General features: G+C 66.6%; 47 protein-coding genes and 5 tRNA genes (2 of these 52 only partly in view). 22 read left to right on the top strand and 30 right to left on the bottom strand.

Annotated elements, in window-relative coordinates:
* The 5 genes in view from nuoN to SBI20_RS05835 are tightly spaced (at most 47 nt apart) and all read left to right on the top strand, a layout consistent with a single transcriptional unit that may run on beyond the window.
* Positions 1–1,271 carry the 3' portion of an NADH-quinone oxidoreductase subunit NuoN gene (gene nuoN / locus SBI20_RS05855; RefSeq protein ID WP_317974170.1) on the top strand. Its footprint begins 196 nt before the window's first position, so only the last 1,271 of its 1,467 coding nucleotides appear in the window; its start codon lies beyond the left edge, outside the window; it ends in the stop codon at positions 1,269–1,271.
* A 19-nt stretch (positions 1,272–1,290) separates the two neighbouring features.
* Entirely contained in the window at positions 1,291–2,028 is a 738-nt protein-coding gene (locus tag SBI20_RS05850; RefSeq protein ID WP_317974169.1) for a biotin--[acetyl-CoA-carboxylase] ligase, read from the top strand.
* A gap of 27 nt (positions 2,029–2,055) precedes the next feature.
* On the top strand, positions 2,056–2,862 hold the full coding sequence (locus SBI20_RS05845; protein ID WP_317974168.1) for a type III pantothenate kinase: 807 nt from the start codon (positions 2,056–2,058) through the stop codon (positions 2,860–2,862).
* Positions 2,859–4,511 carry a ribonuclease J gene (locus SBI20_RS05840; RefSeq protein WP_317974167.1) on the top strand — a complete coding sequence of 551 codons (1,653 nt, stop codon included), beginning with the start codon at positions 2,859–2,861 and terminating at the stop codon, positions 4,509–4,511. Before SBI20_RS05845 ends, SBI20_RS05840 begins: the two co-directional genes overlap by 4 nt.
* A gap of 47 nt (positions 4,512–4,558) precedes the next feature.
* A complete protein-coding gene (locus tag SBI20_RS05835; RefSeq protein ID WP_317974166.1) occupies positions 4,559–4,837 on the top strand; it encodes a DUF1467 family protein in 279 nt (92 codons plus the stop codon).
* Positions 4,838–4,858: 21 nt separating this feature from the next.
* Here the strand turns inward: SBI20_RS05835 and SBI20_RS05830 are convergent, their stop codons facing one another.
* The 9 genes from SBI20_RS05830 to SBI20_RS05790 form a co-directional block, all read right to left on the bottom strand.
* Positions 4,859–5,743, bottom strand: a complete 885-nt coding sequence (locus SBI20_RS05830) for a bestrophin family protein (RefSeq protein ID WP_317974165.1) — start codon at positions 5,741–5,743, stop codon at positions 4,859–4,861.
* Between the two features lie 79 nt (positions 5,744–5,822).
* Positions 5,823–6,029 carry a hypothetical protein gene (locus SBI20_RS05825; protein WP_317974164.1) on the bottom strand — a complete coding sequence of 69 codons (207 nt, stop codon included), beginning with the start codon at positions 6,027–6,029 and terminating at the stop codon, positions 5,823–5,825.
* 309 nt (positions 6,030–6,338) lie between these two features.
* Complete coding sequence (phoB, locus tag SBI20_RS05820; RefSeq protein ID WP_317974163.1) at positions 6,339–7,028, bottom strand: phosphate regulon transcriptional regulator PhoB; 690 nt, start codon at positions 7,026–7,028, stop codon at positions 6,339–6,341.
* A 111-nt stretch (positions 7,029–7,139) separates the two neighbouring features.
* Positions 7,140–7,823, bottom strand: coding sequence for a phosphate signaling complex protein PhoU (gene phoU, locus SBI20_RS05815; RefSeq protein WP_317974162.1), 684 nt, complete (start codon positions 7,821–7,823; stop codon positions 7,140–7,142).
* 12 nt (positions 7,824–7,835) lie between these two features.
* The gene (gene pstB, locus SBI20_RS05810) at positions 7,836–8,633 is read right to left on the bottom strand and encodes a phosphate ABC transporter ATP-binding protein PstB (RefSeq protein ID WP_317974161.1); all 798 of its coding nucleotides are present in this window, start codon (positions 8,631–8,633) and stop codon (positions 7,836–7,838) included.
* 28 nt (positions 8,634–8,661) lie between these two features.
* A complete protein-coding gene (gene pstA / locus SBI20_RS05805) occupies positions 8,662–9,927 on the bottom strand; it encodes a phosphate ABC transporter permease PstA (RefSeq protein ID WP_317976047.1) in 1,266 nt (421 codons plus the stop codon).
* An 8-nt stretch (positions 9,928–9,935) separates the two neighbouring features.
* Positions 9,936–11,318, bottom strand: a complete 1,383-nt coding sequence (gene pstC / locus SBI20_RS05800) for a phosphate ABC transporter permease subunit PstC (RefSeq protein ID WP_317974160.1) — start codon at positions 11,316–11,318, stop codon at positions 9,936–9,938.
* A gap of 27 nt (positions 11,319–11,345) precedes the next feature.
* A complete protein-coding gene (locus tag SBI20_RS05795; protein WP_317974159.1) occupies positions 11,346–12,392 on the bottom strand; it encodes a substrate-binding domain-containing protein in 1,047 nt (348 codons plus the stop codon).
* 133 nt (positions 12,393–12,525) lie between these two features.
* A complete protein-coding gene (locus SBI20_RS05790; RefSeq protein ID WP_317974158.1) occupies positions 12,526–13,716 on the bottom strand; it encodes a sensor histidine kinase in 1,191 nt (396 codons plus the stop codon).
* Positions 13,717–14,631: 915 nt separating this feature from the next.
* On the opposite strand from SBI20_RS05790, the gene SBI20_RS05785 reads away from it, so the two are divergent.
* Entirely contained in the window at positions 14,632–14,847 is a 216-nt protein-coding gene (locus tag SBI20_RS05785) for a hypothetical protein (RefSeq protein WP_317974157.1), read from the top strand.
* Positions 14,848–15,000: 153 nt separating this feature from the next.
* Here SBI20_RS05785 and SBI20_RS05780 read toward each other — a convergent pair whose 3' ends face one another.
* Positions 15,001–16,392: an NAD-dependent succinate-semialdehyde dehydrogenase gene (locus SBI20_RS05780; protein ID WP_317974156.1), complete on the bottom strand. Its 1,392-nt coding sequence runs from the start codon at positions 16,390–16,392 to the stop codon at positions 15,001–15,003.
* A 456-nt stretch (positions 16,393–16,848) separates the two neighbouring features.
* Between SBI20_RS05780 and SBI20_RS05775 the strand changes: the two genes are divergently transcribed.
* A complete protein-coding gene (locus SBI20_RS05775; RefSeq protein WP_317974155.1) occupies positions 16,849–17,907 on the top strand; it encodes an NAD(P)-dependent alcohol dehydrogenase in 1,059 nt (352 codons plus the stop codon).
* 138 nt (positions 17,908–18,045) lie between these two features.
* Here SBI20_RS05775 and SBI20_RS05770 read toward each other — a convergent pair.
* From SBI20_RS05770 to recJ, 6 genes are all read right to left on the bottom strand, one after another.
* Positions 18,046–18,120, bottom strand: a tRNA-Glu gene (locus SBI20_RS05770).
* A gap of 33 nt (positions 18,121–18,153) precedes the next feature.
* A tRNA-Glu gene (locus SBI20_RS05765) sits at positions 18,154–18,228 on the bottom strand.
* Between the two features lie 54 nt (positions 18,229–18,282).
* A tRNA-Glu gene (locus tag SBI20_RS05760) sits at positions 18,283–18,357 on the bottom strand.
* Between the two features lie 18 nt (positions 18,358–18,375).
* Positions 18,376–18,450, bottom strand: a tRNA-Glu gene (locus tag SBI20_RS05755).
* Between the two features lie 18 nt (positions 18,451–18,468).
* Positions 18,469–18,543: transfer RNA gene (locus SBI20_RS05750), tRNA-Glu, on the bottom strand.
* Positions 18,544–18,669: 126 nt separating this feature from the next.
* Positions 18,670–20,490, bottom strand: a complete 1,821-nt coding sequence (gene recJ, locus SBI20_RS05745; RefSeq protein WP_317974154.1) for a single-stranded-DNA-specific exonuclease RecJ — start codon at positions 20,488–20,490, stop codon at positions 18,670–18,672.
* An 89-nt stretch (positions 20,491–20,579) separates the two neighbouring features.
* Between recJ and SBI20_RS05740 the strand changes: the two genes are divergently transcribed.
* Positions 20,580–21,074: an NAD(P)H-dependent oxidoreductase gene (locus tag SBI20_RS05740; protein WP_317974153.1), complete on the top strand. Its 495-nt coding sequence runs from the start codon at positions 20,580–20,582 to the stop codon at positions 21,072–21,074.
* Here the strand turns inward: SBI20_RS05740 and SBI20_RS05735 are convergent.
* Positions 21,071–22,126 (bottom strand): DUF475 domain-containing protein, encoded by a 1,056-nt coding sequence (locus SBI20_RS05735; RefSeq protein WP_317974152.1) that lies wholly within the window; start codon positions 22,124–22,126, stop codon positions 21,071–21,073. The two genes, SBI20_RS05740 and SBI20_RS05735, sit on opposite strands and share 4 nt — an antisense overlap.
* Before the next feature lie 32 nt (positions 22,127–22,158).
* Positions 22,159–23,028 carry a 3-methyl-2-oxobutanoate hydroxymethyltransferase gene (panB, locus tag SBI20_RS05730; protein WP_317974151.1) on the bottom strand — a complete coding sequence of 290 codons (870 nt, stop codon included), beginning with the start codon at positions 23,026–23,028 and terminating at the stop codon, positions 22,159–22,161.
* A gap of 292 nt (positions 23,029–23,320) precedes the next feature.
* Here panB and SBI20_RS05725 point away from each other — a divergent pair, with 292 nt between their 5' ends.
* Positions 23,321–24,841, top strand: coding sequence for an amino acid permease (locus tag SBI20_RS05725; RefSeq protein ID WP_317974150.1), 1,521 nt, complete (start codon positions 23,321–23,323; stop codon positions 24,839–24,841).
* A 96-nt stretch (positions 24,842–24,937) separates the two neighbouring features.
* On the opposite strand, the gene SBI20_RS05720 is transcribed toward SBI20_RS05725, so the two are convergent.
* Positions 24,938–27,667, bottom strand: coding sequence for a coiled-coil domain-containing protein (locus SBI20_RS05720; protein ID WP_317974149.1), 2,730 nt, complete (start codon positions 27,665–27,667; stop codon positions 24,938–24,940).
* A gap of 72 nt (positions 27,668–27,739) precedes the next feature.
* Between SBI20_RS05720 and SBI20_RS05715 the strand changes: the two genes are divergently transcribed.
* From SBI20_RS05715 to SBI20_RS05695, 5 genes are all read left to right on the top strand, one after another.
* The gene (locus SBI20_RS05715; RefSeq protein WP_317974148.1) at positions 27,740–28,054 is read left to right on the top strand and encodes an Hpt domain-containing protein; all 315 of its coding nucleotides are present in this window, start codon (positions 27,740–27,742) and stop codon (positions 28,052–28,054) included.
* Positions 28,055–28,143: 89 nt separating this feature from the next.
* Complete coding sequence (locus SBI20_RS05710; protein ID WP_317974147.1) at positions 28,144–29,469, top strand: hypothetical protein; 1,326 nt, start codon at positions 28,144–28,146, stop codon at positions 29,467–29,469.
* Between the two features lie 15 nt (positions 29,470–29,484).
* Positions 29,485–30,534 carry a hypothetical protein gene (locus SBI20_RS05705; RefSeq protein WP_317974146.1) on the top strand — a complete coding sequence of 350 codons (1,050 nt, stop codon included), beginning with the start codon at positions 29,485–29,487 and terminating at the stop codon, positions 30,532–30,534.
* Positions 30,531–31,976, top strand: a complete 1,446-nt coding sequence (locus SBI20_RS05700; RefSeq protein ID WP_317974145.1) for a sensor histidine kinase — start codon at positions 30,531–30,533, stop codon at positions 31,974–31,976. Before SBI20_RS05705 ends, SBI20_RS05700 begins: the two co-directional genes overlap by 4 nt.
* Positions 31,977–32,229: 253 nt before the next feature.
* A complete protein-coding gene (locus SBI20_RS05695) occupies positions 32,230–32,904 on the top strand; it encodes a hypothetical protein (RefSeq protein WP_317974144.1) in 675 nt (224 codons plus the stop codon).
* 220 nt (positions 32,905–33,124) lie between these two features.
* On the opposite strand, the gene SBI20_RS05690 is transcribed toward SBI20_RS05695, so the two are convergent.
* Together SBI20_RS05690 and gltX are read right to left on the bottom strand one after the other, a co-directional pair.
* Positions 33,125–34,411 (bottom strand): citrate synthase, encoded by a 1,287-nt coding sequence (locus tag SBI20_RS05690; RefSeq protein WP_317974143.1) that lies wholly within the window; start codon positions 34,409–34,411, stop codon positions 33,125–33,127.
* A gap of 48 nt (positions 34,412–34,459) precedes the next feature.
* Entirely contained in the window at positions 34,460–35,944 is a 1,485-nt protein-coding gene (gltX, locus tag SBI20_RS05685) for a glutamate--tRNA ligase (protein WP_317974142.1), read from the bottom strand.
* Between the two features lie 29 nt (positions 35,945–35,973).
* Here gltX and SBI20_RS05680 point away from each other — a divergent pair, with 29 nt between their 5' ends.
* Complete coding sequence (locus SBI20_RS05680; protein ID WP_317974141.1) at positions 35,974–38,277, top strand: ComEC/Rec2 family competence protein; 2,304 nt, start codon at positions 35,974–35,976, stop codon at positions 38,275–38,277.
* Positions 38,278–38,306: 29 nt separating this feature from the next.
* Here the strand turns inward: SBI20_RS05680 and SBI20_RS05675 are convergent, their stop codons facing one another.
* Positions 38,307–38,678 (bottom strand): hypothetical protein, encoded by a 372-nt coding sequence (locus SBI20_RS05675; protein WP_317974140.1) that lies wholly within the window; start codon positions 38,676–38,678, stop codon positions 38,307–38,309.
* Positions 38,679–38,945: 267 nt separating this feature from the next.
* On the opposite strand from SBI20_RS05675, the gene SBI20_RS05670 reads away from it, so the two are divergent.
* Together SBI20_RS05670 and SBI20_RS05665 are read left to right on the top strand one after the other, a co-directional pair.
* Positions 38,946–39,707, top strand: coding sequence for a S24 family peptidase (locus SBI20_RS05670; protein ID WP_317974139.1), 762 nt, complete (start codon positions 38,946–38,948; stop codon positions 39,705–39,707).
* An 85-nt stretch (positions 39,708–39,792) separates the two neighbouring features.
* Positions 39,793–40,464: an MBL fold metallo-hydrolase gene (locus SBI20_RS05665; RefSeq protein ID WP_317974138.1), complete on the top strand. Its 672-nt coding sequence runs from the start codon at positions 39,793–39,795 to the stop codon at positions 40,462–40,464.
* An 89-nt stretch (positions 40,465–40,553) separates the two neighbouring features.
* Here the strand turns inward: SBI20_RS05665 and SBI20_RS05660 are convergent, their stop codons facing one another.
* Complete coding sequence (locus SBI20_RS05660) at positions 40,554–40,949, bottom strand: MAPEG family protein (RefSeq protein ID WP_317974137.1); 396 nt, start codon at positions 40,947–40,949, stop codon at positions 40,554–40,556.
* Positions 40,950–41,202: 253 nt separating this feature from the next.
* Here SBI20_RS05660 and rpmF point away from each other — a divergent pair, with 253 nt between their 5' ends.
* From rpmF to SBI20_RS05635, 5 genes are all read left to right on the top strand, one after another.
* Complete coding sequence (gene rpmF / locus SBI20_RS05655) at positions 41,203–41,382, top strand: 50S ribosomal protein L32 (RefSeq protein WP_022676831.1); 180 nt, start codon at positions 41,203–41,205, stop codon at positions 41,380–41,382.
* Between the two features lie 28 nt (positions 41,383–41,410).
* Positions 41,411–42,493, top strand: a complete 1,083-nt coding sequence (gene plsX, locus SBI20_RS05650) for a phosphate acyltransferase PlsX (protein ID WP_317974136.1) — start codon at positions 41,411–41,413, stop codon at positions 42,491–42,493.
* A complete protein-coding gene (locus SBI20_RS05645) occupies positions 42,490–43,470 on the top strand; it encodes a beta-ketoacyl-ACP synthase III (protein WP_317974135.1) in 981 nt (326 codons plus the stop codon). Before plsX ends, SBI20_RS05645 begins: the two co-directional genes overlap by 4 nt.
* Positions 43,471–43,720: 250 nt before the next feature.
* Entirely contained in the window at positions 43,721–44,020 is a 300-nt protein-coding gene (locus SBI20_RS05640) for an integration host factor subunit alpha (protein WP_317974134.1), read from the top strand.
* Positions 44,017–44,454 carry a MerR family transcriptional regulator gene (locus SBI20_RS05635; protein ID WP_317974133.1) on the top strand — a complete coding sequence of 146 codons (438 nt, stop codon included), beginning with the start codon at positions 44,017–44,019 and terminating at the stop codon, positions 44,452–44,454. The genes SBI20_RS05640 and SBI20_RS05635 overlap by 4 nt, the downstream gene beginning before the upstream one ends.
* Before the next feature lie 89 nt (positions 44,455–44,543).
* Here SBI20_RS05635 and glgX read toward each other — a convergent pair whose 3' ends face one another.
* The 7 genes from glgX to SBI20_RS05600 all read right to left on the bottom strand — a co-directional run.
* Positions 44,544–46,331, bottom strand: a complete 1,788-nt coding sequence (gene glgX / locus SBI20_RS05630) for a glycogen debranching protein GlgX (protein WP_317974132.1) — start codon at positions 46,329–46,331, stop codon at positions 44,544–44,546.
* Complete coding sequence (locus SBI20_RS05625; RefSeq protein ID WP_317974131.1) at positions 46,331–47,956, bottom strand: alpha-D-glucose phosphate-specific phosphoglucomutase; 1,626 nt, start codon at positions 47,954–47,956, stop codon at positions 46,331–46,333. Before SBI20_RS05625 ends, glgX begins: the two co-directional genes overlap by 1 nt.
* The gene (gene glgA, locus SBI20_RS05620) at positions 47,953–49,491 is read right to left on the bottom strand and encodes a glycogen synthase GlgA (RefSeq protein ID WP_317974130.1); all 1,539 of its coding nucleotides are present in this window, start codon (positions 49,489–49,491) and stop codon (positions 47,953–47,955) included. The genes SBI20_RS05625 and glgA overlap by 4 nt, the downstream gene beginning before the upstream one ends.
* An 11-nt stretch (positions 49,492–49,502) precedes the next feature.
* On the bottom strand, positions 49,503–50,762 hold the full coding sequence (gene glgC / locus SBI20_RS05615) for a glucose-1-phosphate adenylyltransferase (protein WP_317976046.1): 1,260 nt from the start codon (positions 50,760–50,762) through the stop codon (positions 49,503–49,505).
* 26 nt (positions 50,763–50,788) lie between these two features.
* Positions 50,789–53,038, bottom strand: coding sequence for a 1,4-alpha-glucan branching protein GlgB (gene glgB, locus SBI20_RS05610; RefSeq protein WP_317974129.1), 2,250 nt, complete (start codon positions 53,036–53,038; stop codon positions 50,789–50,791).
* Positions 53,013–55,427 carry a glycogen/starch/alpha-glucan phosphorylase gene (locus tag SBI20_RS05605; RefSeq protein WP_317974128.1) on the bottom strand — a complete coding sequence of 805 codons (2,415 nt, stop codon included), beginning with the start codon at positions 55,425–55,427 and terminating at the stop codon, positions 53,013–53,015. Before SBI20_RS05605 ends, glgB begins: the two co-directional genes overlap by 26 nt.
* A 374-nt stretch (positions 55,428–55,801) precedes the next feature.
* Positions 55,802–57,435, bottom strand: the 3' portion of a protein-coding gene (locus tag SBI20_RS05600) for a TonB-dependent receptor (RefSeq protein ID WP_317974127.1). The gene runs 523 nt beyond the window's last position; 1,634 of the gene's 2,157 nt are visible here — the last part of the coding sequence; its start codon lies beyond the right edge, outside the window; it ends in the stop codon at positions 55,802–55,804.

The raw sequence follows: 57,435 nt of genomic DNA, 5'->3' as shown, positions 1-57,435 counted from the left end.
TCTCCGCTTTCGGTGGCCTCTATCGCGCCGACGCCTTTGCCGCCTTTGCCAAGCTTCTGATCTATGTCGGCGCGGGTGTGACGCTGATCGTTGCACCGGCCTATTTCGAGCGCGTGCGCTCGATGCGGGCCGAATTCCCGATCCTGGTGCTGTTCGCGGCGCTGGGCATGGGGATCATGGTCTCGGCGACCGACCTGCTCACGCTCTACATCGGTCTCGAACTCAACAGCCTTGCTTCCTATGTGCTGGCCTCGATCCTGCGCAACGATGACCGCTCGGCGGAATCGGGCCTCAAGTACTTCGTGCTCGGCTCGCTCGCTTCGGGCATCCTGCTCTATGGTGTGAGCCTCACCTACGGCTTTACCGGCACGACCAACTTCGACGGCATCCGCCTTGCTCTGGCCCATCATGGTCTGGGCACGGGTGCCACGTTCGGCCTCGTCTTCGTGCTGGCCGGGCTTGCCTTCAAGATCAGCGCCGCGCCGTTCCACATGTGGACGCCCGACGTTTATGAAGGCGCGCCCACGCCCGTCACCGCGTTCTTCGCGACGGCCCCCAAGGCTGCCGCGCTGACGCTGATGATGCGCGTGAGCCTCGAAGCCTATGGGGCCCAGCCGGGTGCCTGGCAGCAGATCATCATCTTCGCCGCGCTGCTCTCGATCGTGATCGGGGCACTGGGCGCCATCGGCCAGACCAACATCAAGCGCCTGATGGCCTATTCGTCGATCAACAACGTCGGCTTCATGCTCGTTGGTCTGGCTTGCGCCAACCAGCCGGGCGCTGCGGCCGTGCTCGTCTACCTCGCCATCTACGTGGCGATGTCGGTGGCCGGTTTCGTGGCGATCCTGATGCTGCGCGATGCCAATGGCGAGCAGGTCGAGGCGATCAGCGATCTGGCGGGCCTGTCGAAGACCCGTCCGGGTCTGGCACTGGCTCTGGCCTGCGTGATGCTCAGCCTGGCGGGCCTTCCGCCGCTGCTGGGCTTCTGGGGCAAGTTCGTGGTGTTCCAGGCTGCGGTTCAGGCGCACCTCGTGGCGCTGGGCTCGATCGCTATCGCTGCGTCGGTGATCGGTGCCTTCTACTACCTCAAGGTGGTCAAGGTGCTCTACTTCGACGAGGCTGCCGACAAGGTGAAGGGTTCGAGCGACATCGCGCACTCGGTGCTGCTGGTTCTCGCCACGCTGTTCATCTCGCCGCTGGGCTATCTGCTCACCAAGTGGCTGGGCGGTCTGGCGGGCAATGCGGCTGCCGCGTTGTTCCACTTCGCCTGATCACGACAAGCACTTCGTCTTGTTCGAAGTCGTCAACGAAATCCCCTCCACCAACGCTGCGCTTCTCGCGCGCGCGGGTGGGGGGGATTGCCCTTTTGAGGGGTATTGGCTGATTGCCGATCGCCAGAGCGCCGGGCGGGGCCGTTCGGGCCGTGTCTGGAGCGATGGCGCCGGCAATTTCATGGGATCGACCCTTGCGCTGCTGGCGCCGGGAGAAACTGCACCCCAGACGCTTGCGCTGGTGGCGGGGCTTGCCGTTCATGAAGCGGTGGCGACACTGTGCCCCGGCCTTGCGCACCTCTATCTCAAGTGGCCCAACGACCTGCTGGTGGGATCGGCCAAGCTGGCGGGCGTGCTGCTCGAACGCAGCGGCGCGGCCATCGTGGTGGGGATCGGGGTCAATCTGGCCCAGGCCCCACAGGTGGAGGGGCGCGCGACGACGAGCCTTGCCGAACTGGGCCATCCCGTTTCGCGCGATGTCTTTGCGCAGGTTCTGGCCGAACGCTGGGCCTTGCATCTGGCCGCCTGGCATACCGGGCAATGGCCGGTCTTGCGCGCACGGTGGGAAGCCTGCGCGGTGCCGCGGGGCACGCTTGTTTCTGTCAACGACAAGGCCCATGGGGCCATCATGGGTGGTTTTGCCGGGATCGATGCCGATGGCGTGGCGCAACTGCGCCTTGCCGATGGTCGCATGCTTGCCGTTCACGCGGGCGATGTCGATCTGGTGGGCGATCCTTGCGGGAATGGCCTGCCCTGAGCACATGAATCGTCTGGGAGAGAACTGATGCTGCTGGCTGTCGATGTCGGCAATACCAATGTGGTCTTCGCCCTGTTCGAGGACGGGACCATCCGCGCGCGCTGGCGCGTGGCCACCGATCCGCGCCGCACGGCCGACGAATATGCCGTCTGGCTGCTCCAGCTCATGGAAATCCAGGGGTTTGATCGCAGCGCTGTGCGGCGGATCATCATCTCGACGGTGGTGCCGCGTGCGCTGCACAACCTTCAGGTTCTGGCCGACAAGTATTTTGGCCTTGAGGCCATGGTGGCCGGGCAGGGCGACGCGGCATGGGGCTTCCTTGCCGATGTCGACGAGCCGCGCTCGCTGGGCGCTGACCGCGCGCTCAACGTGATCGCCGGCCATGCCGGACTTCCCGGCGAGCACCTGATCATCATCGATTTCGGCACGGCCACGACGTTCGACTGGGTCGACCCGCAAGGCACCTACAAGGGCGGGATTATCGCGCCGGGAATCAACCTTTCGCTCGATGCGCTGGTCAATGCGGCGGCCAAATTGCCCCGCATTGCCATTTCGGTTCCGCGTGTGGGCGAAAGCGTGATAGGGCGTAACACGGAAGACCAGATGCACATCGGCGTGTTCTGGGGTTATGTGGCCATGATGGAAGGCCTCATTGCCCGGATGCGCGCCGAAATCGGGGAGCCGGCCAAAGTCATCGCCACGGGGGGGCTCGCTGTCCTGTTCGATCGGCACACACAGATTTTTGACCATGTCGACGCGGATCTGACGCTCGACGGCATGGCCCTACTTGCAGAGCGCGCCGGGATGGCGGGCCAGAACAGGACATTAGAGTGAAGCCCGGAAAGGAATTACTGTTTCTCGCCCTTGGTGGTTCGGGCGAGATCGGAATGAACGTCAACCTCTACGGGTGCGACGGAAAGTGGTTGATGGTCGACCTGGGCATGACCTTTGCCGATCCGTGGTATCCGGGCGTCGAACTCGTCTTTGCCGATCTCGAATTCATCGAGGCGCGCAAGAAGGATCTGCTGGGCGTGGTGCTGACCCATGCCCACGAAGATCACATCGGCGCGGTGCCTTATTTCGCGCAGGAACTGGGCGTGCCGCTCTATGCGACGCCCTTTACCGCGCGGCTCGTCAACGAGAAGCTGGTTGAGGCCGGGATCGAACGGCAGGTCGAACTCAACGTGATCGAGAACGAGGGATCGTTCGATCTCGGGCCGTTCGGCATCCGCTACGTGCCGCTGGCGCACTCGATTGCAGAAGGCAATGCCCTGCTGATCGACACGCCTTATGGCCGGATTTTCCACACCGGGGACTGGAAGCTCGACGACGAACCGCGCGTGGGCACGCCCGCGACCGAGGAAGAGCTGACCGCGATGGGCGACGAGGGCATTCTCGCGCTCGTTTGCGATTCGACCAACGTGTTCAATGCCAAGGCTTCGGGCTCGGAAGGCGCCGTGCGCGCCGGGCTTTTGGAAACGATTGCAGACCTCAAGGGGCGGCGCGTGGTGGTGACGACGTTCGCCTCCAACGTCGCCCGGCTCCAGACTTTGGCCGAAGTGGCCGAGGCGACCAATCGTCAGGTCTGTGTGGCCGGACGTTCACTCGACCGCATTCTCAAGGTGGCGCAGGCCTCGGGCTATCTGCTCGATTTCCCCGACACCATCAGCATGGACGCGGCGATGGACCTGCCGCGCGGCGAAGTGCTGATCCTGGCGACGGGCGGGCAGGGCGAGGCGCGCGCCGCGCTTTCGCGCATCGCCACCGACCAGCATCCGATCAAGCTGGAAGCGGGCGATGCGGTGGTTTTCTCCACCCGCCAGATTCCGGGCAACGAACTGGCCATCGGCCGCGTGCAGAACGCGCTGGTCCAGAAGGGCGTGCGCCTGATCACCGACAAGCAGTCGATGATCCACGTTTCGGGCCATCCCGGGCGCCCCGAACTCGTCGCGCTCTATGAATGGCTGCGGCCCGAGATACTCGTGCCCGTCCATGGCGAGATCCGCCACATGGCCGAGCAGGCCCGTCTGGGCAAGGCCGAGGGTATCCCCAAGACGATCGTGCAGAAGAATGGCGATCTGGTGCGACTGGCGCCCAATGGGCCGGTCAAGCTGAGCGAGGAGCGCAACGGGCGCCTCGTGCTCGATGGCGACATCATCGCGCCCGCCGATGGCGAGGCGATGGCCGTGCGCCGCAAGCTGGGCAACAATGGCCTGATCAGCGTGGCGCTGGCGGTCACGCTGGAGGGCAAGCAGGCCTCGGCGGTCGATTTCGGGTGCGTCGGTGTGCCTCTGGAAGAGGACATGGAGCCGTTCCTTGAGGAAGCGCGCGAGGATGTGTCCAAGGCGCTCAAGAGCCTCAAGGGCGACCGTAAGCGGGACCGCGTGGCGGTTGCCGAATGCGTGCGCCTGACGGTAAGACGGGCAGCGCAGCGCTGGTGCGGCAAGAAGCCGGTCGTGCAGGTTCTGCTGCGGGAAAAATGAGGACGGGCGCGCTGCGCGTCCGCTCCTGAAACGGGAGGGACGCGCCGATGCGCTGGACGTCGATGCTCGCGATTTATGCGCTGTTCTGGGTGCTCAGCGGGTTTCTGGTGCTGCCCTTCGGGTTGCGCACGCCCGAGGAGGCGGGGCAGGACATCGGGCGCGGCCATGTCGCCAGCGCGCCGGTGAATTTCCGGCCCGGACGGGTGGCCTTGCGGGCCACCGTCCTGTCTTTGGCGCTCTTTGCGCTGTTCTATGCCAATTTCAGGGAAGGCTGGGTTTCGGCGGCCGATCTCGACTGGACCCGCTGGCTGGGCGCCAGCGACTGAAACCGGCCGCCTGAACCTTTCTTACCAGAGCACCCCGTCGACCGGCTGCACCACCGGGGCGGGGGGGAGGCCGATGCTCTCGTTGAGGTCGGATTCGATGGTGGCGCACATCGCGTTGAGCGGGGCGTCGTGGATCGTGTCGGCAAACGGGTTGACCAGATCGTCGCCGATCTGAAGCGCGGCGAGGAACATGAAACCCGCGAGCGCCGAGCCCATCGGGGTGGCCGGGCCGAGCGATTCGACGAGGCCGATGGGCAGTAGCACGCAGAACAGGCGCGTGAAGAACGTGGGGAAGCTGCGGTACTGCGCCGGAAGCGGGGTGTTGCGCAGGCGTTCCATGGCGCCCTGGGCATTGCTGATCTCGACCATGATGGCCTCGATCCGCGAATGCTGGATCGTGTCGATCATCCCCTCGCGCTGGGCCCTGGCGAGGCGCAGGCCATTGCCTTCGAGCAGGCCATTGGCCGGGTTGCGCAAGGCCAGTTCGGGAATGTCGGTGGTTTCGAGCACGCGCTCGGCAGATTCGCGCGGGGGTTGCCCGCGCAACTGGTGGCGCAGGACATGGACATAGGCGACATGGCGGCGCACGAGTTCATGGCGCAACGCGCGGCCCTGTTCTGTGTCGGGCAGGAAGCTGCCCACCGCGCGGGCAAAGCTGCGCGAATTGTTGGTCATCGCGCCCCAGACGATGCGGCCTTCCCACCAGCGCTGATAGGCCGAGTTGACGCGGAAGCCGAGCAGCAGCGCCAGCCCCGTTCCGAAGATGGTGAGCGGCAGGGCCGGGCCGGGGAACGGCGCGAAATAATAGAAAACGGTGACGGCCACGTCCCAGACGAGCAGCGCCAGCAAGGTGTGCCAGGCTGCCACGAACGTCATGCGGATACGCGGGGTCTTGCCAACAATCATGGAGGGTACTGCTTTCCTTCGGCTTTCTCAGGCCGCTTTGGGGATGAGGAACGCGGAGCGCCAGCCGCTGCCGGATCGCTCAGGACGGGTGATCGGCGCGATACATGACCATCCAGGCACGGGCGAGCGCCGCGCAGGCCCCCATGCCGATGACCAGCGGGGCCACGCCCATCGGGCCGGTCCCTTCGAGCAGGTCGAGGTCGAGATTCAGCGCCCAGGCGAGCACGCCCAGAACCCCGAGCGCGACAAGGCCGACGAGTGCCGAGTGAACCGGGAGCGATTCCACATCGTTCCAGCGCAACTGCGCATCAGTGCGGGGCCGGGATGTGGACGGACGGGAAAAGAGCGTGTGCGGCATTGTGGTGGACCCCGGAAAGGGAGATCGTGGCGCGAGGCCCGATCTGACCTTGGTTCATTTGCGGCATCGCAGCGCAATTGGCGGGAACCGTCCAGTTCGACCAATGGCTACGATACCGAGAATGGGGTGGGGACCGCTTCTTTTCCAGTACTTCGACGCGCCAGCAACTTTTTCAAACAGAAATGAAACTTTTGGGTGCGGTGCAATGAAACAATGCGTGACACGCTGAATGTGGGGTCAGACGCCTTCGAGGGCATAGCCCGCCGAGCGCACGGTGCGCACCGGGTCGGCGGCGCCGGGAAGGGCAATGGCCTGGCGCAGGCGGCGGATGTGCACGTCGACCGTGCGCAACTCGATGTCGCTGCCGCTGCCCCAGACCGCATCGAGCAGTTGCCCGCGCGAAAAGACCCGGCCCGGATGCTCCATGAAATGCTTGAGCAGGCGGAATTCGGTCGGTCCGATCTTGATCTGCTGGCCGCGCCGGATGACGCGGTGCGCGGTCGGGTCGAGCGAGAGGTCGCCCACGGTGATCGTCTCGCCCGCCAGCGCCGGGCGTACGCGGCGCAGGACCGCGCCCACGCGGGCGATCAGCTCGCGCGGGGAAAAGGGCTTGGTCACATAGTCGTCGGCGCCGGTTTCGAGGCCGCGAATGCGGTCGTCCTCGTCGCTGCGGGCGGTGAGCATGATGATCGGTACATGGGCGGTCGCCTTCTGGCGGCGCAGGCGGCGGCAGACCTCGATCCCGCTGGTGCCCCCGATCATCCAGTCGAGCAGGACGAGATCGGGGGTGTCTTCTGCGGCCAGAAGCAGGGCCTCGTCGCCATCGTCGGTCGAGCGGACCTCGTAGCCTTCGCCGCGAAAGCGGTATTCGACCAGTTCGGCCAGGGCCGTGTCGTCCTCGACGAGAAGCAGCTTGGGAGCAGACACGCGTTATCTCCGATCAACTTTGACAGCAAGCTTGCGAAAACACGACAATTGTTACGCAGCCATGACGAAAGCGCCCGGAATGTTTCGCCCCCCGCACCGATCACACGCCGATCACGCCGGAGGCAGTACGTCCTCGCGCTCGGGCAGGTAGGCGCCGGTGGCGGCATAGTGGACGATTTCGGCGATATTGGTCGCCTGATCGCCGATCCGCTCGATGTTGCGCGCCACGAACATCAACTGGGCCACGCTGCTGATCGTGGCGGGGTTTTCCACCATGAACGAGACATAGTTGCGGAACACGCTGTCGTAGAAGGCATCGACCTTGGCATCGCGGGCGACGATCTCGGCAGCAGCGTCGGCATCGCGCGCGGCATAGGCGGTCAGCACGTCGTGGACCATGTCGCTGGCCATCTCGTTCATGACCGGCAGCAGGGTGAGCGGCTCGAACCGCTTGCGCCCGGCGATGTGGCCCACGCGCTTGGCGATGTTCTTGGCATAGTCGCCGATGCGCTCGATCACCCCGGCGATCTTGAGCGCGGCGATCACCTCGCGCAAGTCGTCGGCCATCGGCGCGCGCAGGGCGAGCACGCGGATGGCGAGGCGGTCGACCTCGCCTTCGAGCTGGTCGATGCGCTTGTCGCGGGCGATCACGCCTGCGGCCAGTTCCTCGTTGCCGCCGACCAGGGCCTCCATCGCCTCGGTGATGGAAAGTTCGGCCAGGCCGCCCATTTCGGCCACCAGCCCGCGCAGGCGGGTGATGTCGTCGTCGAATGCCTTGACGGTATGTTCAGCCACGTTCTGTTTTCCTTAACCGTAACGGCCGGTGATGTAGTCCTTGGTGCGCTCTTCCCGCGGATTGGTGAAGATATCCGAGGTCGTGCCATATTCCACGATCTTGCCCATATGGAAGAATGCGGTGCGCTGCGAGACACGGGCGGCCTGTTGCATCGAGTGGGTGACGATCACGATGGCATAGCGCCCGTGCAGTTCGTCGATCAGTTCCTCGATGCGCGCGGTCGCGATGGGGTCGAGCGCCGAGCAGGGCTCGTCCATCAGGATCACTTCGGGATCGACCGCGATGGCCCGCGCGATGCACAGGCGCTGCTGCTGCCCGCCCGAGAGCGCGGTGCCGCTGTCACCCAGACGATCCTTGACTTCGTCCCACAGGCCAGCGCGCTGGAGCGAGCTTTCGATGATGCCGTCCAGTTCGCTCTTGCTCGTCGTCAGCCCGTGGATGCGCGGGCCATAGGCGATGTTCTCGTAGATCGACTTGGGGAACGGGTTGGGCTTCTGGAAGACCATGCCCACGCGCGCGCGCAGTTGCACCACGTCCATCCCCGAGCGGTAGATGTCCTGCCCGTCGAGCAGGATTTCCCCTTCCACACGGGCATGGGGGATCGTGTCGTTCATGCGGTTCAAGGAGCGCAGGAACGTCGACTTGCCGCAGCCCGAGGGCCCGATGAACGCGGTCACATAGTCCTTGGGCACGTCGATCGACACGTCGTCGATCGCGCGCTTGGCGCCATAGAAGACCGAGACATTGCGCGCGCTGATCTTGGCGGGGCCATCGTCAGGCAGGGAATGGGCAATTGCGGTGGGAGCCATGGGTGTCTCGGAAAGGGGGGGATTCATGTTACCACCGTTTTTCGAAGCGGTTGCGCAGGAAGATGGCAAGGCCGTTCATGAGGAGCAGGAAGACCAGCAGGACGACGATCGCCGCGCTCGTGCGCTCGATGAAGCCGCGGTCGATTTCATCGGACCACAGGAAGATCTGCACCGGCAGCACGCTGGAGGGCGAGGTGATCCCGCTGGGCGGGCTCGCGACAAAGGCGCGCATGCCGATCATCAGCAGCGGCGCGGTCTCGCCCAGGGCGCGGGCCATGCCGATGATCGTGCCGGTCAGGATGCCGGGCAGGGCGAGCGGAAGGACATGGTGGAACACCACCTGCACCCGGCTTGCCCCCATGGCCAGCGCCGCGTCGCGGATCGAGGGCGGCACCGCCTTGATCGCGTTGCGGCCCGAGATCACGATGACCGGCATCGTCATGAGCGCGAGGGTCATGCCCCCGATCAGCGGCGCCGAGCGATAGTTGGGGAAGAGGCCAAGGAACACCGCCAGCCCGAGCAGGCCGAAGATGATCGAGGGGACCGCCGCCAGATTGTTGATCGAGATCTCGATGAGGTCGGTCCAGCGGTTGCGGGCCGCATATTCCTCAAGATAGAGCGCGGCCAGCACGCCGACCGGGAAGGCCAGCACGAGGGTGATCAGCATGGTCATGATCGAGCCCTTGAGCGCCCCCCAGATACCTACGGCCTGCGGGCTGGTGGCGTCCGAGCGGGTCAGGAAGCCCCAGTCGAACGCGCGCACGAGCTTGCCTTGCGCCGCGAGCCGGCGCGCGGTGGGCACAAGCGCGTCCTTGCCGTCGCCGCGCTGGGCGGTGGCCAGATCGTCGCTGGCGGGCAGCGAGACGGCCACGCTGGCATTGTCGAGCAGGGTGGGATCAGCCGCGATGCGCGCGGCCAGATTGCGCCAGGCGCCATCGCCGAGCAGCGCCGCGCCGCCCGGACCCAGGTTCTTTTCGGCCGCCGCATCGACCAGCGCGGGGAGCCCGGCCAGTTCGAGGGCGCTGGCCGGATCGGGCTGGGCGAGGCGGTCGCGCTCGACCGTGAGTTGCCCCTGCAAGGGCACGTCGAAGCGCAGTTCGCTGCGCTTGAAGCCGGAAATCCCGTTCGAGGTCATCGAGACCAGCAGGAAGGCCAGCACCAGCGCCGAGAAGGCCACCGCGCCAAGCCCGGCCCAGTGGAACACCCGGTCGGCCCGGTGGCGGCGGGCCAGGCGCGCGGCCATGCGGGCGTGGCGTTCGGCCCGGACGGCCTCGGAAGAAGAGACGATGTCCATCGGATGGCTCACTCGTAGGCTTCGCGGTAACGCTTCACCACGCGCAGGGCGATGAAGTTGAGCGCAAGGGTGACAAGGAAGAGCACCATGCCCAGCGCGAAGGCCGAAAGGGTGGCAGGGTGGTCGAAGCTGCCTTCGCCCGTCAGCATGGCCACGATCTGGAACGTCACCGTGGTCATCGACTGGAACGGGTTGGCGGTGAGGTTGGCCGAGGCGCCCGCAGCCATGACCACGATCATCGTCTCGCCGATGGCGCGGCTGATCGCCAGCATGATGCCGGCCACGATGCCCGGCAGGGCGGCGGGCACCAGCACCTTGCGGATCGTTTCGGCGCGGGTGGCGCCCATCGCCAGGCTGCCGTCGCGCAGCGACTGGGGAACGGCGGCAATGGAATCGTCGGCCATCGAGGACACGAAGGGAATGATCATCACCCCCATGACCAGCCCGGCGGCCACCGCGCTTTCGGTCGAGGCGCTCGAGATGCCGATCCCTTGCGCAAAATCGCGCACGGCCGGGGCCACGGTCAGCGCGGCGAAGTAGCCATAGACGACCGTGGGCACGCCCGCGAGGATTTCGAGCAGCGGCTTCATCACCGTGCGCACGGTGTACGATGCATATTGCGTCAGGTAGATCGCGCTCATCAGCCCGAGCGGGATCGCCACCAGCATGGCGATGATCGCGCCGATGTAGATCGTGCCCCAGAACAGGGGGATCGCGCCAAACTGCTTGCCATCGGGGATGCCGGTGCTCATCGGGTCGGGCGCCCAGTGGGTGCCGAACAGGAAGTCGATGGGCGAGACCATGCCGAAGAAGCGCACGGTTTCGAACACGAGGCTCACGAAGATGCCCGCCGTGGTCAGGATTGCGACCAGCGAGGCGATCAGCAGCAGCGCCATGACCGCGCGCTCGACACGGGTTCGCGCGTTGAAATCGGGCTTGAGGCGCAGGAAGGCAAAGATCCCGCCAGCCAGAGCGACCAGGATGGTGACGATCAGCCCGATTGATTCATAGCGGGCCAGCGCCACGCGATAGGGCGCGACGAGCCCTTCGGCTTCGGGCGCGAAGACGCCGAAGGCATGCCCCTGCGCCACTGCGCGGGCCTGCGCGAGCATCGACTGCCGCTCGAACCCGAAAGTGGGAAGGGCCGCTGCCGCCGGATCGGCCAGCACATGGGCGGTGACCAGCGCGGGGCTGACCGCATTCCACACCAGCGCGAAAAGGAGCGCGGGCACCATGACCCAGAGCGCGACATACCAGGCATGGAAGCTGGGCAGCGAATTGAGCCGCCCGCCCGGTGCCCGGGCCCGAAAGGCCCAGGCGCGCGAGCGGGCCGCCAGCCAGCCGACAAGACCCAGCCCGAGGGCGAGGAGGAGGAGAATGGCCGGCGACATGGCTGAACCGCGTGTCCTTTCGTAGACTTACTTGAGCTGCGAGCCGTCGAGCGAGGGCATCGTGCTGACCGCCTGGGTGCTTTGCGCCAGCACGGCATCGGGTGCAACCACCATGCCCAGCTTGGCCAGAACACCATCCTTGCCCCACAGCTTTGACCACTGCGTGACATAGGCCTGAAGACCCGGAATGGCCTTGAGGTGCGCCTTCTTGACATAGATGTAGAGCGGGCGCGCGCCGGGGTAGGAGAAGTCGGAGATGGTCTGGTAGGTCGGCGTGACGCCGCTCATGGTCAGGCCCCTGATGCGGTCGGCGTTCTCTTCGACATAGGAGAAGCCGAAGATGCCGATGGCCTTGGGGTTGGCCTCGATCTTCTGGACGATCAGGTTGTCGTTCTCGCCCGCGTCGACATAGGCGCCGTCTTCACGCACCTGGGTGCAGATGTCGTCGTGCTTCTTCTTGTCGCTGTCCTTGAGCGCCTTCATCGCGGCGTTTTCGTCGCAGCCCTTGGCCAGGATCAGTTCCTTGAGCGCGTCGCGCGTGCCCGAGGTCGAGGGCGGGCCATAGACGAGGATCGGGTCGGCGGGCAGGGCCGGGTTCACGTCGTGCCAGGTCTTTGCCGTGTTGGGCTGGCCATAGGGGGCCTTGGCGAGCGCCTTGTAGACGTCCTGCGGGGTGAGCGCGAGGGACGCGCCGCCCTTGGATTCGGCAAAGGCCACGCCGTCGAGGCCGACCTGGATTTCGGCGATGTCCTTGACGCCATTGGCCACGCATTCGTCGAATTCCGACTTCTTCATGCGGCGCGAGGCGTCCGCGATGTCGGGGTGCTGCGGACCGACGCCGGCGCAGAACAGCTTCATGCCCGCACCCGTGCCGGTCGATTCGATGATCGGCGACTTGAGGCTGGCGTCGCTCTTGGCGAGTTGCTCGGCGACGGCCTTGGCGAACGGATAGACCGTCGAGGAGCCGACCGCGCGCACCTGGTCGCGGCTGGCGTCTTCGGCGCCGCCGCAACCGGCGAGGCTCAGCGCGCCCAGCGCGGCAGTGGTGATGGCGAGAGTGCGAAACGTGACCATGGCAAAACCTTCCATTCCCCGCGGCCCTGAATGTGTCCCTTGGGTGCCGCGCCAATGCGACAGGCTCGTGACATGTTTATGACAATCGGCGCAGCAATTGTGACAAAAATCGGAAACGCGGGAAACCGGTGGTTCAGGGCGCTGGCGCGGTGACCAGCGGCAGGCGTACGGTGACCGTGCTGCCATGGCCCAATGTGCTTGAAATATCGAGCTTGCCGCGATGGCGCTCGACGATGTGCTTGACGATTGCCAGCCCCAGCCCGGTGCCCCCGGCCGCGCGGCTGCGGCCCGGATCGGAGCGGTAGAACCGGCGGGTCAGGTAGGGCAGGTGATCGGGGTGGATGCCTTCGCCCCGGTCGATCACTTCGAGCACTGCATCGCGGCCTTCGGTGTGGAGCCGCACGGTCACCGGGGCGACCGGATCGCCATACTTGAGGGCATTGTCGATCAGGTTGCGGATCAACTGGTCGAGCTGCTGGCGGTCTCCCTGCACGAGGGTGGGCTGCACGAGGGCGGGTTCCGTCTCGACCAGGATGCGCTCCTCGCCCACGGTGAAGCCCACTTCGCCCCCGATGGTCTGGGCCATCTGCCCCAGATCGATCTTCTCGCGCGGGAACTCGTGCTTTTCGGCCTCGATGCGCGAGAGCGACATCAGGTCCTCGACCAGCGTCTGGAGGCGCCGCGCCTCGCGCAGGACGGTCGTGTGGAACTTGGCGGCCATCGCCGGGGGAACCTTTGCCTCCGGATCGGCGAGGGTTTCGACATAACCGATGATCGAGGACAGCGGCGTGCGCAACTCGTGGCTGGCATTGGCGACGAAATCGGTGTGCGCGCGGCTGATATCGGCTTCGGCGGTGCGGTTGACCAGTTCGATCAGCGAGAACCGCTCGTCGATGGGCACGCGGCTGACCTGCCAGATGCTGCGCGCGCCGGTCAGCCCGCGCACCAGCGCGGTTCCCTCCGGCTTGTCGAGCAGGGTGATCGCCTGGGGGTGGCGCAGCGCCACGCGGGCGTCCTGCCCGACGATGTGGGGCCCCAGCGCCTCGCGCGCGGCGGCATTGGCCGAGGCAATGCGCTGGTTGTCGAGCATCAGCACGGGCACGCTGAAGGGCTCGACCAGCGCGACCATGGCCTGACGCGAGACGCTCCCTTCCTCGGGACGGGTCTGGGCGATCTCGGGTTCGGGGCGAGCCAGCCAGAGCGAGGCCAGCCAGGCCACCAGCACGGCAAACGAGAGCCACAGGCTGGCCCCGGCAAAGGGCATGGCGATGGCAGCGGCAAGCGCGACGGCCGCGCTCGACCAGGGCAGGGCGAGACCTTTCATGGGGTGTCCGTCAACTCCGGGCATGGGAAGCGATGCGCAACGAAATGGCCCGAGGGCCATTTCGGTTCATGAAAGGAGCAGGTCATGGACGGGCACCTTTCATGAACGGAGGCGGGCGGCATCGTGGCGGGCCTGTTAGGCGAGGCGGGAACCATCGGGCAAGGGCTGGGCCCCACTGTCACATTTCGTCCGGGGAGAGCGGGGTACGATCGCGGGACAGGGTCGCTTCATGGGGGTGTCACAGGGAGGGATCATCGCAATTGCTTCCGTTTCGGTGGCACCTGGGCGAGGCCGTGAATGATAGCGCGTCGCAAACAAGAGCCCGAATACCGGGCTTGTCTGGATGACCGGGCCTTCCGGCAGAAGGGTAGGGCTTTGTCCGGGCAGACGATACCGCCAAAATTGTAGGGAATCGCGTGGTGCTGTCCAGACATGCCCTTTAAACAGTCAGTCAAGCCGGACATTTCGCTTCATGATTCCAGATGACATGGTGGTTTGCCGCTGGTGGCACGCTGTCCTGTCCTAACCCATGAGGTTGGCGATCCGGCAGGTCGCACAAGGTGCATCAGGGCCGTTTGCCTGTCAGGGCAAGGTGGCTTTTGTCGGACAAGGTCGCCGCTGGTCGGGGGCCCGTCCGGGGCACCATCTGGTCGAGGCTACCCCTGTTCAGGGAGGCCCGCCCTGTTTTTGAGCCCGCTCTGGGGCTCGGCTCGCGGATCCGGCTCTTGCCGGCACGGGGCCGACCGCAAGGTCTGCTCACTATCGCCGGCATGCATGCCGCGGGAGGACGTATACGTGAAACCCTTGGATCGCCTCGGGACCGAGATTGGCCCGGATATGGGCCCTGATATCGGGCGGGACCGCAATCCGGCGTCTGACAATCCAGTGTCGGACAATCCCGCGTCTAACAGGCCGGTGTCCAGCAGCCCGGTGTCCAACAGGGCCGCGCTGGCCGATGTGGTCGGCATGCTCGAAGGATCGCTGGCGGTTCTCGACCGGCAGGGGGCCTCGCTGGCCGCAGCGCATCTCTCGATGGTGCTCGACCTCATGCGCAAGGAAATCGATGGCCCGGTCCCGCCCGAAGGCATTGCGGGCATCCCTGCCACCATACAGTCCACGCAACTGCACTGAGAGTTTCGCCAACGGGTCTGGCGGGCGGGGAAGGCGTCTTGCGGCTCCGCCGCATCCCTTTCCGGCAACAGAAAAAGGGGCCCGCAGGCAGATACCTGCGGGCCCCTTTTTTTGGTCCGAAATCAGGCCGCAGCCTGATCAGAACGGGCCTGATCAGAACGGGGCGTCGATATCGACCACGTCGATCAGCTTGTGGTTCACGAATTCCTTGATGCCAAGGCCCAGCAGTTCGCGGCCATAGCCCGAGCGGCGCACGCCGCCGAAGGGCAGGTCGGCCTTGACCATCGTCGGGTGGTTGACGAAGACCATACCGGTCGAGATCCGGCGGGCAACCTTGGCGCCATTGGCGGTGTCGGAGGTGAAGACCGAGCCGCCCAGACCGAAGGGCGAGTCATTGGCGATGCGCACGGCGTCGTCCTCGTCCTTGGCGCGGAACAGCATCGAGACCGGGCCGAAGAACTCCCAGTAACGCGCGGGGTTGTCCTCGCCGATGTCGGTCAGGATGGTGGGCTGGACGAAGGCACCCTGATTGGGGATTTCCGGGCCGACCGGGGTGGCCTTGGCGCCATGGGCGACGGCCTTCTCGATCATCGCGCGCACGTCGTCGGCGGCTTTCTGCGAGGAGAGCGGCGCCAGCGTGGTGGCCGGGTCCATCGGATCGCCCATGCGCAGGGCGGCCACGCCCTTGGTGTAGCTTTCGAGGAAGTCGTCGTAGATTTCGTCGGCCACGATCATGCGCTTGGACGAGACGCAGACCTGCCCTGCGTTCCAGTGGCGCCCGAACACCGCCCAGTTGACGGTCTTTTCAAGGTCGGCATCGGCCAGCACGACGAAGGCATCGGCGCCGCCCAGTTCCATCGTCGACTTCTTGAGCGCCTTGCCGGCCAGCGCGGCCACTTGCGCACCCGCCGCTTCCGAGCCGGTCAGCGCCACGCCATGGACGCGCGGATCGTCGAGGATCATCTCAACCTGATCGTGCGCGGCATAGAGGTTGATGAAGGCGCCTTCGGGCAGGCCGGCTTCATGCATCAGCTTTTCGAAGATCGCCGCGCACTGGGGCACGTTGGAGGCGTGCTTGAGCAGGATGGTGTTGCCCGCCGAAAGCTGGGGCGCGATGATCCGGGCGATCTGGTAATAGGGGAAGTTCCACGGCTCGACCGCGAGCAGCACGCCCAGCGGATCGCAGACCAGTACGGCTTCCCCTTCGGCCGGATCGGCCACGGGCAGCTTCTCGGGCGCCAGCTGGGCTTCGGCGTTCTTCGCGTAATATTCGAAGATCGCAGCCGACAGCTCGACTTCGGCGCGGGCTTCGCCCAGCAGCTTGCCCATTTCGAGGGTCAGCAGGGGGGCATAAGTCTCGATGTCGCGGCGCAGGATGTCGGCGGCGGCCTGCATCACGGCAGAACGCTGGGCGAAGGGGGTTTCCTTCCAGCCCAGAAAAGCCTCGTGGGCCTGGCCGATGGCCTGCCGGATCTCGTCGTCGGTGGCGGTAGGGAAGGTCTTGAGAACTTCGCCGGTGTAGGGGTTGGTGGTTGCGAAGGGCATTGGAAATTCCTTCCTTTTGAAAATTCGCCTCGGAACGGCAACCGCGCGGGATTGCACCTGACGCGACATTTTCACAGCCACGCAACGAAGCGAAGGACGCTCTGCTGTTTCAGGATAGGGACGATCATTCCATCCTATTAGGTCGTCAACGTGGCATAGGCTTATGAGTTTCGATCATGCCGAAAATTGATCGAAATCATGGACGGAATGTCTGAACGTGCAGGCCGCCTTCCGGCACGTCGGCTTTCGGGCCGGACCTATCGATTCATGTCATAAGTCCATGCCGAACCGCCGCGCTAATCGAGCGCAGGGTCGCTGCATATATTCAGTGCCTTGCAGTAGGATGAGCGATGCGATGGGTCTGCCGGAGGTGTGCGGCGGATGGCGCGCGCTCGGGCCGGAGGGCCGCTTCCTGCTGCGGACATTCGCATTTTCCGGAAGAATTGGACCAACATCATGATCAAGACCGTGGGATATGCCGCGCAGACGCCTACCTCGCCGCTGGCCCCGTTTCATTTCGAGCGCCGCGACTTGCGCACGAACGACATCGCGATGGAAATCCTCTATTGCGGCGTCTGCCACTCCGACCTCCACTGGTCGCGCAACGACTGGGGCTGGACGATCTTCCCGGCGGTTCCGGGCCACGAGATCGTGGGCCGGGTGACGCAAGTGGGCTCCGATGTTACCCGCTACAAGGTCGGCGATCATGTGGCCGTGGGCTGCATGGTCGACAGCTGCAAGCATTGCGACCAGTGCGACAAGGGCGAGGAACAGCTGTGCCGCGAGGGCAACACCGGCACGTATGGCGGCTTCGACCGCTTCACCAACGACTACACGCTGGGCGGCTATGCCAAGCACCTCGTGGTGCGCGAGGATTTTGCCCTGCGCATGCCCGAGGGGCTCGATCTGGCCCAGGCGGCGCCGCTGCTCTGCGCCGGGATCACGACATATTCGCCGCTGCGCACGTGGAATGTCGGCCCCGGCAGCCGGGTGGGCGTGATCGGGCTTGGCGGCCTTGGCCACATGGCGGTCAAGCTCGCCGCCGCGATGGGCGCGAAGGTCACCGTGCTGAGCCGCACCGCCGACAAGGCCGATGACGCGCGGGCGCTGGGCGCCGATGGCCTGCTGGTGTCGAGCGACGAGCAGGCCATGGCTGGGGCGGCCAACAGCTTCGACCTGATCATCGACACGGTGCCGGTCAAGCACGACCTCAATCCCTACATGCCGCTGCTCGATGTCGACGGTACGCTGGTCATTGTCGGCCAGATCGGGCCGGTGGCCGAACCCTCGACCGTGCCGCTCGTCCTCGGGCGCCGCCGGATTGCCGGTTCGCCGATCGGCGGCATTCGCGAAACGCAGGAAATGCTCGATTTCTGCGCGGAAAAGAATGTCCTGCCCGATGTCGAGATGATCCGCATGGACGAGATCAACCATGCGTTCGAGCGCATGGAAAAGTCGGACGTGCGCTATCGCTTCGTGATCGACATGGCTTCGCTCGATATGGCTTCGGCCTGATCCCGTTCAGCTTTTTTTCCTTTCCCGGCACCTCAGGGGTGTCGGGAAAGCCATCGCGCTTGTCGTGGGCGCAACTCGGCCTTGCCGGAAAATTCCCGGCTGGATCATGATGGTTGGGGAAGGGAAAGGCGCGCCCGGTGGTGACCCCTACGGGAATCGAACCCGTGTTTCAGCCGTGAGAGGGCCGCGTCCTGACCGCTAGACGAAGGGGCCTGATCCCGAAGCGCGAAAGGCGCCGGATAGTGATGGTGACCCCTACGGGAATCGAACCCGTGTTTCAGCCGTGAAAGGGCCGCGTCCTGACCGCTAGACGAAGGGGCCTTGTCATCAAGGCACTATACTGTTTTTTTCGGATCTTCGCGAGGAAGATGCCGATGGTGACCCCTACGGGAATCGAACCCGTGTTTCAGCCGTGAAAGGGCCGCGTCCTGACCGCTAGACGAAGGGGCCGTCCGACCGGTGCAATAATGGTGACCCCTACGGGAATCGAACCCGTGTTTCAGCCGTGAAAGGGCCGCGTCCTGACCGCTAGACGAAGGGGCCGTCCGACCGGTGCAATAATGGTGACCCCTACGGGAATCGAACCCGTGTTTCAGCCGTGAAAGGGCCGCGTCCTGACCGCTAGACGAAGGGGCCGCCGGGCTTGCGCCGCTGGGCAGGTCCGCGCCTCTATTAGCCCATCGGGATTCCGTCAACCCGCGTGGCCAAAAAAGTTATCCCTGCCCGAAGTTATCCTCACCCTGATCTTTTGACCGTGCAAGCTCAATCGGCGAAAGCGGCATCCTCGATGTGCAGTTCAGCCGCCGGGCGGCTGCCCCAGTCGTCGAGGCGGGCGCGACCGGCCAGCCAGAACTGGCGGCCCTTGCCACCGTGGAGCAGGGTCTGTCCCAGTTCGGTCTGCGCTGCACGAAAGGCCATGGCCTTGAACGAGCGCCCGTCGGGCCCCGAGACGATGGCGCGGACATGGTCGTTGCCCACCAGATCGCACTTGACCAGCCGCACCGGCCCCACGGCCACGCGCGGGCCGGGCCAGCCCACGCCATAGGGCCCGGCGCCTTCCAGCGCCTCGACCAGCGCCGGGGTGAGGCCACCGGGGCTGAGCGAAAGATCAAGTGCAAGGCTTTGCGCCGCACGCGCCCTGGCGACATCGCGGGCGAGCCGTTCGTCGAGCCAGTCGGCCAGCGGCTCGACCTTGTCGGGCGCGATGGTCAGCCCACAGGCCATGGCATGGCCGCCGCCCTTGGTCAGGAACCCGGCCTCGCGCGCGGCAATGATCGCCGCGCCCAGATCGACGCCGGGGATCGAGCGGCCCGAGCCCTTTCCCATTCCGGCATCCATTCCGGCGTCTGGCCCTTCTTCGCCGCCTTGCCCGCCATCGTCGAGCGCGATGACGAGGGTGGGCTTGCCGGTCTTCTCCTTGATCCGCCCGGCCACGATGCCGATCACGCCCGGATGCCAGCCGAGCCCGGCCACGACGATCACCGCGCGGTTGTGCTGGGCCTCGACCTGGGCCTCGGCGGCTTCCTGCACGGCCTGTTCGATGGCGCGGCGCTCGTCGTTGAGGGCCGAGAGGCGGGTGGCGATGTCGCTTGCTTCGTCGGGGTTCTCGGTGGTCAGCAGGCGCACGCCGAGCGAGCTGTCGCCGATGCGCCCGGCGGCATTGATGCGCGGGCCGAGCGCGAAGCCCAGATCGCTGGCCGTGGGCGCGCGGGCGATGCGGCTGGCGTCGATCAGCGCCGAGATGCCGACATTGGCGCGCTTGGCCATGACCTTCAGCCCTTGCGCCACGAATGCGCGGTTGAGGCCCTTGAGCTGCGCCACGTCGGCCACCGTCCCCAAGGCGACGAGATCGAGCAGGGCCATGAGATCGGGCACCGGGCGCTGGTCGAACCAGCCTCGTGCGCGCAGCACGCGCACGGTTGCCACTGCCAGCAGGAAGGCGACGCCCACGGCGGCCAGATGGCCATGGGCCGCGGCTTCATCGGCTTCGTCGAGGCGGTTCGGGTTGACCAGTGCGACCGCCGGGGGAAGTTCGGGCGAGCACTTGTGGTGATCGACCACGATCACGTCGATCCCCGCATCGCGCGCCTGGCCCAGCGCCTCGTGCGCCATGGCCCCGCAATCGACGGTGACGATGAGCTGGCTGCCCTCGCGCCCGAGCCGGACGAGCGCCTCGCCCGAGGGGCCATAGCCTTCGAGCAGGCGGTCGGGAATATAGGCTTGCCCTTCGACGCCGAGCGCGCGCAACAGGCGCAGCAGCAGCGCCGCGCTGGTCGCACCATCGACGTCGTAGTCGCCATAGACGGTGATCGCCTCGCCGCGCACGACTGCATCGGCCAGCCGCCGCGCGGCCACGTCCATGTCGCGGAACAGCGAAGGATCGGGCAGGAAATCGCGCAAGGTCGGGCGGCGATGGCGCTCAAGATCGTCGTGGGGCACCCCGCGCGAGAGCAGGAGCTGGTCGACCAGATCGTCCGAGAGGCCGCCCATGGCGCCAAAGCGCCCGGACATGTCCATGTTGCCGCCGCGCCAGCGCCAGGCCAGACCGGAAATCGAATGGGTAATGGAAGTGACGGGAGTCATGGCGCAGGCGGTAGACGCTTTCGCGCCAACCCGCAAACAGGGGGAGGGCGACCGCCATGGGCGCCCTGCAAGAGAAAGGAACGGACACCATGTTGCTGATCGTCTGGCATTCCCGCACCGGGACGGCGCGGGCCATGGCGCAGGCGGCCTTTGACGCGGCGCGCGAGGAAGGCGAGCCGGGAAGCCTGAACGTGCGCCTGATGGAGGCGGGGCTTGCCCAGCCTGCCGATTGTCTGGCCGCGCAAGGTTTCCTGTTCGTCTGCCCGGAGAACCTCGGGGGCCTGAGCGGGGTGATGAAGGAGTTTTTCGACCGCTGCTACTATCCGCTGCTCGGGCGGATCGAGGGGCGGGCCTATGCCACGGCCATCGCGGCGGGAACGGCGGGGCAGGGGGCACAAGGCCAGATCGACCGGATCGTGACCGGCTGGCGCCTGCGCCGCGTGGCGCCACCCTGTTTGCTGGTGACGGGCGCGGATCGGCCCGAGACGATACTGGCGGACAAGACTGTCAGCGAGGCGGCGCTCGCCCCCTGCCGCGATCTGGGGCGATTGATGGCGGCAGGGTTGGGGATGGGGGCTTTTTAGGCCTCGCCTGGCGCCGTTTCCCCGTTTCGGCGGCGATAGCGGACCGACCAGCCGAGCGAGGCGGCGATCAGCGCGGCGCCGATCAGGCCGGTCACCGTCTCGGGAATTTCCACGCGGGCCGAGGCCAGCATGATCCCGCCCAGCGCCACGATGGCCCAGAACGCGCCATGTTCGAGATAGCGATAGTCGGCCAGCGTGCCGCTGCGAACCAGCATGATCGTCAGCGAGCGCACGAACATCGCCCCGATCGACAGGCCCAGCGCGATGATCACCATGTTGTTCGACAGGGCAAAGGCGCCAATCACTCCGTCGAAGCTGAACGAGGCGTCGAGCACGTTGAGATAGAGAAAACCGCCAAGGCCCGATTTCACCACCGCCCCGGCAGCCTTCTGCGCTTCCTCGCGCAGTTCGAGGATCGTGCCGATGGCCTCGACCACCACGAAGGCAACAATGCCCAGCGCGCCCGAGAGCAGGAACGTGAAGCCCTCGTGGCCGGGCAGTTGCGCGGCGATCACCGCCAGCACGACCAGCAGCAGCGCGATCTCGGCGGCCTTGACCACCGAGAAGCGCGCCAGTTTCTCCTCGATCCAGCCGATCCAGTGGGTCTCCTTCTCGCCGTCGAAGAAGAAGCCGAGGCCGACCATCGCGAGGAAGGCCCCGCCGAACCCGGCGATGCCGACATGGGCCCCGCTCACGATCTGCTCGTACCGGGCCGGATCTTCAAGCGAGAGGCGCAGGGCCTCGACCGGGCCGATCCCTGCGGCAATCGCCACGATGGCCAGCGGAAACACGATCCGCATCCCGAACACGGCGATCACCATGCCCCAGGTCAGGAAGCGTTTCTGCCAGACCGCGTCCATTTCGCCCAGCACGGCGGCATTGACCACCGCGTTGTCGAACGAGAGCGAGATTTCCAGCACGGAAAGCACCAGCACGATCCACACCAGCCCGGCCGTGGTCGCGACGGAGTGGGTCTGGAACCAGCCATAGGCGGCGGCCAGAATCAGGCACAGGCCTGCAAACAGCAGGGATCCCTTGAAATTCCTGAGCAAGCGGTCCTCTTGTCAGTTGGAGGAGGGGGAAATTACTTCGGTTGATAGGTCTGTTCGATACCCGGAAACCGTCGTGCGCGCACGTCCTGTGCGTATGTTGCCACGGCTTCTTCGATGGCCTCGCCCAGTTCGGCATAGCGCTTGACGAAACGGGGCACGCGCTCGAACAGGCCGAGCATATCCTCGCTCACCAGAACCTGCCCGTCGCACCGGGCCGAGCCGCCGATGCCGATCACCGGACAGGCGACCGCCTCGGTCACCGCCACCGCAATCGGTTCGACGACCCCTTCCACGACGATGGCAAAGGCCCCGGCATCGGCGAGCGCGCGCGCATCGGCGACGATCTTGTCGGCTTCGGCCTGGCTGCGCCCGCGCGCATTGTAGCCGCCCAACTGGTTCACCGCCTGGGGGGTGAGGCCGACATGCCCCATAACGGGAATGCCGCGCGCGGTCAGGAAGGCGACCGTTTCGGCCATGGCGGCCCCGCCTTCAAGCTTCACGCCCGCGCAGCCGGTCTCCTTGAGCAGGCGCGCGGCGGCCTCGAAGGCCTGGACCGGCGAGGCTTCATAGGCGCCGAACGGCATGTCGACGATCACCACCGCGTGATACGACCCGCGCACCACCGCCGCGCCATGGGCGGCCATCATGTCGAGCGTGACCGGAACGCTGGAAGGCAGGCCATAGATGACCTGCCCCAGGGAATCCCCCACGAGCAGCAAATCGCAATGGGCATCAAGCAGTTGCGCCTGACGGGCGGTATAGGCCGTGAGCATCACGATGGGCTGCGCGGTCTGCCCGTCGACCTTGCGCTGGCGGATGGCGGGGACGGTCAGCCGCTTCATCGGCGCGGGCGTGGGGTGCGCGCGGCTGGTGGCGGTGTCGAGCTGGAAGGTGGTGGACATCGTTTTCCTTGCCCTCTGAAATACAAGAAGCCGCGCGGGCAGGTGTGGCCGGAGAGGTGGGGCCGCAGGTTTGGGGCCGGACGGTTCATGCACGGCGGGCGCGCGCTTGTATAGCATGGGCGAAAACCCGCAAGATGGGCGCTCGTGCGCAAGCGATCAGGCGTGGATGGATGAAAAAAGCCCCTTTGCGCGCCGGGGCCTTGCCGCTAGCGTTACCCCCCATGACCTGGTTTCCGGTGCAACATCATGGCGTGACAGTTTCCGCCGCACCGGTCCAAGGCGGGAGGCTTTCATGTTTGGACGCGTCAAACCACTCGACGCTATTTTGGCCACGGCCGAAAAGAAATCGCTGCATCGCTCGCTGGGGGCTTTCCAGCTGACGATGCTGGGTGTGGGGGCCGTTATCGGCACCGGTATCTTCGTTCTCACTGCCGAAGCCGCCCAAAAGGCCGGCCCCGGCATGATGGTCAGTTTTGTCATCGCCGGCTTCGTCTGTGCCGTGGCAGCTTTGTGTTACGCTGAAATGGCATCGATGGTGCCGGTTTCGGGTTCGGCCTATACTTACAGCTATGCCGTCATGGGCGAACTGGTCGCCTGGATGGTGGGCTGGGCCCTGATCCTCGAATATGCGATTGCCGCAGGGGCGGTATCGGTCGGCTGGTCGGGCTATATGGTCGGCTTCGTGCAGAACAGCCTGCACATTACTGTCCCCCTCGAACTCGTGCGCGGGCCTTTCGATGGCGGGCTGGTCAACCTTCCGGCCATGGCCATCGCCGTCGTCATCACCGGGCTGCTGATCCTTGGCACCAAGGAGAGTGCCACGGTCAATGCCATCCTCGTGGCGATCAAGATCGTCGCGCTTTCGCTGTTCGTCGCGTTGACCGTGCCGATGCTCAAGACGGGCAATTTCCAGCCTTTCGCGCCGCAGGGCTTCGTCGGCATCTCGGGCGCTGCGGCCTCGATCTTCTTTGCCTATGTCGGTTTCGACGCGGTCTCGACCGCGGCCGAGGAAACCAAGAACCCCCAGCGCAACATGCCGATCGGCCTGATCGGCAGCCTTGCCATCTGCACCGTGTTCTACATGCTGGTGGCCGCTGGCGTGATCGGCACGGTCGGCGCGCAGCCGGTCTATGGTCCCGGGCATGAAGTGCTCTCGCCCGGTTCGCCCGCGCTGTCGCAGGCCTGCAACGCCATTGGCGACAACGCCGTGGTCTGCTCGAAGGAAGCCCTGGCCTGGACGCTGCGTTCGGTCGGCTATCCGTTCATCGGCTGGCTGGTTGGCCTGGCCGCGATCCTTGCGCTGCCCTCGGTCATTCTGATGATGATGTTCGGCCAGACCCGCATCTTCTTCGTGATGAGCCGCGATGGCCTGCTGCCCGAGTTCTTCTCCAAGGTGCATCCGCGCTTCCACACCCCCCATGTCATCACGCTGATGACCGGGGTGTTCGTGGCCCTGTTCGCGGCGTTCTTCCCGGTGGGCCTGCTGGCCGACGTGTCGAACTCGGGAACGCTGTTCGCCTTTGCGGCGGTGTCGGTCGCCGTGCTGGTGCTGCGCCGGACGGACCCTGCGCGCGTGCGCCCGTTCCGCACCCCGCTGGTCACCGTGATCGCGCCGATCTCGATCCTGGGCTGTCTCTATCTGTTCGGCAGCCTTTCGGCCGAGACGATGGAGCTGTTCGTGGGCTGGGCCGTGCTGGGGCTGTTCGTCTATTACGGCTATAGCCGCAGCCGCAGCCATGTCGGCCGTGGTCTGGTCGAAGTGCACGAGATCGATGCCGACGTGCCGCCCGGATCGGTTCCACCGATCAGCTGATTGCGGAAAGTCTGCATGAAAAAACCGCCGTTTCCCATTGGGAAGCGGCGGTTTTTTTGTGGGGTGGGTTGAGGGAGCTTCGCAGCCCTTGCCATCTTACGTCCGCAGGCGTTCGATCCCCTGCGCGAGCGCGACGTAGAGCTTGCCCATGTCGGAAGAGAGCAGCGTCACCCCCAGCGCATTGCCGTCGCGCGTCGAGAGGAGCTGGCGCAGCATGCCCTCGAAATCGTGGATGTAGCGGTTCACATGGCCGCGAAATTCCGCATCGGCGTTGTAGTGCTGCTGGACGGCCTTGGCGTCGGCATTGTCGAGCAGGCTGACCGCGCGGCGGGTGAAGATGCCCCGGTCCCCGCGCAAGTACGAAGCCCAGGCCGTTTCCGAGACATCGGCCGAGAGCGCCTGGGCAATGTCGATCGAGGCCGAATTGAGCGCCTCGGTGATCAGCGCGGTGCGGCGGGCGAAATCGTTGTCGACCTGCTCTTGCGCGCGTTCGTGCGCGCGGGCGACGCGGCTTTCGAGATTGCCGGTCAGTTCGTCGACCTTGGCGAGCTGGTCGCGCATCTGCTCGGCGGTGTCGCGGCTGGCGGCAGCGGCGCTGTCGAGCGCTTCTTCGAGGCGGGCAATCAGCTCGGCCCCGCGCCCCTGAAGCACGCGGGCAATCGCCGCGTTGCTTTCCTCGCCCAGACGGGCGGCGAGCGCCTCGATCTCGGCGCGCACGGTGCCGCTCATGGCCGCCCCTGCGGCTTGCGCTGCGGCGTGAAGACGGTCGATCGCGCTGGCGAGCGTTCCGGTGAGGTCGCCCGAAAGCGCCTCGGCCTCGCCGCGCGTGGTTTCGAGGGTCGCGCGCAATTCGTCGAGGCGCAGCTTGTGTTCGTCGGCCTGTCCGGCAAAGGCCTGATGCAGGCGGGCGAACCCGGCCAGTGTTTCGGCCACTTCGCCGCTCGTCGCGCGCATGGCGTCGGCCACGCCCTGGCTGCGCAGGCCTGCTTCGGCGAGCGCCTCGTGCAGGGTGCCGATGCGCTGGTCGATCCGGTCGAGCCCGGCCTCGCTCGCGCGCAGGACATCGGGCAGTTCGCTGCGGCTGTGGTGCCCGGCGCTCTGGACGAGTTCGAGCAGCCGTTCGGCGCCTTGCGTGCTGCGGGTGATGTGGTCTTCCTGCGCGGTCAGTTCGATGCCGGTTTCCGACAGGCGCGTGCGCAGCAGGGTGAGCGCGTGGTCGACCGCCTGCGCAGTTGCCTCGCCCATCGCGGCCGAGGCCTGCATGGCTTCGGCCAAGCTGGCGGCATGGGCGGCGGCCACGTCGCACTGGGCGGTCAGGCGGCGGGCCTCGTCCTGCTGGCGCGTGCGCTGGGTGTCGAGCGCGCGGTCGAGGTCGGCCAGGCGGGTGGCGAGCGCCTCGGTTGCCTCGTTGGCGGCGCTGTTCACGGCGGCGCGGCGTTCGGCAATCGCGCGGTCGATCTCGACCATGCGGCGTGCGAGCGTCTCGCGCTGGTCGTCGGCCCCGGCGACCAGCGCGGCGCGGCGTTCGGCCAGTTGCGCGTCGAAGGCGGCGCCATCGCTGGCGAGCGTTTGCGCCAACTGGTGGCTGGCGGCGGCAAAGGCGGCCAGCCGCGCCTCGGCATCGGCCTGGGCATGGTCCTGCGCGGCGGTCAGCGTGTCGAGCGCGGTGCGCAGCGCGCGCACTTGCGCCTCGCTGCGGGCCTGCCAGCTGGCCAGCGCGGCGTTTTCCTGATCGGCGATTGCACTGCCGAGCGCGGTGCTGGCGCTCCTGAGCGTGGCGAGGCGCTGTTCGAGCGTGGCCAGCCCCTCGCGTTCGGCGGCGCCCAGCGTGCGGCGCTGTTCGTCGAGCGCGTCGGCCAGCGCCTGTGCGCGGGCGCGGATGGCGGCCAGCGCGGCGTGTTCCTCGCCATCGAGCGCGGCGCGGTGGGTCTCGACTTCCTCGCGCAAGGTGGCAAAGCGGGCCTCGGTCTGGCGGGCAAGGTCGGCGCCGGTGGCGGTGAGGGCGGCCATCGCGCTCTGCACGGCCTCGCGCACGGTGCCGACCTGACGCTCGCTGGCGAGGCCGAATTCGTTGAGCCGCTGGAACCCGGCGACCAGGTCTTCCAGCTGGCCATGGGCATTGCGCCCGGCATTGGCGACCGCGTTGGTCACGTCCTTGGCGCTGTTGGCGATGACCGGCAACTGGCCGCGCAGCTTGTCCATGTTGTCGAGCGCGTTGGTCGAGACATGGGCGATTCTGTCGACCTGCTCGCCGTTTTCGAGGATCAGCGCGCGCAAGCTGTCGGCATGGGTGGAAAGGCGGTCGGCGGCGATGCGGCCGAGCGCGTCGAGATCGCGCGACTGGGCGGCGAGGAAATCGCGCGCGAGGGCCAGTTCGGTGTTCATCGCGCGCAGGCGGCCCGAAAGCTGGTCGCTCTCGCGCGAGAGCGACCCGGCGATCCCGGCAAAGCGGCGCGCCTCACGCCCGCTCGAACGCTGGACGAGCGCAACGAGGACCAGCACCACCAGAGCCGGGCCGGCCCACTGGCCGATGGCCGTGGCCAGATCGCCCGGAGAGCCGCTCGCCACGAGCCGTCCCGCGTTGGCCCAGCCGAAGAACAGGGTCCATGCCGCGACCAGCACACCGGCCACAACCAGTGGCCAGCGGGCGGGCCGGGACGCTTCGCCCTCAAGCCAGAGGTCGGCAGAATCGCCAGCCTCGTCCTCGATTGGCACATTTGGCGATGGCGCGCGCCCGGACTCACCGGAATCCGGCCTGCCCGCCTGGGGCTGGCTGGCTTCGATCGGAACGATGCGTGGCGGATTGATGCGTGGGCCCCCGGTCATGCGCCCATGCTTATCATGGAAATGCGGCGCGGTTAAACCCGCCTTAAGCCCTCAGGGGCCACCATCCACAACATGGCTTATCTTGGCGATCCGATAGATGCGCAACTGGCGGTGGCGGCTGGCGATGATCAGGCGCTTTTTGCCGAACTGCGCGCGGCTTTCCTCGAAAGCGCGCGGCGCCAGCTCGACCTGATGCGCCGCTCGCGCTGCGACGGGAACTGGTCGATGGCGGGCATGCGGCTCAAGGGACTGGCCGCCTCGTTCCATGCGCGCGGGCTGATGGACCTTGTCGAACAGGCGCTGGACGGGGCGCCGGGTGATCCTGCGGTCTTGCGCCGGATCGGCCTGTGGCTCGATGATTTCGCGCAAGGCCCTGATCAGGCCTGACATTCAAGGGCATTCCCCGGTCTCGGGCCAGCCCGAGCTTGGCAGGCTGCCACGCTGTCCCTACGATGCCCTCATCAGGAGGCAGCCACTTGCGGGTCGCACTTATTGCATTGATGGACAATACTGCCGGGGATGGCAGCGATGAAGCCGGCTTCGATGGGGGCGGGCAGGTTGTCGGCCATTCCGGTTTTTCGGCTCCCGGTTTTATGGCCCCCGGTTTTCTTGATGTCGCCGGGCACAGCATCGCGCGCCATCAGGTCGCGCTGGCACTGGCGCTGGGTTGCACGCGAATCGTCGTCCATGCCGAAACGCTCGATCCCGAGATCGTCGAGATCCAGCACGCGGCCGAGCAGCGCGGCGCGCGCTTTCATGTGATCGCCGCCGCCCGCGCGCTGGTGCCGCTGGTTTCGCCCGAGGACGAACTGTTCGTCTTTGCCGAAGGCCTGCTGGCCATGCCCGATGAGGCGCGCCGCCTGCTCGACGAGGCGCCCGGCGTGCTGGTCCTGCCGGTCGAGATCGGCACCCCCGCCGGGTTCGAGCGGATCGACATCAACCATGCCTGGGCCGGGGCCATGCGCCTGTCCGGGCGGGTCGTGGCGATGCTGGGCGATCTTCCGTCTGACTGGAACCCGGTGGCCGCGCTGTTGCGGTTGGCGACACAGGCGCGCCTGCCCTTGCGCGCGGTGCCCGGCGTGCTGGTCGATCAGGGGCGCTGGCGCCTCGTGCGGACCGAGCAAGAGGCCGATCTGGCCGAAAATGACTGGCTGGTGCTGCATACCGCGACAGACCACGTCCGCTCGCCGGGCGAATGGCTGGCGGTCAAGGCCGTGCGCCGGCTCGGCCCGGCGCTGCTCCATGCCCATACCCGGCCCTGGCTGGTGGGCATGGCGGCGGTTCTGCTCGCGCTGCTGGGCCTTGGGGCGGGCTGGTGGGGCTGGACGGCGCTGGGCCTCGCGCTCGTGGGGCTGGGCTGGGTGGTGCTTCAGGTGGCGCGCCTGCTGGGGCGGGTGGAGCGTGATTGCCTGCTCGTTACCGGCGGCCCGGTGCGGGGAGGGGGCATGTTGCCCTTCGTCATCGACGCGGCGCTGGTCGGGGTCTGCGCGTGGCATGGTTTGGGGCATGGTTTGGAGCACGGCCCGGGGGGCAGCACCGGTGGCGATCCGGCACAGGCGGGGGGCTGGTTCGCCCCGCTGGTGCTGATCCTGCTGCTCTGGCTTCTCCCTGCGATCCTGCGCGGCTTTCGCTGGACGGCCTGGCTGTGCGATCGCCTCGTGCTGGCCGGAGGGCTGGCGCTGGTGGCCATGGTGTTGCCGCTCGACGGGGCCTTGCGCATTGTGGATGTGCTGCTGCTTGCCACGGCGCTGGGACAGGCGCATGGTCTCATTCCTAACCGCTTGCTAACCAGTGGTACGTAAGATCGGATCATGGTGATGACCGCCGATCCCCGTGGCGTGGAGCCGTTCGGGCTTGTGCCCAATGGAAACGCGCCGCGCGGGGCTGACCCTTGCGCCGTGGACGCCAATGGCGCCGCGTTGAGCGTGCCTGATGCCCATGGGGCCTCGGGGGCCTTGTTGCGTCCGTTGGCTCTGGGGCAGGCGGATGGCAGCCTGGGGGATGGGGTGGTCGCCCATGTGCGCGGCCTGCTCGAAGATGTCGCCCGCCAACTGGTCGAGGCGCTGGCCGGGGCGGCCCATGCAGGCGGCACCTGCATGGAGGGCGGCGCGCAAGCCGCGTTCGTGGCCCTGCTGGCGTCCAACGGCACGTTTCTGGGCGGTCTTCACGCCCTTGCGCTCGAATGGCGGCTTACGGCCCGGCTTGAGGAACGGCAGGGCATCGACAGTGTGTTGACGCCGCTCCTGCTCGCCGCGCTCGCGGTGGAGGGCGAGGGCTCCGAAGACGACACGCCCCTTGCCCTCGCACGGGGGCTGGCCGGGGCGCAGTTCCGCTTCTGTCTCGACAGCCGCCGGATGCGGTTGCCGCTCGGCGAATTGCCGCCCGATCTGTTCCGCATTGCGCTTGCCGCGCTCCACCTTCATGCCAGCGGCCTTCCTGCGACAGACCGGGACGACGCGCACAGCCGGGCGATCATTGCCGAACGCTCGCTGCGCCTGCGTTTCGATGCCGAGCGGGGGCGTCTCGCGCTGCTGCGCCGCTTTGCCGGCGAAGGGGCTGGCGCGGCGCATCAGCACCCGGATCAACTGGATCTGACACAGGGCGGGGCCGCCCTGTTCCTGACCGCGCTGGCCCGGACGACAGGCCTCGCGCGCGCGCAGGCCCTCTCGCTGCTCGCGCCAGCCCGGATCGGCGAACTGGTGCTGGTGCTGCGGGCGGCCGGGCTTCCTGCCGCGCAGGCGGGGGGCTGCGTTCAGGCGCTGCATCCCGATGCCCTCGTGCCCGGCGCGCTGCTGGCCATCACGCCGCAGGATGCGGCGCAGATGCTCGGCCAACAGGCCGCGCATGTGGCCGGGGAACAGGCATGACGCCGGGCGATCAGGTCCGCGCGCCCATCCGCGGCCTTTGCGATGGCGCAGACCGGCTGGTCACCGCCGACGAAGCCCTTGCGCGCCTGCATGGCGGCGCCGGAGGGAGCGTGGCGGGCACGCTGGCCCTGCCAGCCTTGCTGGCGCTGGTGCGTCAGGCCCGCCTTTCGGGCCTTGCCCAGACGCGCGAGGTCACCGTGCTCGATGGCGATCAGCCGATCGTCTTTCAGGCGCGCGCGGTTCCGCAAGGGGAGGGCGTGGCCCTGGCCCTGCACGACGGGCGCCGGGGGGCTGCCCCCGATCACGATCTTCCCCCTGCCGATCCGGCGGGGCTCTGGCATCATCTTGCCCAGGGGCATGTCCTGCTCGATCCGGGCCAGCGGGTGATCGCGGTCGATTGCCGCGCTTCCGATCTGGCCGATGTCGAGGCCGGGCTCGCCTCGGCGCTGGGCCATCACTGGGCGCTGGCGCTCGGTTTGCCCGAAGGCGCGCGGCTGGCGGGCCTGCACTGGCGCCTGCTCGACGACATAGTGGTCGATCTGGCCGGATCGCCGCGCCGCTGGCGGTTGCGCCTGCTGCCGCGCGTGGGGGGCGGGTTCGATCTCCTGCTCCTGCCCGAGGCGATCCTTGGGCTGGCCCGTTTCGGAGCCCATGATGGTGGGCAAACCGGCGCCGAAGCCGCAGACCTCCCGGCCAGCGTGCCGGAACCGGAACCAGAGCCCGCCCCGGACCTTCCGCCCTGGGCCGGTTTTCTCGGTCGCGATCTGGCCCCCGCCTTGCGCCAGCCGATCAGCCGGATCATCGCCAACGCCGAAACCATCCGCAGCCGTCTGGCCGGCCCTCTGGCCGAGGCCTATGGCGCCTACGCTGCCGATATTGCCGAGGCCGGGCGCCATCTGCTCGGGCTGGTCGACGATCTGGCCGATCTCGACGCGGTGGAGGCCCCCGGCTTTGCCCCGGCGCCCGACCATATCGATCTGGCCGACTGCGCCCGCCGTGCGGCAGGCATCCTCTCGATGCGCGCCCGCGAACGCGGGATCGAACTGATCCTGCCCGAGGCGGACTGTCAGGTGCCCGCCATTGGCGAGTTTCGCCGCGTCTTGCAGGTCCTGCTCAACCTGCTGAGCAATGCCATCCGCTACACGCCGGAAAAGACCATCGTGCGCCTCGATTGCGGGCTCGACGGAGGGGCGGCGTGGATCGCGGTGGAAGACAGCGGGCAGGGGCTCACCGGACCTGAAGCAGCCCGCGTCTTCGAAAAGTTCGAGCGACTGGGCCGCAAGGGCGACGGCGGCAGCGGCCTTGGCCTCTATATCTCGCGCCGTCTGGCCCGCGCCATGGCCGGAGACCTCACCGTGACGAGCACGCCGGGCGAAGGCGCCCGCTTCTGCCTGCGCCTGCCCGCCGACATTCCTGCCGCCGGGATCGTCAACGCGCGCTAGTTTGCGCCCGATTTCTGTCCAGATTCGCTGTGAACGGGATGTTTCCCGGTTGCCGCCTTTTGGATTCAGTCTCTTGATTTCATTGCCTGTTTAGCGTCCATTTCGGCTTTGATCCGGTTTGCGGGCCAGTGTCTGGGCAATTGGCACGGCAATGGATTTTGATCGGATGTTGTTCCGGTTCTGTTTCTAAGTCACACTACGTATCAATCCCCCGACCGTTGAAAGAACGGGCTTTTTGGAGCGGGGGTCTCACATGAAGATGACAGGTTCGGCACTTCTTCTTTTTGCATCGAATATCGCGGTCGCGAACGCGCAGCAGGTGCCGGTCCAACCGGCCCCGGTTCAGCAGGCTGGGGTTCAGCAGGCTGGGGTTCAGCAGGTTGGGGTCCAGCAGGTTGGCGCATTTCGCACCATCACCCTTCCGCCCAATGCCGAGGTGCTGGTTACCCCGAACGACGACCTCTCGTCGAAATCGGCCCGTGTCGGCGACAAGTTCAGGATCGCCACGGTTCTCGACGTGGTGCAGGACGGTTTCGTCGTGGTCCCGCGCGGCACCGTGGGGGAGGCGACGGTGATCTACCGGACGGGCAAGGGCGCATTCGGCAAATCCGCGAAGATGGAAGTCGAGTTCAACTGGCTGCAACTGGGCGACCGCCAGATTCCCATCTCGGGCAAGTTTCGTCAGGAGGGTGAGGGCAATACCGGGGCCGCTGTCGGGGCGGTCGTGGCGGTCGGCGTGCTCGGCGCCTTCGTGACCGGCCATTCCGCGACGATCACCAATGGCCAGCAACTGCGTGCCCATACCGTCGAGGCGCTGGCGTTCGAGGTGCCCGCCGCGATGATGCCGATCCCCACGGCCAAGGTGGCCCAGGCCGCAGCGGTGGCTGCGCCTGCCGGGGTGCAGGTGGCTTCGGCCCCACCGCGCTGAGGGGCCCCGCGCTGAGGGGCTCAGCGTTGAGAGGTGGCGCGCCAAAGGGGCGGCTGGTGCGGGCCTGCCTGCGCCGGGGAGGGGGCCGCCCATGAAAAAGGCGGCCCGGTTGCCGATCCCTGCAAGGACCGGCAACCGTGGCCGCCTTTTCATGCCCTGACCATCAGGTGCCTGCGTTGCAGGCGATGGTCAGGCCGTGGCGATCATGCCCGTTGGCAGCTCAGCGCTGGCTGACGGGGATGTAGTCGCGCGCGGCAGGGCCGGTGTAGAGCTGACGCGGACGGCCGATCTTCTGGCCAGGATCGGAGATCATTTCGTTCCACTGGGCAACCCAGCCCACGGTGCGGGCCAGAGCGAACAGCACGGTGAACATGGTGGTCGGGAAGCCGATCGCCGAGAGGATGATGCCCGAGTAGAAGTCCACGTTCGGGAACAGCTTCTTCTCGATGAAGTAGGGATCGTTGAGGGCGATCTCTTCGAGGCGAAGCGCGGTTTCGAACAGCGGATCGTTGACCTTGAGCGCGTCGAACACTTCGCGCACGGTCTTCTGCATCACGGTCGCGCGCGGGTCGTAGTTCTTGTACACGCGGTGACCGAAGCCCATCAGACGGAACGGATCGTTCTTGTCCTTGGCACGCTCGATGTAGTGCGGGATCTTGTCGGGGGTGCCGATTTCCTTGAGCATGTTGAGCGCGGCTTCGTTCGCGCCGCCATGCGCGGGGCCCCACAGGCAGGCGATGCCGGCCGCGATGCACGCAAACGGGTTGGCGCCCGACGAACCGGCAAGGCGCACGGTCGAGGTCGAGGCGTTCTGTTCGTGGTCGGCATGGAGGATGAAGATGCGGTCCATCGCCTTTTCGACGGCGGGGATCACTTCATATTCTTCCGCCGGCACGCCGAAGGTCATGCGCAGGAAGTTGCCGGTGTAGGACAGCTTGTTGTCCGGATAGACGAACGGCTGGCCGACCGAATACTTGTACGCCATGGCCGCGATCGTGGGGATCTTGGCGATCAGGCGGTGCGAGCTGATCGTGCGGTTCTGCGGATCGGCGATGTCGGTCGAGTCGTGGTAGAACGCCGAGAGGGCGCCGACCACGCCGCACATCACCGCCATCGGGTGCGCGTCGCGACGGAAGCCGCTGTAGAACTTCGTCAGCTGTTCATGCACCATGGTGTGGCGCGTGATCGTGCGGGTGAAGTCGTCCAGTTCGCTCTGGCTGGGCAGTTCGCCGTTGAGCAGCAGGTAGCTCACTTCCATGAAGCTGGAGTGCTCAGCCAGCTGTCCGATCGGATAGCCGCGATGCAGCAGGACGCCTTCATCACCATCGATGTAGGTGATGGCGCTGTCGCAGCTGGCGGTGGAGGTGAAGCCCGGGTCATAGGTGAACTTGCCCGACTGGCCGTAAAGCTTACGGATGTCGATCACGTCCGGCCCGATGGTACCGCTCCTGACCGGAAGATCGATGGACTTGCCTTCGACGGTCAAAGTAGCCTGATTATCGCTCACGCTAGGCTCTCCTGTATTGATACAGACAGTTTTACCCTGCCACCCTCCTCAGGCGGCGTGGTCGTTGAGACGGGCCAGGGCTTCCTCTTTTCCGAGAAGAACCAGCACGTCGAAAATTCCGGGAGACGTTGCCTGCCCGGTCAGGCTTGCGCGAAGCGGCTGGGCGATCTTGCCCAGGCCCACGCCCAGTTCCGCAGCCATGGCCTTGAGGCTGGCTTCGAGAACCGGTGCTGTCCAGTCGCTTTCCCCCGAGAGGCGACCGATTACATTGCCCAGAATGCCCCGCGCATCGGCGGTCAGCAAGCTCTGGGCCTTTTCGTCCAGCGCCAGCGGGCGCTGCGCGAAGAGGAACACGGCCCCCTTCGCCAGTTCATTGAGGTCGGCCGCGCGCACCTTGAGCACGGGCATGGCCGAAACCAGCAGGGCGCGATCACGCGCCGCGTCGAAACCGGGCACCAGCGCGGCAAGGCGCGGGGCGACCAGATCGGCCAGGCGCGCATCGTCGGCTTCGCGCAGATAGTGCCCGTTGAGGTTGAGCAACTTCTTGAGGTCGAAGCGCGAGGCGCCCTTGTTGACATCGGCGATGTCGAACCATTCGACCGCCTGTTCGCGGCTGATGATTTCCTCGTCGCCATGGCCCCAGCCCAGACGCAGCAGGTAGTTGAACACTGCTTCGGGCAGGAGGCCCATCTCGTCGCGATAGGCATCCACGCCCAGCGCGCCGTGGCGCTTGGACAGCTTGGCCCCGTCCGCGCCGTGGATCAGCGGGATATGGCCATAGGCCGGGTCAGCCCAGCCGCCCTCGATGGCGTCCATCGCGCGGATGATCACCAGCTGGCGGAAGGCGTTGTTGATGTGGTCGTCGCCACGGATCACGTGGGTTACGCCCATGTCGTGGTCGTCGACCACCACCGCGAGCATGTAGGTCGGCGTGCCGTCGCCGCGCAGGATCACGTAGTCGTCGATCTCGGCGTTCTGGACGGTGATGGAGCCCTGAACGAGATCGTCGATGACCGTTTCGCCATCGCGCGGCGCCTTGACGCGCACGACATAGGGCTGGCCTTCGGGCCAGGTGGCCGGATCGGCATCGCGCCATTCGCTCTGGAGGCGGAACGGGCGGCGTTCTTCCTGCGCCTTGGCGCGGCGCTCGGCCAGTTCTTCCTGCGTCAGGTAGCAGCGATAGGCATGTCCGGCGTCGAGCATGGCCTGGGCGACTTGCGCATGGCGGTCGGACCGGGCGAACTGGAACACCGGGTCGGCGTCGCCACCCAGACCCAGCCAGTTGAGGCCGTCGAAGATCGCGTCGATCGCGGCATCCGTCGAGCGGGCGCGGTCGGTGTCCTCGATACGCAGAAGATAGGTGCCGCCATGGTGACGGGCATAGAGCCAGTTGAACAGGGCTGTGCGCGCGCCGCCGATATGCAGGAAACCGGTGGGCGAAGGGGCAAACCGGGTAACGACACGGCCCGCTGGCTGGGGGGCAGCATGGCCCACGCCCGATCCTGCAGAAACGGTGTCAGTGTCGCTTGCCATCGAGGGCGCATTCCTTCCAATTTCGGCGCATGGCCGGTCACGTAGCAGCAGCCACAGGCATCACGCCGGACATTGATGAAAGCGGCGTCGGGAGCCTGGGTTCCCACCCTTCCGGGACCGGTCTTGACCGCGCTCCGGATGGGCTGGGGCGCCCTTGGGCCAATCGCTGGCGTTTGTCCAGCATGCTCACGCATGCGAATGCATGGCTCGAACAGCGCGGTATTGAGCGTGGTCCGTGGTTAAGTGTTTGCTTTGGAATTGGAATATCGGTCTGGATGGCGCTTCCTGGGGTTTTCTACTGGGGAGCTTTCCTGGCCGGAATGGGTGGATTTTTATTGCTTGCGCTGCCTCAGGGGCGAGAACAGCGACTCGTGTATCTGCATTTGACATGCATTTGCACTATTCTGATGGTTGCAGCCGGCTTTGTCACGATCTGGATCAAATCGAGTCTCATGGGGACGCCGCCGATTCCCCGTCCCGTGGTGGTGCAACTGGCCGGAGTCGTCGTCAGTCGCGAGACGCGCGGGGCCGAGGGGATCGTGCGGCTGATTCTGGCCACCCGCCTCGCGCTTCCCGCCTCTGGCAGGGCTGTGGATGGCGCGCAGGCCGGGGATGGCTTGCGCACGGGGCGGGTGCGGATCGCGCTGCCCGTCGCGCAGGACAGTCCGGGCCTTGCACCCGGCGCGCACGTGGCCTTGCGGGCGCGGTTGCTGCCCCCTCCGCCGCCGATGGTGCCCGGCGCGGTCAACTTCGCGCGCACGGCCTGGTTTGCCGGCCTGATGGCGACAGGGCGGGCGCTTGGCCCGGTAACGGTGATTGCCCCTGCGCCGCCCGGCACGCGGCTCGACGCGATCCGCCAGGGTCTGGCCGATCATATCCGTCATCAACTGGGCGGATCGCCCGGAACGATTGCGGCCGCTTTCGCCAGCGGCGATCGCGGCAGCATCGCGCGCAGCGACGAAGACGCGATGCGCGACGCCGGGCTTACCCATCTGCTGTCGATCAGCGGCCTGCATGTCAGCGCGGTGGTCGGGGCGGTCTATCTGATCGTGGCGCGGGGGCTGGCGCTGATCCCGTTCGTGGCCCTGCGGATCAGGGTTCCGCTGGCGGCTGCGACGGGCGGGGCGCTGGCGGGGATCGGCTATACCCTGCTGACCGGCGCCGAAGTGCCCACGATCCGCTCCTGTCTGGGGGCGCTGCTGGTGCTGGCGGCGCTGGCGCTGGGGCGCGATCCGCTTTCGTTGCGGATGCTGGCGGTGGCGGCGTTCATTGTCATGCTGTTCTGGCCCGAGGCGGTGGTCGGGCCCAGCTTCCAGATGAGCTTCGGCTCGGTCATCGCGATCATCGCTTTCGACAGTTCGGCGCCGGTCCGCCATTTCCTCAGGCCTCGCGGGGAGGGCTGGCTGGGGCGTCTCTGGCGCCATCTGGCCCTCGTGCTGGCGACCGGGCTGGTGATCGAGCTGGCGCTCATGCCAATGAGCCTGTTTCATTTCCACCGGGCCGGGATCTATGGCGCGCTCGCCAATGTCGTGGCGATCCCGCTCACCACGTTCGTTTCGATGCCGTTTCTGGCACTGGCGCTGCTGCTCGATCCGGTGGGGCTGGGGGCTCCGGCCTGGTGGGTGACCGGGCGCTCGCTCGACCTGCTGCTGGGCATTGCCCATCTGACCGCGCACCAGCCCGGCGCGGTGACGATGTTGCCGGGCATGCCGGGCTGGGTCTTTGCGATGATGGTGCTGGGGCTGTTGTGGCTCGCCTTGTGGACGGGACGGGTGCGCTTGTGGGGGCTGGTGCCGGTCGGCCTCGGGGCGGTGCTTGCATTCATGACGCCATCGCCCGACCTGCTGATCACTGGCGACGGGCACCATGTCGGCATCGTCGGGGAAGGGCCTGAAGGCGGAGGCGGGGAGAGGGCCTTGCTGATGCTGCGGACCACGCGCGGCGACTATACCCGTTCGACCCTGATGGAGAGCGCCGGGCTCGACGGGGAGGCGCGCCCGCTCGACACGTGGCCCGGCGCGCAATGCAATGCCGATTTCTGCCGCGTGGTCCTGCGCCGGTCAGGCCGGGCCTATGCCATCCTGATGAGCCGGGGCCGCGATCATGTCGATCTGGCGATGCTGGCACGGGCCTGCGCCGAGGCGGACATCGTGATCGCCGACCGGAGCCTGCCGCGCGGCTGCCGCCCCCGCTGGCTCAAGGCGGACCGGCGGTTGCTGCGGCAGACCGGGGGCATGGCGATCCGGCTGGCCGGGCATCATGTGCGGACAGTCGCCGATACGGAGCGGGGGCATGGCTGGTTTGCCCAGCTTTCGGTCCCATTGCCGCGATGACATTGCCGCGATGACAGGGCGGCGGGCGATCAGGCCTGATCGAGCAGGAGCAGTTCGAGTTCGATTTCGAGCATGCGGTCGGGCACGAGCACTTCGTCGGTCCGTTTCAGACTCACATCGACGACAAGTGCGCCCGTAACGGAGAAATCGTGGAGGGGCAGGGCCGCGATCAGGGCCTCGCCTTCGTCGCAGGCCTCCCAGCCGGTAAAGCGCAGGGCCAGCGTGTGACGGGTGCCCGAGAAGGTGACGCTGGCCCAGGGCTGCTCGCGATGATCGACGAGCTGGGCCTGCTTGCCAGCCAGGGCCAGAACGGCGCGAACAACGCGGGTGGCCATGCCGCCAACGCTGCCCGGACGGATTGGCCGGGGGGAAGGCGGATTGTTTTCGGAATGGCGCAGCATGATGCAATCCTCATGACAGGGGAAGCCGCGGCGTTCATGAATGGCTCGTAAGGGCGCTTCATGATGGGGCCGCTCTGGCTGCATGCGTGAGAGATCGGGCGGTGTGTTTGAATCGGTGCCGTCCTGTTGCTCCGTTTCCGGTGCAGTCAGATGGACATTGTATGGTAAAAATCCTACAACCATGATTTATACCTTGAAATCTAGGAAAAATCCTTTGATTTGGGACGCAGCATGGCGAAATCACTGGAATCTCCTGCAAGCCCCGCAATGGCTGCCCCATCGGCTGTGGCGACGGTTGCCGCAGCGCCCGAACCGCTCGATCCGGCTCGCGCGCGCCTCATGGTGCTGGCGGCTGCGCGCGGGGTCTCTCTGGCGGCGCTTTCCGGCCTGATCGGGCGCAATGCCAGCTACTTGCAGCAATTCGTGCGCAAGGGGTCTCCGCGCAAGCTTGAGGAAAACGACCGGCGCACGCTGGCGCGGTTCTTCGGGGTCGATGAAGTCGAACTGGGCGGGCCTGACGAGCGTATCGAGGGCGGCGGCGGGGCTGGCCGGGAGAGTGTGCGCGACGGGGGCATGTCGCTGGCGGCAGGCGCAGCGAGCGCGCCGCCCATGCCGCGTGCCCCTTCCGAATGGGCGGATATTCCGCGCCTGCCGTTGGGGGCTTCAGCGGGGCCTGGCACCATGCCCGAGGGCGAAGTGCCGGTCGGGCGGCTGCGGTTCTCGATCCGCTGGCTCAAGGCGCAGGGACTCGATCCCGCGATGCTCAGCGTGATCGAGGTGGAAGGCGATTCGATGGAGCCGACCTTGCGCGACGGCGACGAGATCCTCGTCGACCGGACCTTGCGACCGATGCGCGCGGGCATTCATGTCATTCGCGTCGACGGTGTCTTGCTGGTCAAGCGGCTGGAGATGGGGGGCGCTGGCGCCGTGCGCGTGATCAGCGACAATCCGGCCTACCCGCGCGAGGAGCGCAGCCTTGAAGATGTCCATCTGGTGGGGCGCGTCGTGTGGAAGGGCGGCAGGATCTGAAAACGGGGCTGATTTTTCCCTGCATCGCGCGCTGTGGGGGCTTGCGCGGTTGAACTGTTGATCCTGCCGGGCCATTTTCACGGGCATGACCCAAAACGCATCCCCCCAGCCGCCGATGAAGGTGGCGATCCTGCCCGTCACCCCGCTCCAGCAGAACTCCACCTTGCTGTGGTGCACCGCCACGATGAAGGCGGCGGTGATCGATCCGGGCGGCGATCTCGACCGGATCAAGGCGCTGGTCGCCAAGGCCGGGGTGACCGTTGAGAAGCTGCTGATCACCCATGGCCATATCGACCACTGCGGCGGCGCGGCGCAACTGGCCCGCGAACTGGGCGTGCCGATCGAGGGGCCGCACAAGGAAGACCTGTTCTGGATCAACCGTCTTGCCGAAAGCAGCGGACGCTGGGGCATCCCGGCGGAAATCTTCACGCCCGATCGCTGGCTGGTCCAGGGGGACAAGGTGCGCGTGGGCGACCTCGAAATCGACGTGCTGCATTGCCCCGGCCACACGCCGGGCCATGTGGTGTTCTTCCACGAGCCATCGCGCCTTGCCGTGGTGGGCGACGTGCTGTTCCAGGGCGGTATCGGCCGCTGGGACTTCCCGCTGGGCAATTATGATGATCTGGTGGCCTCGATCACCGGGCGGCTCTGGCCGCTGGGCGACGACGTGACCTTCATTCCCGGCCATGGCCCACACAGCACGTTCGGGCAGGAGCGCGCGACGAATCCCTATGTGGGCGACGCCGCGCTGGCCTGAGTCGCGCTGAAGGCCTCGGGAAAAAGACGGCGCCCGCGTGTTCTGCGCGGGCGCCGAATCATTTCCGGGCATTATTCACGCATCAAGGATCAGGCATCTGCGGCAATCGAGATGCCCCAGATCGCCAGGCCGATCAGAACGACCATGGTCGTGAGCGCGCCGACCATGCGCAAGGGCAGCGCCCGCCCCCCGTCCATGCCCAGCCCGTGGGCGATGCGCCCCAGCAGATAAATGGCCGCCGTTCCTAGCAGCCAAGGGCTGCCGGGCCGGGCCAGTTCGATCGCGCCGACCAGAATCAGCGTGATAGGCGTATATTCGATGAAGTTGGCCTGGGCCCGCATGCGGGCGACCAGCGCCGTGTCGCCGCCATCGCCCATCCAGATATGACGCGCGCGGCGGACCATGCCGATACGCACGGCGAGCCAGATATTGAGGATGGCAGCCGCTCCTGCGGCGCTCAGCGTGATGGGCAGGATGACAGGCATGGCAGGTGATCCCTCTCTTGTGCAGGCCTTCCCGGCCCGCATTGGTGTTTCTTGCTAGCCAGCACGAGCTTGCAAAGCACGAGAAAATCCGTATAGGCGCGCCTTCGCCCGTGATTGGCGATGCCGCTCCACCCGCTCTTTTGACGGAACGGAAGCCGCATATATCCTTCGTCGTGAGATGCGGGGTTGTGCGGTGGGTCGGTTTTCCCTATCGCGCCCGCAACAGACGCAATTTTCAGGAACAGGTGCCGCAATGGCCGTCCCCAAAAGAAAGACCAGCCCCTCCCGCCGGGGCATGCGCCGCAGCCATGACGCGCTCAAGGCAGAAGCGTTTCATGAGTGCTCGAACTGCGGTGAACTCAAGCGCCCGCACATGCTGTGCAACGCTTGCGGTCACTACAACGGTCGCGAAATCATCGCCGTCGGCGCCTGAGCCGATCTGACGGAGGGATGATCGGATCATGAGCCTGCCCACAATCGCCGTCGATGCGATGGGCGGTGACGAGGGCGTGCGCGTAATGGTTGAAGGCGCGGCTCTGGCTCGCCGTCGCCATGCAAGCTTCAGGTTCCTGCTTGTCGGGGATGAGAAGCGGCTCGCCAGCGCGCTTGACGATCATCCCGACCTTCGCGGTGCAGCGGATATTCTCCATGCACCCGAAGCCGTTGCGGGCGATGAAAAGCCCACCCAGGCCTTGCGCCGCGCCAAAGTCACGTCGATGGGATTGGCCATCGACGCGGTCAAGCGCGGCGAGGCTGGCGCTGCTGTCAGTGCCGGCAACACTGGCGCGCTCATGGCCATGGCCAAGCTCGCCTTGCGCACGCTGCCCGGCATCGACCGGCCCGCGCTCGCCGCTCTGGTGCCCACGATGGGCGCGCATGACCTCGTCATGCTCGACCTTGGCGCCAATACCGAGTGCGATGCACGCAATCTCTACCAGTTCGCCATCATGGGTGCGGCCTATGCCCGCATCGTCAATGGTCTGGAAAGCCCGTGCGTGCGCCTTCTCAACATTGGCACCGAAGAGACCAAGGGAACCGGACATCTGCGTGATGCTGCGGCCCTGCTCAAGGAGGCCTCGGGCAATCTCGCGCTCACGTTTGACGGTTTCACCGAAGCCGACAAACTCTCGCGCGGCGATTTCGACGTGGCCGTGACCGACGGATTTTCGGGCAATGTTGCCCTCAAGGCGATGGAAGGCGCGGCCCGCTTCGTGGGCGACCTCCTGCGCCGCAGCTTTTCCAGTTCGTTGCGCTCGAAGCTCGGCTTCCTGATCTCGCGTCCGGCGACCGATCTGCTGCGCCACCATCTCGATCCCAACCAGCACAACGGGGCCGTTTTTCTCGGTCTCAACGGTGTCGTGGTCAAGAGCCATGGCGGCGCTTCGGCGGTCGGCATGGCCAATGCCATTGCCGTTGCCACCCGGCTGGTCGAGGAAAACCTGATCGAACGCATCTCGGCAGACGTCGCTGCGGTCGATCCTGATACGATTCGCCAGCCGGCCCGGCGCCGCGCGGCAAACACGGAAGGTGAAACGGCGCTGTGATTGTTCGTAGCGTGATTACCGGCAGCGGCTCGGCCCTGCCGCAACGCGCCGTCTCGAATGCCGAAATGGCGCAGATGGTCGACACCTCCGACGAGTGGATCGTCGAGCGCACCGGCATTCGCAGCCGGCATGTCGCGGGCGAAGGCGAAACGACCGCCACGCTTGCCACGCTGGCCGCCCGGCGCGCGCTTGAGGCGGCTGGCCTCGAAGGCAAGGCGATTGACCTGATCGTGCTGGCCACGGCTACCCCCGACCAGACTTTTCCGGCCACGGCCACGATCGTCCAGGACGCCATCGGCGCCAATGGCGGTATCGCGTTCGACGTGGCGGCGGTGTGCTCGGGCTTTCTCTATGCGATGGCAACCGCCGATTCGATGCTGCGCACGGGCATGGCCCGTCGCGCGCTGGTGATCGGGGCTGAAACCTTCAGCCGCATCCTTGACTGGGAAGACCGCGCGACGTGCGTGCTGTTTGGCGATGGCGCGGGCGCCATCGTGCTCGAAGCGCGCGAAGTCGACGAGACCGACCCGGCTTCGCCCGGCATTCTGGCCTGCCGTCTTCATGCCGATGGCACGCACAACCAGCTTCTCTATGTCGATGGCGGGCCTTCGACGACGGGCACGGTGGGCAAGCTGCGCATGAAGGGCCGCGAGGTCTTCCGCCATGCGGTGACCAACCTGGCCAATGTTCTCGAAGAAGTCCTGGCCGACAGCGGCCATGTGCCTGCCGACCTCGACTGGGTCGTGCCGCATCAGGCCAACCAGCGCATCCTCGATGCGACGGCCCGCAAGCTGGGCCTGCCCGCCGAAAAGGTGGTGGTGACGGTCGACCGCCATGCCAATACCAGCGCCGCTTCGGTGCCGCTGGCCTTCGACGCGGCTGTGCGCGACGGGCGGATCCAGCCCGGCCATCTGGTCGTGTTCGAGGCGATGGGCGGTGGTTTCACCTGGGGCGCCTGCATTGCCCGGATGGGCTGACTGGGCCCGGATGGGCTGATCGGGGCCATATCTGCAAAAACCCGTTGCAGGCCGGGTGATTCGGCCTGTGGCGGAGCGTTTCCCGTGTCAAACTGTCCGAAAATGCTACCGGATTGCCTTCCAGCCGCCGAATTTTCGGGGATGGATGGTTTACGGCCCCCCACGGGATCCTACGATGGCATTGCCTGTCCGCAAAATCGCGCTATAGTATGGGACGGGAAGGGATTTTTTTACCGGGGGGTAAAATAACATGCGTTCTGTAGGCACGCTTACGAGGGCCGATCTGGCCGAGAGCATCAATCGTCGTGTTGGCCTTTCGCGGGCTGACTCGCTCGGGATGGTCGAGTCCATTTTGCAACATATGAGCGGCGCGCTCGCCGAAGGCGAGAACGTCAAGATTTCAGGGTTCGGTACGTTCCTGCTCAGGGACAAGTCCGAACGCATCGGTCGCAACCCCAAGACCGGGGTGGAAGTGCCGATCACGCCGCGTCGCGTGCTCACCTTCCGTGCCAGCCAGATGCTCAAGGATCGTATCTGCGACGAGACATGACGGTTGCGTGCCATCTCGAGTTTCCTGACGGCAAGGCGCCAGATGCCTTGCGGACAATCGGCGAGGTGGCCCGTGCTCTCGGGGTCAAGGCGCATGTCCTGCGCTATTGGGAGGAGCAATTTCCCATGCTTCGTCCTCTGACCCGCGCCGGAAACCGGCGCTATTACCGCGCAGCTGACGTGGCGCTCGTCGCCACGATCGACCGTCTCGTCAACCGGGATGGCTATACCATTCGCGGCGCGCGTCAGGCTCTTGAAGGGGGCCTGACGCCCGACGCCGTGACTTTGGCCCCGTCCGACGAAGACAGCCCTGAGGAACAGCTTATGGCCGAATCCCCGATGCTGGAGGTGGAACTGGTGGCCGCCATCGCGCGCTTGCGCGTCCATCTCGAAGATATTCGCAGCAATCTGGCTGACGCGCTGGAAGAAGCCTGAGCTGCCTTGTCCAAAGTTAATGGGGTGAAGGGGGCCCTGCCCCCTTCGTACTCTCTTTTTCTTTAAAATCCCCGTCGCGAAGCGACAGTTCAACCGAGCGCCACACCATCGGCCCGGCTGATCCGGAAACCGCCGCGTGCCGCCCCTTCGGGCGGATTCCACACCACACCGGGTGTCTGCGGGCTTTCCCAGCGCGCGGCGTCCATCGGGGCTCCGTCGAGGGCCAGCCACGCGCCGTCCTGCGGAAAGCGGGTCATGTCGTTCTGTGCGCGGCGGGCTGAAAGACGCGCGACATGGGCTTCGAGCGCGGTGTCGCGGGTGTGCCAGTCGATCCAGCCGAGCGGGTTATCCTGCGCATAGGCATTGTTGTTGCCCAGTTGGGTGCGACCGAATTCGTCGCCGGCGGTCAGCATGATCGTGCCGGTCGAGGCGAACAGCGTGCCCAGCAGTGCGCGCTGGGCGGCATGGCGGCGCGCGAGGACGTGGGGATCGCCGCTTGGTCCTTCGACGCCGCAGTTCCACGAATGGTTCTCGCCATGGCCGTCGCGGTTGTCCTCGCCATTGGCGTGGTTGTGGCGGTGGGTATAGCTGACGCAATCGGCCAGCGTGAAGCCGTCGTGGGCGGCGAGGAAATTGACGCTGCGGCACGGATGGGTATCTGCCACGCCGAACAGGTCGGCAGAGCCAGCCAGACGCGTGGCCAGTGCGCCCAGCGCGCCATCGCCGCGCCAGTAGCGGCGCACGTCGTCGCGGAAGTGGTCGTTCCATTCGAGCCAGTGGGGCGGGAAACGGCCCAGTTGATAGCCGTCCGGGCCGATGTCCCATGGTTCGGCGATCATCACGCGGTCGGCCAGCCACGGGTCGGCGGCAAGGTCTGCAAAGATCGGCGCATCGGCGTCGAAACCGGGGCCACGGGCCAGGACCGGGGCGAGGTCGAAGCGGAAGCCATCGACCCCGGCGTGGCGCACGAAATGGCGCAGTGCGTCGCAGGTCAGGCGGCGGACATGGGGATTGGCGAAATCGAGTGTGTTGCCACAGCCCGTGTCGTTGATCAGGCTGCCATCAGGGGCATGGGCATAGGCGGCGTTGTCGAGGCCGCGCAGCGACAGCACAGGGCCTTGCACATCGCTTTCGCCGCTGTGGTTGAACACGAGGTCGAGGATCGTGCCGATGCCGTGGGCGCGCAAGGTGGCGACCGTCTCGCGCAGTTCGGCGATGCCGCCCGGACACAGGCCCGGATCGAGCGCCATGAAGGCCACCGGATTGTAGCCCCAGGCGTTGGACAGGCCGAGCGGGGGCAGGTGGCGTTCGTCGATCCAGGCGACCACGGGCATCAGCTCGACCGCCGTCACGCCCAGTTTGGTGAGGTGGGCGAGGATCGCGGGATGGGCCAGCGCGGCGACCGTGCCGCGCAGGGCGGGAGGCACATGGGGGTGCAGCATGGTGAACCCGCGCACGTTGACTTCGTAGATCAGCCCGCCCGGCGCGAAGACCGGGGGCTGGCGCGGAACCTCGGGCAGGGGGCCGGGCACGATGGCACGCGGGACCAGCGCGGCGGTGTCGGCACCAAAGGTCGCCAATGCGGGATCGTAGACAAAGCGGCGGTCGAGTTCGAGCGCGCAAGGGTCGACCAGCAGCTTGGAGGAATCGAACCACAGGCCTTCGTCGGGCGCCCAGCGGCCTTGCGCGCGGTAGCCATAGCGCGCGCCCGCGTGCGATCCGGGGAGGCTGAAAACCCAGTCTTCGCCCTCGCGCGCCATGGCATGGCGGGTTTCGGCGCCGCTATCGTCGAACAGGCAGACCCAGAGGCCTTGCGCCTCTGGCGCGCGCACGCGCCAGAGGGTGCTTTCGTCGACGAGCCGGGCGCCGTGGTCCATCAGGTCACGACATCGGGCGCGGTGCGGCCGGTGTGGCGGGTGATCCCGGCCAGTTCATCGGCCGCGGCGATCAGGTCGGCCAGCATTTCGGGCGTCTCGCGGTCGAGGTCGCCGCCGACCGGCTCGTAGCGTTCGAGGTAGACGCGCAAGGTTGCCCCTTGCGTCCCCGTGCCCGAGAGGCGGAACACGATGCGCGAGCCACCCTCGAACAGCACGCGCAGGCCCTGGTTGGCGCTGGTCGAGCCATCGACGGGATCGAGATAGGAAAAGCTGTCGGCGGTTTCGACGCGCAGCGGGCCGACCTTGCGGCCCGGCAGCGCGCCGAGCGAGGCCTTGAGCGCGGCCATCAGCGCATCGGCCTGCTCGGTGGGCAGGGCTTCATAGTCGTGGCGCGCATAGTAGTTGCGGCCGAATTTGGCCCAGTGCTTGCGGGCGAGCGCGTCGACGCTGATCTTGCGCACGGCCAGAATGTTGAGCCAGAGCAGCACGGCCCAGAGGCCATCCTTTTCGCGCACGTGGTCCGAGCCGGTCCCGGCGCTTTCCTCGCCACAGATCGTCGCCATCCCGGCGTCGAGCAGGTTGCCGAAGAACTTCCAGCCGGTCGGCGTTTCGAAGGCGGGAATGCCGAGCGAGGCGGCCACGCGGTCGGCGGCGGCACTCGTGGGCATCGAGCGGGCGATCCCGGCCAGCCCCTTGGCATAGCCGGGGGCAAGGTGGGCATTGGCGGCCAGCATCGCGAGGCTGTCCGACGGGGTGACGAAGCGGTGCTTGCCCACGATCAGGTTGCGGTCGCCATCGCCGTCCGAGGCTGCGCCAAAATCGGGCGCGGCCTCGGAGAACATGAGGTCGAACAGCTCTTTGGCATGGACCATGTTGGGATCGGGATGGTGCCCGCCGAAGTCTTCGAGGGGCACGCCGTTGCGCACGGTGCCGGGCGCAAAGCCGAGGCGCTTTTCGAGGATTTCGGTCGCGTAGGGGCCGGTGACCGCGTGCATGGCATCAAACGCCATCGTCAGCCCGCCCGCAACGGCGGCGCGGATCGTGGCGAAATCGAACAGGCGCTCCATCAGGTCGGCATAGTCGGCCACGGGATCGAGCACGGTGACGCGGCAGGCGCCGACTTCGACCGTGCCGAGGGTGTCGAGGTCGATGTCGGGCGTGTCGAGCGCCAGATAGCGGTCGATGGTCTGCGTGCGGGCATAGATCGCGTCGGTCACGCTTTCGGGGGCGGGGCCGCCGTTGGCGATGTTGTACTTGATCCCGAAGTCTTCGTCCGGGCCGCCGGGGTTGTGGCTGGCCGAGAGGATCAGCCCGCCGCTCGCCTTGTACTGGCGGATGACATTGCTGGCCGCCGGCGTCGAGAGGATGCCGCCCTGGCCGACCAGAACCTGGCCATAGCCATTGGCCGCGGCCATGCGGATCGCCTGCTGGATCACGGTGCGGTTGTGATAGCGCCCGTCGCCGCCGATCACGAGAACAGCACCGGGCGCCGGTTCGACGACATCGAACACCGCCTGGATGAAGTTCTCGGCATAGCCGGGCTGCTGGAACACGCGCACTTTCTTGCGCAAGCCCGAGGTGCCCGGCTTCTGGCCTTCGTAGGGCGTGGTCTTGTAGGTCGTCATTCGGTCCCCGCTATGTGGCGATAGAGCGCGGCATAGGCCTGTCCGCTGCGACGCCAGGAAAAATCTGTCTTCATGCCCGCGCGCTGGATTTGCGCCCAGACATCGTGTTGTGCGTAAAGGTTAATCGTTCGCGTAATGGCGTCGGAAAAGCTCGGGTAGTCAACCCCGTGGAACACGATGCCGGTGGCTGCCCCCGCATGGATCGCGGCCAGATTGGCATCAACCACGGTATCGGCCAGCCCCCCCGTATGCGCGACGACCGGCACGCAGCCATAGGCCAGCCCATAGAGCTGGGTGAGGCCGCAAGGCTCGAACCGGCTGGGCACGAGGATCGCGTCGCCCCCGCCCTGCATGCGGTGGGAGAGGGCTTCGTCATAGCCGATGTGCAGGCCCACGCGGCCCGGATGACGGGCGGCGGCCTCGTGCAGCGCGCGTTCGAGCGCGGCATCGCCCGCGCCGAGCAGGGCCAGACGCCCGCCCAGACCGACCAGATGGTCGATCACTTCGAGCAGGACATCGATGCCCTTCTGCCAGGTCAGGCGCGTGATACACACGAAGAGCGGGCCCTCATCCTGATCAAGGCCGAATTCGGCTTCGAGCGCGCGCTTGTTGGCGCGGCGCCGGGCGAGCGAGCGGGCCGAGAACGACTGGACCAGCGCGGGATCGGTTTCCGGGTTCCACAGCGCGGTGTCGATCCCGTTGACGATGCCCGAAACCCGCGCCTGGCGGGCGATGACCAGCCCTTCGAGGCCCATGCCGAAGGCGGGTTGGCGGATCTCGCGGGCATATGTCGGGCTGACCGTGGTGATCGCGTCGGCGCTTTCCATGCCGGCTTTCAGGAAGCCGACACCGCCATGATATTCGACCCCGTCGATGGCCCAGGCCTGTGTCGGCAGGCCCAGCGAGGGGAAGATTTCCGGGCCATAGCGGCCCTGGAACGCCATGTTGTGGATGGTCATGACCGAGGGGATGCGCGGGCCTGCCGGGGCGAAGCGGATATAGGCCGGGGCCATCGCGGCCTGCCAGTCGTGGGCATGGACGAGGTCGAAGGCAAGGCCGGGCACCACGCCGCCAGCCAGATCGGCCCCGGCGCGCCCGAAGGCGGCAAAGCGGCGCCAGTTGTCGTCCCAGTCGCGCCCCGCAGCATCGCCATAGGGCCCGCCATCGCGCACGAACAGCGCGGGGCAATCGAGCACGAGCAGGCGGTGCCCGTCGATGGTTCCTTCGAGCAGGCGCGCCGGTTCGCCCAGCAGGCTGTCCCAATGGTGGAGGGCGACGGGTTCGGGCGGCGTGGGAGCGGCCTTGGCTTTGGCCTTCCCGGCGGCCTTTGGGGGGGCAGGGAGGGGCGGGGCAGGGGGAGACGGGGCAGGGGCCGCAAGGGCGCGCAGCACCTTGGGATAGCCGGGCAGGAGGGTGGTCATCTCCACCCCGTGCGGGGCAAGCGCGGCGGGCAGGGCGCCCGCCACATCGGCAAGGCCCCCGGTCTTGATCAGGGGGACCGCCTCCGAGGCGATGGAAAGCACGCGCAAAGTCATCGCAAAGAGCCTTATGTCAGCCGGTCGAGCATCGGTTTTGTGATCAGGCAGACGCCGTTTTCCGTGCGGCGGAAGCGCTGGGCGTCGAACTCGGGATCTTCGCCCACGACCAGCCCTTCGGGGATGCGGACACCCGAGTCGAGGATCACCCGCTTGAGCCGCGCGCCCCGTCCGATGTTGCAATAGGGCAGGATCACCGCTTCCTCGGCGCTGGAAAAGGAGCCCATCTTGACCCCGGTGAACAGCAGGCTGCGCCGCGCCAGTGCGCCCGAAACGATGCAGCCCTGGCTGATCAGCGAGGAAATCGCCATGCCGCGCCGTCCTTCCTCGTCGTGGACGAACTTGGCCGGGGCGGCGATGATCTGGTCGGTCCAGATCGGCCAGTCGCGGTCGTACATGTTCAGTTTGGGCACGGTGTCGGTCAGGTCGATATTGGCGTCGAAATAGGCATCGAGCGTGCCCACGTCGCGCCAGTATTCGCCGGTCTGTTCCGAGGCGCGCACGCAGCTGTCGGTAAAGCGGTGGGCGACCGCCTTGCCGTGCTTGACGATGTAGGGGATGATGTCGCCGCCAAAATCGCGGGTCGATCCGGGCGTGGCGGCATCGCGCCGCAACTGGTCGAACAGGAATTCCGTCTCGAAGACATAGATCCCCATCGAGGCCAGCGCATGGTCCGGGTCGCCCGGAATGGTCGGTGGATCGGCAGGCTTCTCGACGAAGCTGGTGATCACGCTGTCCTCGTCTACCCCCATCACGCCAAAGCCGCTGGCATCGGCCTTGGGCACGACGAGGCACCCCACCGTCACGTCGGCGCCCGAATTGACGTGCTGTTGCAGCATCAATTCGTAGTCCATCTTGTAGATGTGGTCGCCCGCCAGGATCACCATGTGCTTGGGGGCATGGGCCTGGATGATGTCGATGTTCTGGAACACCGCATCGGCGGTGCCTTCGTACCACAGCAGCTCGGAGATGCGCTGCGAGGCGGGCAGGATGTCGAAGCTTTCGTTGCGCTCGGGCCGCATGAAGTTCCACGCACGGTTCATGTGGCGGATGAGCGAATGGGCCTTGTACTGGGTGGCCACCCCGATGCGGCGAATGCCCGAGTTGATCGCGTTCGACAGGGCAAAGTCGATGATCCGGCTGACCCCGCCGAAATAGACGGCGGGCTTGGCGCGGTTGTCCGTCAATTCCTTCAGGCGACTGCCGCGCCCGCCCGCCAGGACATAGGCCATGGCATCGCGGGCCAGCGGTTGGCCATAAGATATGCGCATCATTCCTCCTGACAGGCTCCGGGTGATTACCCCTGATATTCAAATAGGATGGTGGCAAGGCCGGGCAGGACGACGAAGGCCGCCCCGTCCCGTGCCTCGATGGTTCCCGTATTGCCCCGTCCGCTGCCGCCATAGACGTCAGAGTCGGAATTGATCACTTCGCGCCAGATGCCCGCATGGGGCACCGGCAGGCGGTAATGGTCGTGGCAGGTGGGGGTCATGTTGGCGACGACGAGCACCGGATTGGCGCCGGGCGCGCGGCGTACCCAGGCAAAGACCGAGGCCAGCGCATCGTTGACGACCAGCCATTCGAAGCCTTCGGGCTCGCAATCGCGGGCATGGAGCGCGGGCAGCTCGCGATAGGCGCGGTTGCAGTCGCGCACGAACGCGCGGACCCCGGCATGGGCGGGTGCATCGAGCAGGTCCCAGTCGAGCGCGCGGGCCTCGCTCCATTCGCGGCGCTGGGCGAATTCCTGGCCCATGAACAGCAGCTTCTTGCCCGGATAGCCCCACATCAGGCCGTAATAGGCGCGCAGGCTGGCAAATTTCTGCCAGTCGTCGCCGCTCATCTTGGTGATCAGGCTGCCCTTGCCGTGGACGACCTCGTCATGGCTCAGGGGCAGGACGAAATTCTCGGAAAAGGCGTACATCAGCCCGAAGGTGATTTCGTCGTGGTGATAGCGCCGATGAACCGGGTCGCGCGCCATGTAGCGCAGCGTGTCGTTCATGAAGCCCATGTTCCACTTGAACCCGAAGCCGAGCGAACTGGGGCGTTCGCCAGTGGGGGAAGGGCCTTCAACCGGGAGGGTCACGCCCGGCCACGAGGTCGATTCCTCGGCCACGGTGATCACGCCAGGGCAGGTGCCATAGAGCGCCTTGTTCATCGCGCGCAGGAAATCGACCGCCTCCCAGTTCTCGCGCCCGCCTTGCGCATTGGGGATCCATTCGCCACCCTCGCGCGAATAGTCGCGATAGAGCATCGAGGCCACCGCATCGACGCGCAACCCGTCGACATGATAGCGCTCGGCCCAGAACAGCGCGTTGTTGACCAGAAAATCGCGCACTTCGCGGCGCCCGAAATTGTAGATCGCGGTGTTCCAGTCGGGGTGGAAGCCAAGCCGGGGGTCTTCGTGTTCGTAGAGCGCAGTGCCGTCGAAGCGCGCAAGGCCATGGGCGTCGGTCGGGAAATGGGCGGGCACCCAGTCGATGAGCACGCACAGGCCTGCCCGGTGCGCGCCATCGACGAAGCGGGCAAACCCCGCCACATCGCCAAAGCGCGCCGAAGGGGCATAGAGCCCGGTCGTCTGGTAGCCCCAGCTCGGGTCGTAGGGATGCTCGGAAACCGGCAGGAACTCGATATGGGTGAAGCCCATGTCGACGACATAGGGGATCAGCCGGTCGGCCAGTTCGTCCCAGTTGTAGAACTCCCGGCCCCCTCCGGGCTTCTGCCACGAGCCGGGATGGACCTCGTAGATCGAAATCGGCATCCGGCGCGGATCGGCGGCGGCCCAGAACGCGCGGTGGGCTTCGTCGCCCCAGACGTGGGGTGGTATGTCGAGCGTGAGCGAGGCGGTGTGCGGGCGCAACTCGGTCGCGAAGGCGAAAGGATCGGCCTTGTAGGGCTGGACCGTGCCGTCCGGGCCGACGATCCGGTACTTGTAGGCGCGGCCCCCCGCGATGCCGGGCAGGAAGATTTCCCAGATGCCGGTATCGGTGCGGCGGCGCATGGTGTGGCGCGTGCCGTCCCAGTCGTTGAAATCGCCCACCACGCTCACCAGCCGGGCATTGGGCGCCCAGACCGCGAAATGGACCCCGCGCGCGCCTTCATGGTCGATCACATGGGCGCCCAGCTTGTCGAACAGGCGGTGATGGGTGCCCTCGACGATCAGGAAATCATCGATCGGGCCCAGCACCGGCCCGAACGAATAAGGGTCGGTCACCTCCCATGTGTGCGGCCCGGCGCAGCAGGCATAGCGCACCGGCTGGCGGGCGCCTGCAACCGGTCCCTCAAAAAGCCCGCGCGGATCGACGCGGGTCAGTTCGCCCAGCAGCGTCCCGTCGAGCGCGAAGGCCTGCGCCCGTTCCGCGCCGGGCAGGATCGCGCGGGCAAAGGCCCCCTGTGGCCCCGGATGAATGCCCAGCAGCGAGAACGGATCGGCATGGGTTCCCGCCAGCAGCGCGGCGATGGCTTGCGCGGGCGGCTGGAGCGAGGGCGTTTCAGGGGAGGGCGGGGGCGCAGGCGGCAGCGGATCAGACTCCCCAGATGTCGCGGGCATATTCGCCGATGGTGCGGTCCGACGAGAACCAGCCGACATTGGCGATGTTGCGGATGGCGCTCGCCCGCCATGCCTGCTGGTCTTCCCAGCGCCGGTCCACCGCGCGCTGGGCGGCGTGATAGGCGTCGAAATCGGCGGCGAGCATGAACCAGTCGCTGTCGTAGAGGCCGCCCATCAGGCCCGCATAGCGATGGGGATCGTCGGGCGAGAAGACCCCGCTGGCGATGGCCGAGATGGCCTGCTGCAACTCGCGGCTGCCCTCGATGATCGCGCGCGGGTTGTAGCCATTGGCGCGCTGCTCGGCCACTTCGTCGGCGGTCAGGCCGAAGATCACGATGTTCTCGTCGCCGACATGTTCCTTGATCTCGACATTGGCGCCATCGAGCGTGCCGATGGTGAGCGCGCCGTTGAGCGCGAACTTCATGTTGCCGGTGCCCGAGGCTTCCATGCCCGCGGTCGAGATCTGTTCGGACAGGTCGGCGGCCGGAATGATCCGCTCGGCCAGCGTCACGTTGTAGTTGGGCACGAAGACCACCTTGAGCAGTCCGCCGACCGAAGGGTCGGAATTGACGCGCCGGGCGATGTCGTTGGCCAGTTTGATGATCAGCTTGGCATTGTGATAGCTGGGCGCGGCCTTGCCGCCGAAGATTTTTACGCGCGGCGTCCAGTCGCGTTCGGGGTGGCTGCGGATCTGGTCATAGAGCGCGACCGTCTCGACCAGGTTGAGCAACTGGCGCTTGTATTCGTGGATGCGCTTGATCTGGACATCGAACAGCGCATCGGGATCGAGGCGGATGCCGGTCAATTGCTTGAGGTGCCCGGCCAGCGCGACCTTGTTGGCGCGCTTGACCTCGGCGATGCGCTCGCCAAACTGGGCGTCGTCGGCAAAGGCGTTGAGCTCGGCCAGCTTCTGCGCGTCGTCGAGGAAGTCGGGGCCGATGGCATCCTTGATCGCGGCCACCAGTTTCGGGTTGCACTGCTGGAGCCAGCGGCGCGGGGTGACGCCGTTGGTCTTGTTGTTGATGCGCGTGGGATAGAGCGCGTGAAGATCGGCAAAGACCGTGGTCTTCATCAGTTCGGTGTGGAGTGCGGCGACCCCGTTGATCGAATGGGCGCCCACGAAGGCGAGGTTGGCCATGCGCACGCGGCGCTCGCCACCCTCGTCGATCAGGCTGATCGCGGCAATCGCGCGGTCGTCCATGCCCGCCTTGCGCGCCTCGCGCAGGACACGGCTGTTGATCGCATAGATGATCTGCATGTGGCGCGGGAGCAGCCGCTCGAACAGCGGGAGCGGCCAGGATTCGAGCGCCTCGGGCAGCAGGGTGTGGTTGGTATAGCCCACCGTGCGCTTGGTCACGTCCCAGGCCTCGTTGAATTCGAGGCCGTGGACATCGACGAGCAGCCGCATCAGTTCGGCCACGGCCACCGACGGGTGGGTGTCGTTGAGCTGGATCGCGGCCTTGTCGGGCAGGGTGCGCACGTCGCCATGGTGCTGGGCGTGGCGGCGCACGATGTCCTGGATCGAGGCCGAGGTGAAGAAATACTCCTGCCGCAGGCGCAGTTCCTGTCCGGCGGGCGTGCTGTCGGCCGGATAGAGCACCCGCACGAGCGCATCGGCGCGCACCTGCTCGGCCAGCGCCCCGGCATGGTCGCCCGCGTTGAACGCGTCGAGGCGGATCGGGTCGAGCGGGTTGGCGGTCCACAGGCGCAGGGTGTTCACCCGCTTGCCCTTGTAGCCCACGACCGGCGTGTCGACGGCATTGGCCTCGACCTTTTCATGCGGGTGCCATTCGACCCCGCCCGCGCCGGTATCGACGACTTCGCCGCCAAAGCCGATCAGGTAGGCGCTTTCGCGGCGGTCGAATTCCCACGGGTTGCCGTGCGACAGCCATGTTTCGGGCAGTTCGACCTGCCAGCCATCGTCGATGCGCTGGCGGAACATGCCGTTCACATAGCGGATGCCATAGCCATAGGCGGCGATGTCGAGGCTGGCGAGGCTCTCCATGAAGCAGGCCGCAAGGCGCCCGAGGCCGCCATTGCCCAGCGCGGCGTCGGGTTCGAGTTCTTCCAGCGCGGCCAGGTCGAAGCCATGGCTGGCCAGCGCCTTTTCCATCTCGCGGGTCAGCCCCAGATTGGAGAGCGCATCGCGCAGCAGGCGGCCAATCAGGAATTCGAGGCTGAGATAATAGACCCGCTTGCCGCCCTCGTCATAGGTCTTGCGGGTGGATTCCATCCAGCGGTCGATCACCACGTCGCGCAAGGTCAGGCAGGTGGCGGTGTACCAGTCGTGCGGCTTGGCCGCGCGTTCGTCCTTGCCCACGCGGTGGCGCAGCACGTCGATGATGTGGGCGTCGATTTCGGCAACCTTGGACGTGATTTCGAGGCTCATGGCACCTGGCTCCACCTGCATGCGGGCCCGTCTCATGCTGCACCTTTTGGCATGCAGCATGGATCGGGCCGGTTATCCCGTCCTTCCCGTGCCCCCATCGCCACAGCCGCATGCCATGCCACCCGCATGGGGCTGGCCAGCACCTCGTTCCGCAGCAAAACCGTGCCCTGAATGCCCATGACGCGGCCTCCCTTTGCAAGGCGTAAGCAGACGATCGCCCGCCGACAAGCCCAGACTTGGTGCGAGCGCCAGATTGGTCGCAACAAAGCTTCGGCCCAAGGGAATGCGGAAGGGGCGAGCAGGAACCGCGAGCCTCCCGGATCGGGTTTGTTTTCAGGAAACCGCAGCCGGGATTTCGGGGCGTGCCGTGCAATTCAGCGCAAGCCGATTCGCAGGCCCGCCCACAAGGTGCGCGGCGTGCCGATGTCGATCGAGCCACCCGAATTGCGGGTCACGATCGTCTCGTCGAACAGGTTCTCCCCGCGCAGGGTGAGGCTGGCCCATGTGGTCAGCGGAATTTGCGCGAAGGCGTCGAGCGTGGTGGCCGGGGCCAGCGGCGCGCTTTGCAGGTCGTCTTCATAGGCAAGGCCGGTGTGGCGCACCGTGAGCGCGCCGGTCCAGCGCGGGGCGGGGCTCCACGAGAGCGTGGCGCTGCCCGCGATGCGCGGGGTCTGCGAGGGGCGCATGCCGTCCATATTGGTGCCCGGCGCCTCGACCTTGGCGTCGGTATAGGCAAAGCTGCCCGAGAGCGCGACCTGGCCCCTCTCGATCCGGGTTGCCACCTCGACCCCGCGCGCGTGGACCGCGCCGACATTGCGGCGCTCGCGGGTCGTCGTGGTCGAGGCGCCCGATGTCACCGTCGAGAGCGTGACATTGGCGATGGCATCGCGCACCTTGTTGTCGAAGCCGGTGACCGAGAGCGTCACGCCGCGCGCAGGCGTCAGGTCGATGCCGCCTTCAAAGCCGAGCAGGCGCTCGTTGGCGAGGGCGGGGTTGCGGTTGGTGATCGTCGTCGAATTGGGGGCCGTCACGCGGAACGAGCGATAGAGTTCGTTGAGCGTGGGCATGCGCAGGCCGGTATAGCCCGAGCCGCGCAGCGCAAGCCACGACGCGGCATGGACCACCGCGCCCGCGCGCCAACTGCCATACCAGCCACTGCGCGGCGCCACTGCCGGATCGCCGACCGAGGTCGCGGTGACGACCGTGCCTGCCGGGTTGAGTTCCTGATAGTGGCCCTGCGTGATCGCCCAGCGGTCGAGACGGCCCCCGGCGGTCAGCACCACGGGCCCGAGCGTCCAGTCGTCCTCGGCAAAGAAGCCCACGTCGTCGGTGCGCCCGCCGGCCCGGCGCCGCGCGGTGACGAGGCCGGTCACGGTGGAGATCGCGTTTTCCTTCGATTCCCCCTCGGCCCGGCGCCAGTCGGTGCCCAGCTTCAGGACATGGCCGCCGCCGACGGGCGGGCGCAGTTCGAACTTGGCGCCAAGGCCGGTCGAAGGCGTGCCATACTGGTCGAGCGTGGGGCGATGCTGCGAGGCCGGGGTCGATCCGGCGGTCACCGCGTTGAAATCGCGCGCCTGGACATAGGCCAGTGCATCGAACTGCCAACGTCCGCGCCCGACGAGGCGCAGGCTGGCATCCTGCCCCGAAATGCCGGTGGTGGCCCCGGCAAAGCGCAAGGTGCGCTTGTCGGAAAAGGCGGCGATGCGGCCCTGAAGCTCGATGTCGGGGCTGACCGGCACGACCGTGCGCAAGCCGGTCGACCAGCTTTCATAGCGGGCGCGCACGCTGGCGAAATCGCGCTGGCTTTCCGGTGTCGTCCAGAAGCCCTGGCCCCGGTCCCAGCGTCCGGTCAGCACGGCAAAGCCCTGTCCCAGGCGCGGGGCGAGCGCCCCCGAGAGCGAGGTTTCGCCCCGGTCGTCGGCCATGACCTCGCCATTGAACAGGCCCATTTGTGCAGGCCCCGCGCTCGTCATGTCGATGGTTCCGGCCACGGCCCCCGCGCCGAACG

It is taken from the genome of Novosphingobium sp. IK01, from assembly GCF_033242265.1.
GTDB classification, from domain to species: domain Bacteria; phylum Pseudomonadota; class Alphaproteobacteria; order Sphingomonadales; family Sphingomonadaceae; genus Novosphingobium; species Novosphingobium pituita.
The sequence above is the reverse complement of the archived record's forward strand: the minus strand, read 5'-3'. Positions and strand labels throughout refer to the sequence as shown.

Coding starts and splice junctions, on each gene's coding strand:
- SBI20_RS05660 (WP_317974137.1), bottom strand. CDS start 40,949: ATGCCTGTCATCCTGCCCATCACGCTGAGCGCCGCAGGAGCGGCTGCC.
- rpmF (WP_022676831.1), top strand. CDS start 41,203: ATGGCCGTCCCCAAAAGAAAGACCAGCCCCTCCCGCCGGGGCATGCGC.
- SBI20_RS05715 (WP_317974148.1), top strand. CDS start 27,740: ATGGCTTATCTTGGCGATCCGATAGATGCGCAACTGGCGGTGGCGGCT.
- SBI20_RS05725 (WP_317974150.1), top strand. CDS start 23,321: ATGTTTGGACGCGTCAAACCACTCGACGCTATTTTGGCCACGGCCGAA.
- pstB (WP_317974161.1), bottom strand. CDS start 8,633: ATGGCTCCCACCGCAATTGCCCATTCCCTGCCTGACGATGGCCCCGCC.
- SBI20_RS05695 (WP_317974144.1), top strand. CDS start 32,230: ATGAAGATGACAGGTTCGGCACTTCTTCTTTTTGCATCGAATATCGCG.
- SBI20_RS05775 (WP_317974155.1), top strand. CDS start 16,849: ATGATCAAGACCGTGGGATATGCCGCGCAGACGCCTACCTCGCCGCTG.
- SBI20_RS05680 (WP_317974141.1), top strand. CDS start 35,974: ATGGCCGGTCACGTAGCAGCAGCCACAGGCATCACGCCGGACATTGAT.
- SBI20_RS05795 (WP_317974159.1), bottom strand. CDS start 12,392: ATGGTCACGTTTCGCACTCTCGCCATCACCACTGCCGCGCTGGGCGCG.
- pstA (WP_317976047.1), bottom strand. CDS start 9,927: ATGGACATCGTCTCTTCTTCCGAGGCCGTCCGGGCCGAACGCCACGCC.
- SBI20_RS05670 (WP_317974139.1), top strand. CDS start 38,946: ATGGCTGCCCCATCGGCTGTGGCGACGGTTGCCGCAGCGCCCGAACCG.
- SBI20_RS05640 (WP_317974134.1), top strand. CDS start 43,721: ATGCGTTCTGTAGGCACGCTTACGAGGGCCGATCTGGCCGAGAGCATC.
- SBI20_RS05830 (WP_317974165.1), bottom strand. CDS start 5,743: ATGATTGTTGGCAAGACCCCGCGTATCCGCATGACGTTCGTGGCAGCC.
- glgB (WP_317974129.1), bottom strand. CDS start 53,038: ATGCCCGCGACATCTGGGGAGTCTGATCCGCTGCCGCCTGCGCCCCCG.
- panB (WP_317974151.1), bottom strand. CDS start 23,028: ATGTCCACCACCTTCCAGCTCGACACCGCCACCAGCCGCGCGCACCCC.
- SBI20_RS05720 (WP_317974149.1), bottom strand. CDS start 27,667: ATGACCGGGGGCCCACGCATCAATCCGCCACGCATCGTTCCGATCGAA.
- glgX (WP_317974132.1), bottom strand. CDS start 46,331: ATGGACCACGGCGCCCGGCTCGTCGACGAAAGCACCCTCTGGCGCGTG.
- SBI20_RS05675 (WP_317974140.1), bottom strand. CDS start 38,678: ATGCTGCGCCATTCCGAAAACAATCCGCCTTCCCCCCGGCCAATCCGT.
- SBI20_RS05665 (WP_317974138.1), top strand. CDS start 39,793: ATGACCCAAAACGCATCCCCCCAGCCGCCGATGAAGGTGGCGATCCTG.
- glgC (WP_317976046.1), bottom strand. CDS start 50,762: ATGCGCATATCTTATGGCCAACCGCTGGCCCGCGATGCCATGGCCTAT.
- SBI20_RS05705 (WP_317974146.1), top strand. CDS start 29,485: ATGACCGCCGATCCCCGTGGCGTGGAGCCGTTCGGGCTTGTGCCCAAT.
- pstC (WP_317974160.1), bottom strand. CDS start 11,318: ATGTCGCCGGCCATTCTCCTCCTCCTCGCCCTCGGGCTGGGTCTTGTC.
- SBI20_RS05835 (WP_317974166.1), top strand. CDS start 4,559: ATGCGCTGGACGTCGATGCTCGCGATTTATGCGCTGTTCTGGGTGCTC.
- SBI20_RS05780 (WP_317974156.1), bottom strand. CDS start 16,392: ATGCCCTTCGCAACCACCAACCCCTACACCGGCGAAGTTCTCAAGACC.
- SBI20_RS05605 (WP_317974128.1), bottom strand. CDS start 55,427: ATGAGCCTCGAAATCACGTCCAAGGTTGCCGAAATCGACGCCCACATC.
- plsX (WP_317974136.1), top strand. CDS start 41,411: ATGAGCCTGCCCACAATCGCCGTCGATGCGATGGGCGGTGACGAGGGC.
- SBI20_RS05625 (WP_317974131.1), bottom strand. CDS start 47,956: ATGACGACCTACAAGACCACGCCCTACGAAGGCCAGAAGCCGGGCACC.
- SBI20_RS05635 (WP_317974133.1), top strand. CDS start 44,017: ATGACGGTTGCGTGCCATCTCGAGTTTCCTGACGGCAAGGCGCCAGAT.
- SBI20_RS05845 (WP_317974168.1), top strand. CDS start 2,056: ATGCTGCTGGCTGTCGATGTCGGCAATACCAATGTGGTCTTCGCCCTG.
- SBI20_RS05790 (WP_317974158.1), bottom strand. CDS start 13,716: ATGAAAGGTCTCGCCCTGCCCTGGTCGAGCGCGGCCGTCGCGCTTGCC.
- SBI20_RS05700 (WP_317974145.1), top strand. CDS start 30,531: ATGACGCCGGGCGATCAGGTCCGCGCGCCCATCCGCGGCCTTTGCGAT.
- glgA (WP_317974130.1), bottom strand. CDS start 49,491: ATGACTTTGCGCGTGCTTTCCATCGCCTCGGAGGCGGTCCCCCTGATC.
- SBI20_RS05740 (WP_317974153.1), top strand. CDS start 20,580: ATGTTGCTGATCGTCTGGCATTCCCGCACCGGGACGGCGCGGGCCATG.
- gltX (WP_317974142.1), bottom strand. CDS start 35,944: ATGGCAAGCGACACTGACACCGTTTCTGCAGGATCGGGCGTGGGCCAT.
- recJ (WP_317974154.1), bottom strand. CDS start 20,490: ATGACTCCCGTCACTTCCATTACCCATTCGATTTCCGGTCTGGCCTGG.